The organism is Bacillus sp. LSHTCR4 (assembly GCF_057197025.1).
This window is the reverse complement of record NZ_JBXUNO010000001.1, coordinates 69109-126779: the sequence shown is the minus strand read 5'-3', so window position 1 is coordinate 126779 and position 57671 is coordinate 69109. Positions and strand designations below refer to the sequence as shown.

The following is a 57671-nucleotide window of genomic DNA, read 5'->3' as shown; positions in this document are numbered from 1 at the left end:
AAAAGGAAGAACGGTAGCCCTGTGCCAACTGTCCAGTGGCTTGAGCAGCTTCTTTATAAACATACGTCTGGTGAAGACCTAACGGCTGAAATACCTGTTCCTTCATAAAGTCTTCATAGCTTTGTCGCGACACAATCTCAATAACCAAACCCAATACGTCATAATTAACGGTTCCATAGTTATACTGTTCACCAGGAGGGAACGCCAATTCAGCATCCACGAGCATTTCCACAGTCTTTTGCAACATATCCGGTGTATTGCCTTGTGGAATATTTTGAAGATGCCTAATATTTGTTAGACCACTGGTATGGTGAAGAAAGTTATTTAGTGTAAGACTTTGCATATCAACAGGTTTCCCTTGATACTTTAATGTAAACCAAGGTAAATATTTTTGGACAGGGTCAGTCATTGAAAGCAGCCCTTGCTCTTCCAATAGCATAATACCCATACCGGTAAAAGCTTTACTGACCGAGGCTAACTCATAGAGTGTATTTTCACTTGCAGACAACCCCTTTTCACGGTCTGCATACCCTGAAGAAAAGTAGAATACTTCATCATCAGCAAGTATTGAGATTGACATTCCCGGCACACCTGATATACGACAGGCATCATCTAGCAACGCTTGTATTGCCGCAGATTGCGAATCTGACAACGCATAACTTTGTGTTGCAAATCCTGAGAATAATATAAATATCGTTAATACAAAAACAATAATCTTTTTCATAAACTCTCCTTTTTGGAAAATTATAAGAGAATAATATAAATAACCTCCTTTTACAACTACGAAACTAAATTTTAATTTATCTTTCTATTCACCTGTATAATATCAAATAATTGCGAATAGTTACACTTAAACGAACAGATGAATGTAATTTGAAACAACTTTAAAGAGCCTTGCTACGTAGAATGTAGTAAGGCTCTTAGCTTTTTAATAATCAAAATTCAATAACTTTATTATCATTATACAACAGCCCCACTAAGCATATTACCACTTAATGAGGCCACTTTATTCACACTATTAATTATGGAACGACGGTTTATAGAACGAACGATTATCAAGTGCAAAGACACGCTCTGTGTATTCGCCTGGTTTTGTGCGTCCTAATGCGCGGTCCATCATGTTCATTTTTGCATCTAAGTTATCGATGTAGTGCAGAATTTCTGCTTCTTTTACTAATGGCGGTTTTGGGCTACCCCATTCTGCTTTTCCGTGGTGAGAAAGAACGATGTGTTGAAGAATTAATACTTCTTCTGCATCGATTTGCAATTCGTCCGCTGCTTTACCAATTTCGTTCACCATAATAGAAATGTGGCCTAGTAAATTTCCTTCTAACGTATACGTTGTAGAAATTGGACCAGATAATTCGATTACTTTACCAAGGTCATGTAAAATAACGCCTGCATATAGTAAGTCTTTATCTAACGATGGGTATAGATTTGAAATAGCCTTTGCTAAATCAAGCATCGATACAACGTGATAAGCTAATCCAGATACGAATTCGTGATGGTTCTTTGTCGCTGCTGGATAGTCTAAAAATTCGTTTTGATGCTTATTTAATAAATGTCTTGTGAGACGTTGAATGTTTGGATTTCTCATTTCAAATATGTATTGCGTAATTTTCTCGACCATATCTTCTTTTTTCACTGGTGCTTTTTCTACGAAGTCTGAGATATCCGTAACTTCATTTTCATTCGCAACACGAATTTGTTTCACACGTAATTGAATACGGCCTTTGTAGTTTAGAATGTCACCAGCTACTTTAACGATTGTTTCCGCTACATATTGTTTCTCAACTTCTGGTGATACGTCCCACAATTTCGCTTCAATATCTCCACTTGGATCTTGTAAGATTACTGTTAAAAACGGCTTTCCATTGCTTGCGATACCTTTTGTCGCTGTTTTAATTAACAAGAAAACATCGACTTGTTCACCAACTTCATATTCTGCAATTTTCTTTTTCATTCGAATTCCTCCACCATATCAGTTACTTTTAGTATAGCACACTACAACTCATTTTCTTTACGCATATGCGTTAATTTTATAATCTGTTTTTCTGTAAAATACGCGAGTAAATGCGCATGACATGTAAAGAATATGACTTGTCTATCCTTTGCAATTTCCTTTATTAGTTCAATCGTACGATTCGTTCTTACCGCATCAAAATGCACGAAACTATCATCAATAATGAATGGATAATCATGCTCAAATGTTTTCGCTAATGCAAATCTCAGCGATAAATACAACTGCTCCGCCGTCGCTTGGCTTAGTTCATGACTATAAAAACGCATACCATCGTTACGCTCTACAATAAACGGCTCCGCCTCTGACGGTGAAAAGATTTTACTATATCGTCCGCCTGTTAAATAGACGAAATACTCTTCTGATTTTTGTAAAATACGAGGAAGATGTACTTCATGATAATATTGCTTCGTTTTCGTTAATACTGTCTTGGCAGCCGCATAAGCAGCCCATTTCTTCACTTGTTCACGCACTTGCGCTTTTTTCATTTCCCACTCGTGCAGTAAATCACCGTACGTACTTCCTTCTTCTAAATTCGCAATTTCCATACGATGCTTCGCAATACGCTCTGTCAGTTCTTTTTCCTTTGTAAGACAGTTTTGCGCGGTTGTCATTTCTTGCTTTAATTTTCCCTCATAACCGTCAGCCTCATAATGTTCAGCTAAGGATAAACTCGTTAAACGCTGTTCTAACAAATCAATTTGCGGTAATAAACGCCCCACTTGTTTCTCCGCATCTTCACGTTTTCCCGCTAGTTTACCTGCTTCTAAAAACATCTCTTCATCTGTAGAATGTGCGATATGCCATAATCCATCTCGTTCTACTAACAGTTGCTTTAATTGCTCTTGCATGAACGCATATTCTTCTTGCCATTCAGCTAGTTTCTCTTTTAACTGCTTACAAGTTTGGCGCTTTTCTTTCTCATTTTGCATACGACTTTGCGCCTCGTGCAGCTTACTATACTCCGCACTACCGATAACATTTTCTAGTTTATGTTCAAATTGCGAAATCATTTCATATAATGAAGATTTTCGCGCACCTTGCTTTTCTAACTCTCGATATAATTGCTGCATTTTTTCCATGCGCTCAAACGCTGGCAATACGTGCGCATACGTATAAAATTCAGGGAACGTATAGCGCTTTTTATACACATTGACTTGTTCGCTCGTGCGGAACGTTTCTCTTTCCCATTCCTCATACGATGAAACGACTTTATCATAAGCTCGCTCCATTTGCTGCAACTTATACGACTCGCGCTCAAATAGCTTACGAATCTCTTCATCCTTTTCTAACTCATAGCGTACAGACATCGCTTCTTCACTTTGTCTCCCGCCGGCACTTTGCTGAAGAGTAAGAAGTTCTTCTTGTAACCCACTTGACGGATCTTTATATAAAACAAGAGCAAGAACAATCCCTACAAAAACAATGACACTAATAAATAAGAGCGCTCGGTTATCTATAAATAAGCTTGTGAATAAAACGCCTGTGTTAATAAGAAGTAACAGAAGACAAATTCTTTGCCACTGCTTTTTCTTTTGCATAGCCACTCCTGCTTTTTCCTCATACTTGCGCTTCATTCTCTCTGCACCCATACCGATAAACGCCGCATCTTGGAACGATTTTTCTTTCTCAACTAACGTGTTTCGTTCTTCATCCGCTAACATTTGTTGCTTAATCTGTCTTATGTTTTCTTCTTGTTCTTCTAATTGCTCTTGCGTTACTTTAAAACGATCATCAAGCTGCGCTTTTTGCGTTTCTAATTCGCGCGCCTTTTGCACAGTTTGCGTAATTAACTCTTTCGTTGCCAAACTCATATCAAACGAAAGAACTGTTTCTTTTTCAAAAGTAGTGCCGATTTGTTGCTCGAGTTCTGCAAGCTCTTCTTTTATATTCGTAATCGCTCCTGTTATATCACGCATTTCTTGGCGTGCATTTTCATACGACATATGCTGCATACGAAGTTCTTCTACATAACTTTCTTTTTGTAAAAACTCTTCGTCTATTTGAATCGATTCCATTTCCAATTGCACTGTCTCTATTTTTTTATGGAGCGAATCAACTTGCAACTGGAGCGGCTCCATTTTTGCCTTAATCGCTTCATAACGCGCCATTCCGTCTACCGGAAATTGTCCGCTCTCGTTCTCTAACACTTTCTCATACGCGCGTTTTTCAATAACGAGGGGCTCAAGAGCTGCTAATATTTCATAATCTTGCTTTCGTTTTTCTGCACTCTCTTTTTCTGCGCGAACAGAAGCAAGTTTCTCTTCACTTTCTTTTAACTGCTCGACTTGCTTTTCATACGTGCCAATTTTCCCTTGCCACTCTTTCATCTTCTCTTCCAGTTTCTTCATCTCTTGCAGTGACACGTTAATCTCTGGTTTACGCCCACTCGGTTTAAAACGCTGATCCATTTCTTTTTCTAGCTTTTTATCGAGTTGCAATAACGCATCGCTTCCGACCGCACTTGCCGAAAATAAATAATTGCCGATATCCGCTTCGCCAAGCTGATGAATGTTTTGAAGACCGTGCATATCAAAAGAAAAGACCGATTCAAATAAGCTTTCATTCATCCCGGTTAATATATCGTGTAAAATCTCTTCGCCGCCCGTTTTCCCGTCTTCAAAATAAATGGTCACCTCGCCAGCGGCCGTCTTTGGCAATCGTTCAATTTTCAAACGGCCGTATTTCTCTGTTTGTACAGTAATTGCTCCGCCATACTTGCCGCCTTCTTTCGGCTCATAACGGCGCTGTCCTCTCGTTGGAAAACCGAATAAAATACTTTTCATAAATGAACGAATTGTCGATTTCCCCGCTTCATTTTCACCATATAAAACAGTCAGCAATGAAAGATCCATTTCCACATTTTCTAATTTTCCGTACCCATAAATATGGAGTTTTTCAATTCTCATTTCTTATCCCTCTCTTGCTGGAATAATTGCTCTAAAATAATATTTTCCGCTTCTTTTTGAATCTCTTTCTTCTCTTCTTCTGTAAAAGATTCAATACTATTACGCGCTACAGGAGATGTCCAAATACTGCGCAGCACGCCGTCCATATTGGTGAAAGCTTCTAACTCTTTTAGCACGCTACCGACGAAATGATTTTCTTCTTTCAAACGCTCGATTTCCGCAAAAGAAACCGTCTCATTCTTCCACTTCATCGCATATACGAAATCTTTTCGCTCTTCGCCCGCTGCTAAAATATGAAAAATCTCTTCCACACGTTTTTCATCGCGTAAATAAGGAGAAAGTGGCCCCTGTCCTGTAAATAAGACCGTTAATAGCGTTCCTTCCTCTTCTCTTCGGCACTCATTCATCGCAGTTGACACTGCTGTCATAAGATCATCAACTGTTTCCAGTCCATCGATGCTCACTTCTATCTCACCCCACACAACATCCGCCGTATGGAAAAATGAACAATGCGATCCTTGTTTCGTAAGTTCAATCAGGTATGCACCTTTCCCGCCCGTTTCCTTACGATGGCGCCCTTGTATATTACCCGGATAAATAATATATGGCTCCTCTGATAAAATTTCACGTTTATGTATATGGCCAAGAGCCCAATAATCAAACTGCTTTTCTTTCAGCTCACGAATTTGAAACGGTGCATAGCGATTATGCTCTGCATCCCCTTCCACACTTCCGTGAAGCATGCCAATATGAAAAGGCGCATCACTCATTTTCATATACTGCGCTGTCATATTATCCGTTACCACTTGCTGCAAATAACTAAATCCGTAAATAGAAGCTAACAACTCACCATTTTTATAAAATGATTTCTCTTCTACGTAAGGCTCCGTAAACACATGAACATTTTCCGGAAACTCAATTGCTGCCCAGCTTCCCCCTAAATGATCGTGGTTACCGTGAATAATAAAAACAGGGATATCGTACTGCGAAAGTCTCTTCATTTGTTCGCGCACAAACACTTGCGCCCTCAAACTTCTCGTCTCCGCATCATACAAATCCCCGGCTAGCAATACGAAATCAACGCGCTCTTGAATCGCTTTATCAACAATACGTTCGAACGATTCAAACGTACTTTGTTTCATTCTCTCCCAAACAGACTGCGGTACATTCATCCCCATCCCTTTAAACGGACTATCCAAATGCAAATCAGCCGCATGTATAAACTTCACTTGTTTCACAAATAACGATCCTTTCTATGTTTCAAAAGTTTCACCTTATTGTAACACGCAATGTCACATATTTCTTTGCATATTCTAGTGATTTATGCCAAAATAGTTATAAGATTCTGATTTCTATCATTGGAGGGAATTTTCATGGGAGTATACGTTCTAACAGTCTTTGAAAAAGATGGTTCAAAAGCATTGGACGAATCATTCGAGGCGGCAACTGAAAAAGAAGCGAAAACAAAAGGTGAATCTATTTTACGAGAAAAAGGATTGTATGAAAAAACACATCGCTGCACATCTTCTGCAGGTAAGCTCGTTTTATTCCAGCGCTAAAAAAAGAAGCGTCATCCGCTTCTTTTTCACTCTACTATATCTTCGTCACACCACGTAAACACCACATCTAGAATACGATTACCGATACGTACGCGCTTATTCCATTTTCCTGTTTGGATCTGATGTTGCAATTCCGCTTTCATCTTTTCCGTCCAGTCGTGAATTTTCTCACTACCGTCGTACGGATATACGCTTGGAAACTCTTCCTGCAGTAGATGCAAGCTCTCTGCATCAAAATGAAAATGGAAGAAGTAGTTTGCTGTAAGCGATGGTTCTTGCAATCGTAAAAACTGATCATCAATTTGCTTTCTATTTCGATAGAAAGTAAAGATATTCACTTTACCGCTCGTAATTTGGTCAATTTGAATTTCGTGCTTCTCTATAATCACGTCTTGTCCACCTCGTTGTATACTATCTTTAGTATATATGTCTTTTGCAACAAAGTTAACCATTTTCGCGCGAAATTCATTTCCTTCATTATAATCCTGTACCTCCATATGCAATCAGAACAAATAAAACAAAGTTGAAGGGGAGCGATTGCATGTATTTCGGAAGCAAAGGTTGGTATGTAAAAGAACTTAAAAAATTAGGCATTCGTACTTATGAAGGTAAAAAACTAGAATCGTATCGTACGCATGTGTTATCTAGTTTACTTGAGAGAATGAAGAGAGCTTCGGCTTAATACAAAATAGAAGAAGCCACTTTTCAAGTGGCTTCTTGCTTCAATATAAAATTATTTAATTAATTTTATACCTCTGTTCTTATAATCATATAGTTTCAACATGTACTTGTAATAGCTCCTTAAACTTAGCATTAATCCACTCGCGACCATGCTTTTTTTCTACTTCTGTTGTAATTAAAATGATTAACTCTTTTTTTGCCCTTGTTAGAGCTACATATAAATAATTCAGCATTTTATTTTGCTCATTTTTATTTTGAAAAATATAGTCTGAGATCTCAGTTGTTACTATAAATAAACAACGATCCCCTTCCAATCCTTTTACCTTATCAATAGAGTTAACTATTACTCCTTCTACTTTATTACTTTCCTTACATAATTCTAACACAGCATACATCCGTGCTTTATCTTCCTTAGTCAACTTTAATGACAACGCTTTACCTAATCCATTGATAACCTCCCAATTCCCTTGCTTTCGTACATTTTTTTGTATCCCTTTCTGCAAAATAAAAACTACTTGATCGACATGTTCTCTTTTTACTTTTGATTTTTTTACCACAGTTTTCAACTCATGTTTTAATGAATCTTTTGCAAAACCTAAATCATTGGGATTAGTAACAAATCTTTCATTTTTTTGATAGATATACACATAATCAAAAGGTTCATCCCTAAAAAAATTAGAAATATTTATGTCTTGTTCAAACAAGTAACTTAAACTACCAACTTCTGCGGTTTGATATTCTTGCTTTTCTTGCTCCAAGACAAATTTATTTGAAAATTGCACATGTAACATAGGGCATCTGTGATTTTCTACTTTATATTGAACATATTGAGGATATTTTTCTATTAAATTTCTTAATTCATTTCTACCTCTTAAATCTTGTTTTGGGTCCCCAACTAAGTATAAATTAATTGCATTATCATAAAACGCTTCAATAATTCCTGCTAATGAATCATCTATATCTTGAGCTTCATCTATAAAAATCGAATCTAAATAGCTCTTAATAATGTACAATATTTTCTTTCTCTTCTCTTTAATTAATTTTTTATCATTACTTTTACCCTTTATAACATGTTTAGCTATTTTTGTAACTTCTTGAACATGTACTATGTTTTCTTCTTTCAATTCCTTTAACACTTTTGCCTTAAATCCATAATTACTTGGTAAATTCACTACTGAAACTGTCGAATATTGTTGGCCGTACAACAAATGATAAAAGGGAAATATAATTTCTTGTAACAAAAATACATGTGATGTTTCCACCTTAATTCTTTTTGGCATGCTTCCATGTTGTTCAATAATTTTATTTCTTATATGATTTCTTGCAGCATTTGTATATGTAATGACATATATAATCTTTCCATCTACTACTTCTTTATATCTGTTTAAAACTTCCTCTGCCATTGAAGTTGTTTTTCCTGCTCCGGCACCAGCTACTATTATCCTCACTCTTTAACACCACTCTGCAAAAAGTTTAAAACTCTCTGAATATGTTCCGGTAAAACCACATCTATAAGAACACCTGAACCAAAATCTCGACAAAACTTCAGCATAATATCTGTTTTAGCTGTTCTCCACTTATCAGCTAAAGCATCTGGTGTTTTTATCTCTTCCTTGCCCCAACTATGTTCTTCAGTAAAATAACTCTTCAATTTTTCAAAATTTTGTCCACTCTTAACAAATTCCGGTTCTAAAGTATATTCAGATGTAGTTGTAACAAAAATGTTTTCGTATGTATTATACTTTTCATGATTCGCCTTAGCATTAGGCTGATCATCGAAATCTCTTATTATTCCTATTTTATGTGATGTTCCCTCATTGACCTTTAACCAAATATCTAACATAGTAGTAAAACCTTTATGCAGTGAAATAACCTCGATATCATGCAATAAATTATCCTTGGTACTTAGATATGACTTTATTAACATTTCTTCAGTAGGTCCTTCTACTAAGATACACCTTCTAGAAAATAAAAATTTGAGAAAATCAAGGTTAGGCTTTTTAGCTAAATAATCTAAATCTCTTTCCTCCGTAACAGTTGCTAATGAAAATGCTTTACCCTCTTTTATAATCGTTACATTTTTTAGTTCTAGTTTATTTAAAAATTCTGAGCTATGAGTCGAGATAAATAACTGGGTTTTTTCACTTTGCTTTATCGTTGAATTAATAAAACTCGCGAGTAATTTTTCATTACTTATACATAGATGAGCCTCAGGTTCTTCAACAGTTAATATGTTCAATGCTATATCCTGATTTACTTCTAATGAATTCATCATTACAAGCAAATATATAAGGTTTCTATAACCAAGCCCCTGACTATGCAGGTATTCCTCCCCTACCCCTAATCTAACGTTATTCAATAAAGAACTAATACTCGGCATATTAGGAAGTAACGTAATTTTCTCGAAAAATTCTTTAGCGTTTTCTATCTCTGATGTTTCTTGCCAATTAAAAACATCTTCCAGATTACTAACTTCTTTTAAATCATTAAAAAACTTGCCATACGACTCTTCAACTTTTACTTTTTGTTCATCCCCTAATTTATTTTGTAATAAGTTTACTAATGCTTGAGATCCTAATTGAGTATATTTATTTGAAAAATCATCTCTCTCAGCGGCTAATGTATTATATTTGAAGCTTATTAAATCATTAAATGCCACTGATTCATTGGTTGATGGAACAACAATTGAATATTTAAACATTTCTATAGGCAATAAGTTCATCTTCATATTTTTTATGTCTTCTTCACCTTTAGCAGATAGAATATTCGCTACATGTTCCAATAATTTCTTTGGATTTTCCACACAGTACCTGTATTCTATCTTATAAACTGCCTGTTCTTCATCTAAAGAATTATTCCATTTTCGAACATAATATTCATCCGCACCTTTAGGTTGAAATTTTACTATAACCGATACCATCGGTACTACACTTTTAAATTCCTCAACATCAATCTCCAACTTTTTTATTCTTTCTATATTTTTTTTGATAAATTCAAAGTAGTCATTTTTATAATCATTATTTATATCATGCCATCCTAAATTTTTATTTACACTACCAATTTCATCATTTAAAAATGGTAAAGTAATTGCTCTCAATAAATTACTTTTACCACTATTATTTTCACCGATAAAAATTACTAATCTATTTAGATTTATTTCTACATATTTAAAATTTCTGTAACCGTGAATGTGTGCTTCAGATATTATCAAATTTATAACCTCTTTTCATACTAAATGTAATCAACTAGTTCTCATAATTTGTTTATTGATTGAATTACTCTTTCTACTTTAGAGCCCTTTAACTTCTAAAAATGTCTTATCAATGAGTAGTTGTAATTATTTATTCTTTTTTTAACTATTAGCATTTTCCCAACTTCATGGTTCACTACATTACTCATAATTCCCTCTCTAAAAATTACATCCCGATTTTTATATTGATTTTTCAGCATTTTATATACTTCATTTTTAGCATTTTCACCACTTTCTTCATAATTCAGTATTTCTTTGTTTAATGTAAACTCGTTCCAGAAAAATTGTGTATTCTGTAAACGATAATTTTTTTTCTTTAATACGTTAAATGAATACTCTTCCGTTACTCCCTTCCGACTATCAACAACAATATATTTAGATGTTTTACTATTAAAACCAATTATAACAACCCAATGAGATATTACCTGTCGATTTTTATTTCGTAAAAAACACCCAAGATTTTTTACACTGCGAAGAGGCTTAGAATATGGATCAAAACTAAATAAAACAAAAGCTTCTCCCCTTCCTATTTCTCCTTTCATTTTTTCTAATTCAATAACCTCTCGAACCTCAATTTTATATTTAATATCTATGCATCCAATACTTTCATGAATTTTTTTATAATTGTCCATAACAAATTGTTTAAAGGAATCCAATTTAAAATACTCACCTAAAAATGTTTTACCCTGAATTGTCTCACCATTTCTTGGATTATCTTTTTTATTAATAAAGTTTTCCCTCAAAATCTCACATACTACCCCATCTGCTTCATCTTGATTTATATCCTTAACGTGATTGATAGCATATATTCCATTAATTAAAGCATATATTCCACAAGTTGGACCTGACTGTCTAACAACTATCCCCATCTTACACCTCCCTTTCTTTAAATATATTGGTATGTAGCACTATTCGTTAAATAATTCTATAGTAGTTTTTATTTCTTAATTTAATTATACCCTAAACATACAAAATCCCCTTTTATATATTTAACAAAATAAGCACTCCACCAAAAATGCTATAATAAACCCAATCAAACTAAGGGGGCACTTTTACTTTGCACGGAAAACACATTCAATTTCACAAGTTTGGCAACCCAAAAGATGTATTACAAGTTGAATATAAAAATATAGAACCATTAAAAGAGAATGAAGTGCTAGTTCGTATGCTAGTTAGACCGATTAATCCGTCTGACTTAATTCCAATAACGGGAGCGTACGCTCATAGAATTCCGTTACCTAACATACCTGGTTATGAAGGTGTTGGTATTGTAGAAGATGTGGGAACTTTTGTTTCTAGAAACCTTATCGGCAAACGTGTTTTACCGTTACGCGGCGAAGGTACTTGGCAAGAATATGTGAAGACTTCAGCTGATTTTGTAGTCCCTATTCCTGATTCCATCGATGATTTCACAGCGGCACAAATGTATATTAATCCTCTTACGGCGTGGGTCACTTGTACAGAAACGCTAAACTTACAGAGTCATGATGTTTTATTAGTAAATGCTTGTGGATCCGCTATTGGGCATCTATTTGCGCAGTTATCACGAATTTTAAATTTCCGACTCATTGCCGTGACAAGAAATAGTAAACATACAGAGGAATTACTTGAGCTTGGTGCCCACCATGTAATAGATACTTCCACTACCCCGCTTTATGAAACCGTTATGACATTAACAAACGGGCTCGGCGCGGATGCTGCGATTGATTCTATCGGAGGACCGGATGGAAATGAATTAGCTTTCTCCTTACGTCCAAACGGGCACTTTTTAACGATCGGTCTTCTATCAGGAATACAAGTGAACTGGGCCGAAATTGTCACGAAAGCAAAAGTGCACGCGAACATATTTCATTTACGACATTGGAATAAAGAAGTGTCACCACATAAATGGCAAGAAACGTTTCGTCACTTAATTCGCTTAGTTGAAAATGAGCAATTACGTTTTATGACGGTACATTCTACATATGACTTAGCGGATGTACAAGCGGCGGTTGATGTTGTGCAGTCTGCTGAGAAAACGAAAGGGTAACTAACTGTTACGATTTATTTAACCAATTATAACCAAAGTTAATTAAATATATCAGTAAGCCCTGCTAGTCAAGTGATTGGCTAGTAGTGAGGGTTAACTGCGGGCAATCCCTAAAGCTGATTGAACTACAACGTGGCTAGAAATAGCGAGCGTGAATGTCGCGAAAGCAGAAAAAATCAATCAGATGGTGCAAGGTTAAATCCTAAACACTAGAACAATGGGTCTTCCGCCTCGAATCATCTAAGTCAAAATGGATAAGATGAACGTTCAACGACTATCTCGTATAACTGACGAGAGTACATCACAAGCCTATGGTGATGGAAAAATCCTCTATCTCTAAAGAGATAAACATATAGTCTGCGCTCATGTGAAAATATGAGAAGTTCATAAGAGAACTGGCTAAGGAATTGCGCCCTTAGTTGAACGAGATACATTTAATTAAATCTATCAAACCTCATTGAACATACCGAACGTACGTGCTATGATAGGTTCAATGAGGTAAGAATAATAATGAAATTTTTACGAGTTAGTCAAGTATCAGAATTAACAGGTTTGCATCCGAGTAGTCTCAGGAGAATGCTGGTGGAACACGCTACGATTCAGAAGAACAAATCTTTCATTAAAGGAGTTACATTCTGATGATATTGGCGAAGAAAGTCAGACTGATTCCAACGCCTGAACAAGAACAAGTGCTTAGAAACCATGCTGGTGCTGCAAGATTCGCTTATAACTATTGTAAAAGAATGAGTGATAGATATTATAAGCTATTTGGAAAATCTGTTTCACAGTTAGCTTTACAGAAACGATTTACAAAGATTAAGAAGCGAAAGAGATATGAGTGGTTACAAGACATTAATGCACAAGTTTCCAAACAGGCTTCAAAAGATTTTGATACGGCGAGAAAAAATTCGTTCAAAAAGTACAAAAATGGTTCTCACACTTCTTATAAATCTAAAAAAGATTTAATCCAAGGATTTTATGCCAATTATGAAAGACTGATTATAGGAAAGAAAGTCGTTCATATTCAGTCTATTGGAGAAGTGAAAACAAGCCAACAACTACCAAGAAACAAAAAAACATCCAATCCAAGAGTTACCTTTGATGGTCGTCACTGGTGGATTAGTGTAGGATTCCAAGAAGACTTTGAATCACAAGAACTAACCAATGAGTCGATTGGTGTGGATGTTGGTTTAAAAGAGCTTTTTGTAGCTTCTAATGGTATGAAAGAACGAAATATAAACAAAGATGCTAAGGTTAAAAAACTTTTGAGAAGGAAAAAGTCAGCACAAAGAGATATGTCTAGGAGATTTAAAAAAGGTGTGAAAATTCAGTCTGCCGGATATGAAAAAGCGAAAGCTGAGCACCTGCGGTTATCTAGGAAAATTACGAATATCCGAAATAACCATATCCATCAAGCAACAGCAAAATTGGTGAAAACCAAACCAATGAGGATTGTTGTGGAAGACTTACCTATCTCAAACCTGTTAAAAAACAAAAAACTATCGAAAGCATTTTTATTTCAAAAATTAAACTTCTTCTTTCAATGTTTATCATACAAGTGCGAGAAATATGGCATTGCGTATGTAAAAGCTGATAAATGGTTCGCCTCAAGCAAGATTTGTTCATGTTGCGGCGTAAAATACGACCATTCAGTTCAACCAGAAGGACAGTGGAGTTTAAAAATACGTGAGTGGTGTTGTGCTTCATGCAATAGCCATCACGATAGAGATTTGAATGCTTCGATAAATTTATCAAGATGGGTAAAATAAATGCTTGATAATAGGAGGTAACGATACTGCCTCGTGTGGAGTGTTATACCCCTCGTCCCTTTGGGGTTGCGAGAACACGATGAAGCACTAACTTGTGTAAATTTGATTGAATTGTATAGATTTAGTTAAGTTTATCGTATCGGAAAGTGTTTTTGACGAGTTATTAAATGCAAAGGAAGGAGTCTTTTTGATTGGCCTTTTAAATAGACTAGATAATACCTTTAAGAGCGAACATTTGTAAGTATCTGGTATAATTCTATTAAAAGGTGAAAGGAGATTTTCACATGTGGTTAATTTCGGCAATTTGGCCTGTTATACTAGTCGGGGGAATTGTAGTATTTGTAATAAAAAGATTGGAACATAAATATAAGAACGGAAAATTAGGTAAGAAAAAATCAAAAGAAGCTCAAAACTTATTGGATAGTTTAATACCTATAGGAATGCTTGTTGGCTGTATGATCGGTTTGATTTTCAGTATATTTTTTCCGAACTTCTCCCTGCTTTCAGTTAGTTTAGGAGCTGGAATAGGCTATTTATTTGGATATTTCGCCTATGAATTTTACAGCAAGACAGGAAACAACTTTTCCTAATCCAAAAAGAATAAACGGGACAGCACATAGTCGTCATATACAATATGTACTGTCCTTTATTTTTGTATTAACACTATCACCTTACCTTTCCACCTACTATACACCTTTTTTATTGATTTTCCTCTCCTCCCCTTTTTGCATATCCGCTTTTTTATTTTCATGGGATCTATACCCAAAGTAAAGTAGCGCACATGTAATAACGGAACCTACAATGTATCCTAAAAAACACCCTAACCAAAACATATTGTAACCGCCTCCATTCATAATAAAGTGAAACTTTAATCAGTGGGGGTTTTCTTCATCCCCTACTGATTATCAGCCCTCACCAATCGGACTTTAATGGGCAGCCCGCCCCCCCACCTAACTTCTTTGCTTTCGCTGAATTTTGAGGTGGGGGACTTACTGCCCATTAAAGTGGGATCAATTTTATGTAATATAACTCTTTACATGCTCCATCGTTTATTTCTATCAACTATACACTCTCTAAAATTATTCCTACCACTCATTCTGGCCGTACATCAAATAGCAATTTTATTATTTGTCATAAAGTTAACATCTTCATTAAATATATACAAATTTCCTATACTATCACTTTCTCATTTGGAAATAATATACTAAAATTGAAATAAGTAAGCTAGCAATCAACTCTTTTCTCTCTTAACTTTAGTTGTGAACAAAAAAATCCCCTCAAAGCATAAACTTCAAGGGGTGAGCCTGTTTTTTTATTTACTTATATACGTACAGCTGTACCACTTACAGCAACCATTAACATTCCATCACGAACTACTTCGTAATCTACGTCAACGCCAACGATCGCGTTCGCACCTTTTTGTTTTGCAAGTTCTTTCATTTCATCCATTGCGATATCACGAGCTTCTTTTAGCTTGCTTTCGTAAGAACCAGCACGACCACCGACAACATCACGAACAGAAGCGAATAAATCGCGGACAATATTTGCACCCATAATAGCTTCACCATTTACAATATCGATATACTCAATAATTTCTTTACCTTGAATTCCAGACGTTGTTGTTACAATCATGACTGACACTCTCCTAATAAGTTGTAGTTTTAATTAGCTTTCTTATGTCTTTATTATGACATGGAACAAGTAACGAATCTATTGAATTACCTTACAGGAATGTGACAGTTTTGTAAGAATGAAGCGCGCATTATGTTTCATTTTAATAAAGCGCTTTAACATTAGGATACATAAACGACTCTTTATTTTCTTTCCATTCCTTTTCTACTTCTTTGAAAGTCGGTCGTCCTAATTCTTCATTGTTTTCATGTTTACGAAACCATTTCTTCACATACTGATCTCCATTTTTATTTTGAACTGTACAAAGGAAACTATTACTACTATCCTTTAATATTTTTACAATCACGAATAGACACCTCTTCTCTTTTCAATAAAGTGAAACTTTAATTAGTTGAACCAATCGAGCTTTTACGGGCAGTTAATGCGGGATAACAGAATAGAACTTGATCTTTTACTATAAGCCCTTCCTCTCTTATAGTCATACGACTCCTCGGTCGCGCCAAAGTTGTAAGATCAAAAAACGATATTCATTATGTTTAAATATGTGACGTACATATTATTTAAAGAAATCAGAGTTATAAGCATGATGCTTATCAAATATTTTATAGATTTCTAACTTATCATCTAATTTTGCATCTACTAAAATTAATATATTTCCATCGTAAATATATTCTTCATACTTTTTAGCATGGTCTTCAGGGATTCCTAAGCCGATAAATGCTCCTATTAAACTTCCAGCTCCTCCGCCAATACCCGCTCCTCCAATAGCTGCTGCAATAGGTCCCGCTGCTACAATTGGGCCCAGTCCAGATACGGCAAGTACACCAAGACCTGTTAATAAACCACCGAGTCCTCCTGCTACTCCTCCTGCTACAAGCCCTGTCGCTGAAAAGATATCCGCTTTATGCGCAGTTTCATGATTCACTTTTTCACCTGATTTTTCTTCCAGATGTTCAATTTCCTTTTGATCCTTCGCAATAGCCGAAATGTTATCTGCCGGGTATCCTTTTTCCTTTAATTCATTAATAACGAGTGCCGCATCATCAATTGTTTGAAAAACACCTACTATTTTTCTATCTACATTCATAACTATTAACCTCCTAAAGTTTTATATAATGCTTCTTTATTACTCTTCGTTTTTATATACACTAATTTTTTTATTCACATAACCATTTACGAAAAACGCCAATAATAAAAGAATTACAAGAGAACTACTTAACAAGTAAATGAAATCAAATGTAATATCCGTTATCATTTTATCCATATGTAACAGTCTCCTTTTTAATTTAAAGTAAAATATATTTTTATAGACTAGAAATCTTTCAATTTATCTTCAATCAATCTCTTTATGGTATATGTATACCCTTCCTAACTCTTTCTAAACGTAAAAAACTATAATTATATTTTTTCTTATTTATATGTTTAACATTTTTTAAAACGGGTATGTTTATATTGTTATGCTTATTATATGGAAAGGAATATTACGATGAATGCCATTCACTCTACTACTATTCTTTATAATGAAACACCTACAATAACGCAGATTCATCATTTTTACGCTTTAATGACAACATTTCAAACGAATGTATTTATAAGTAAACACGGAACACTTACTGCTATTAAAAACTTAAGCACATTAGTATCATTTTTCCTTACTGTAAAAAAGAGAGAGCTTGTATTATTTATCTTTGAAGGAATAGATGCAAAAAGAGCTTTAAGAACACTCTTTCCTTCTTAAAAGTTTTGTGATCCCCCTATTCCCTCAATTGTTACTTTTCATATATCGTTTTATACTTCAAAATGATTTCCTCTATTCAAAACGAGCCCCCTAATACAATAGGGGGATTTCTCGTTTGAGCTTATGAAAACTGATATAATATATATTACGTTTTTCATTCTTTACAATAGAAAACTTTTAATAACCTTGAAGGTAGGAATTTTTAATGAACTCGAAAGCAAAATTTAGTATTCGCTACAAAATTATGGCTGGTTATTTAGTTATCATTTTGTTCTTACTTATTTCTTTCATTATGCTAAACAATCAGATTTCCAATTTACAAAAATCTCGTAATTTTATTATTGATCACGATTTTAAAGTTCTTAATTTAACGAATCAAGTGGAGAAAGAATTGCTAACAATTGAAAATAAAGCGAAAGGATTTATCACTTCTAATGATGCAAATTACGTTCAATCCCTTAACGCCGCGGAAAAGGATTATGAAAAACATTATCAAGATCTTTTTGCTCTATTAGAGGATAACCCTTCTCAGCAAGAAAAATTAAAGCAGATTAATGAAAACATTACTAGTTGGATTAATAAAGAGATTCATCCACTCATTACGAATAACAATAGTAATAACGTACAAGCAATCGATACGACTCAAATTCAATCATTACAATCGCAGGTAACTAACTTCCGTAGTGTAGAGGAACAACTAACGAAAAAAAGAGCTGCACAATTAGATACTAAAAATAATAAATTAGAGCTTTGGTTATACAGTTTATTGTTCTTACTATCTTGTATTTCTATTATCGTTTCACTCTATATTTCGAATTCCATTACAAAAACGATTAAAAATGTAATTCAAGCTATTAAATCCATTTCTTCGAAAGAAAAAATTACGGAAAGAATTCATGTAAACACCCATGACGAAATAAAAGATCTTGCTCATACAACGAACCACCTACTAGACGAAATATCGAAAAGAGAGTGGTTACAAACTGAGCTTGCAGAATTAATTTTAATGTATCAAGGTGTATCTTCTATTGAAATGTTAGGCAACAAAATTTTGAGTGGCATTATACAAAAAACGCAAACTTCTTGCGGTGCATTTTATGTACGTGAAGAAGTTGAAGAAACTGTCTACTATGTGAAAAAAGCTTCTTTCGCCGATCAAGGTGCTGATATTGGAAAACAATCCATTAAAATGGGTGAAGGTTTCATTGGACAGACTGCTTTAGAAAAGAAAAGTTTTATTCTCAGGGACATACCCGAAGAGTTTCGTTACGTTACTACTGGATTATTAGAAATACGTCCTAAAAATCTACTAGTCATCCCTGTCTTATTTGAAGATGAAGTGATTGCAGTAATGGAGTTAGTAAGTGTAACTGAGATCTCAGACTTACATCAAGATTTAATCCAACAAACTGTTGATAATCTAGGTTTAACAATCCATAGTATTATGGGACGTATGCGAATTCAAACTCTTTTACATGAATCACAAGCAATGACGGAAGAGTTGCAAGTTCAATCAGAAGAGTTACAAACGCAAGCCGAAGAACTCCAAATGCAAGCCGAAGAATTACGAACAACGAATGAACAATTAGAAACTAGAACTGAAGAAGCTGAACAAAAGACAGCTGACTTACAAATTACTAAATTAGAATTAGAAGAAAAAGCAAGCGAGTTGTTACGTAGCTCAAAATACAAATCAGAGTTCCTAGCAAATATGTCACATGAATTACGCACACCGTTAAATAGTATTTTACTATTATCTGAAATGTTAAGAGAAAATCATGATAATCATTTATCCGATGATGAAATTGAATTAGCAACAGTTATTCATTCATCAGGGAAAGATTTGCTTACTTTAATTAATGACATACTTGATTTATCTAAAGTAGAAGCCGGAAAACTAGATGTCATTTTTGAAGCAACGAACATAAGTGATATGGCAGCAAGTATGCATCAAAACTTCTTACATATCGCTGCACAAAAAAATGTCGAATTCACTGTTGAAGACAGTGACACCATTCCTGATCTGTTTTACACAGATGCAAAACGGATTGAACAAATTATTAAAAACTTATTATCCAATGCATTTAAATTCACGGAAAAAGGATCTGTCTCTTTACATTTCGATTCGATAAAAACAAGCAATTTAAGTGATGATATGCAGTCTGTAAGTAAAGACTGGATTACAATTTCAGTAAAAGATACTGGTATTGGTATCGCTAAAGAACAGCATCAACTTATTTTCGAAGCCTTTCAACAGGCAGATGGCGCAACGATTCGGAAGTATGGTGGTACAGGCTTAGGGTTATCTATTTGTAAAGAGTTTGCTAGATTATTAGGTGGTTGGATTACGTTAGAGAGTCATGTAGGAGAAGGTAGTACTTTCACCGTATATATTCCTAACCTTCCAAATGGATTAACTGATATACAAGTATCCAATTTAGAAGTCGCAGCGACGATAGAAGATGTTATTCCTGCTGAAGTTGTGGAGGAAACTATTGTTATCCCAGAAACAAATAACGTCTTCCAAGAGAAAACTATTTTAATTGTCGATGATGATCACCGAAATATATTTGCATTACAAAATGCATTAAAAAAACAACATGCCAATATCATTACTGCACAAAACGGCCTAGAGTGTTTAGAAATACTAAAAAACAATACAAATATCGACCTTATTTTAATGGATATTATGATGCCAAATATGGACGGTTATGAAACGATGGAACATATCCGAATGAACTTAGGGTTACATGAAATACCTATTATCGCATTAACTGCGAAAGCAATGCCAAATGATAAGGAAAAATGTTTATCTGCTGGCGCTTCAGATTATATAAGTAAACCATTAAATTTACATCAACTCTATTCGGTAATGAGTGTTTGGTTAATAAAATAAGTGAGGTTTCGTTTCAGTGGAAAATAAGTATTATAATTTTGATCCATCAGTAGATACGGATAAGCGTACGAACTTAGAAATTGACTTACTATTGGAAGCGGTATTTAAACTATCAGGATTTGATTTTCGCCAATATGCTCGCACATCTATTTATAGGCGGATTTGTAATCGAATGCAGCTTTCTAATATCCCTACCATTTCAAAATTAATTGAAAAAGTAATTCATGAGGAAGGGGTTTTAGAACAGCTATTAAATGATTTCTCGATTAATGTAACTGAGATGTTCCGTAACCCTAACTTTTTTAAGGCGCTAAGAGAGCATGTCATTCCTGAATTAAGAAAGCATCCTGAAATTAGAATTTGGCATGCTGGATGCGCAACTGGTGAAGAAGTATTATCAATGTCCATCTTACTTCAAGAAGAAGGATTAAGTGAAAAAGCTGTTATTTACGCAACAGATATGAATACAAATGTGTTAGAAAAAGCAAAACAAGGCATTCTTCCGTTAAATAAAATGCAAACTTATACGAAAAACTATTTACAAGCTGGCGGTACACAAGCATTTTCTAACTATTATTCAACAGATAATCGTTTTGCTTATTTTAATCCATCACTGTTACAAAACATTATTTTTGCGCAACATAATTTAGTAACTGATCAATCTTTTAACGAATTTCACATTATACTTTGCCGTAACGTTTTAATTTACTTTACAAGTAAACTTCAAAACCAAGTACAGCAACTATTTTATGAAAGTTTAGGTCACAACGGATTCCTATGTTTAGGGAATAAAGAAACTCTTCGTTTTTCAAATATAATGCCGCATTATATTCAATTTAATCCGAACGAACAAATCTATCAAAAAATACAATAAAAGCGTATGAAATCCTCTATTTGGATTTCATACGCTTTTTATTTCGCATTCGTTTGTATCATAATGAGACACATATCATCTGATTGCGCTTGTTTCTGTTCTTCCTTATAAAACCCTTCTATCTCTTCTTCTAACTCTCCCCATTTTCTTTCTGTAAAAGTACGTAATTTCTCTTCAGCCTCAAATTCATCATTTGCTATTGCTTCAAGGACACCATCTGTAAACAATACGATTTGAGCGTTCTTCTCAAAAGGTATAACTGTCTTTTCAACTTTTATTTCATCAAAAAATCCTACTGCACAACTCCCGCGATTTAGTTCCACTACATTTGTTTCATCAACTAAAACATATCCAGAAGGATGTCCTGCATTTACATATTCAATCGTTCTATCTTCTGTATTAACTACTAAGTATATCGCTGTAAAATAATAGGGAATATTGTCATTCTCATTATGTAAAAGAGTCATATATTTATTTAAGTCTTTCATAACGAGTTCTGGATCGATTAAACATTTAATCGTTTCACGTAATACAGACGAAATAAACATGCAAACTAATGAAGCAGATACACCATGTCCCATCACATCTAATAATATAATACCGTAGCGATTTTCATCGATTTTATACCAATAATACATATCTCCAGCTAGTTTAAATGAAGGTAAGTAACTTGCTTCAATTTTTATATGCTCTTCTCTTAATGGGCTACTTAATAAGTTTCTTTGTACTTGTGTAGCTAAATCTAGTTCATTCCGAAGGTTTTCTTCCTGTTCTTTATGCCAATTTAATTCTGATTTCAAGCGTAATGCCACACGCATACGCGCTAACAATTCAACTTTATTTATAGGTTTCGTAATATAATCCATTGCCCCCATATCAAGAGCTTCAGCTAATTTATTTGCATCTTCTAAAGCTGTAACAAAAATAATAGGAATATCTTTAAACTTCTCCTCTTTTTGTAATCGCCTACAAACTTCAAGTCCATCAATTTCAGGCATCATAATATCTAATAGTATTAAATCTATTTCATTATGCCTGGAAGAATCTTTTCCAAAATGGATATATTCGAAAAGCTCTTGTGCAGAATTCAGCGATACAAGATCCTGATATCCGGCTTGTTTTAAAATCTTCTTAATTACAAAGATATTCACCGGATTATCATCTACAATTAAAATGGACACAAGTGATTTCCCCTTTTCTTATATAAAATGTAAATCGATTATCATTTTCTATTTTTCTAGTATTACATACTCAGTTATAAAATGAAAATTTCCTACTCAAACACATTTATACAGCAAAAGAACAAACCCCCAGAGATGAGAGTTTGTTCTTTCACTCTATAAATTATTTCCACTTTTAATTTAGCACCATTGCTTTATCATTTAAAAGACGATCTAATTCTTCCATATGATTTGTTTCATCTGCAATCATATCTTCTAACTTTACAACTAACTCTGTCATATTTAATTTCGCTGCTTGTTCTTTTCGCTTTTCATAACGCTTAATTGTTTCATATTCTGATTGTCTAGCGTATTCTAACATTTCTCTAACATCTTCTGCTTGTTTCACTCGTAAAGGGATTGTAGTAGGTGTACCACCTAGCGTCTTAATTTTCTCCGCTAAATATAGGGCATGTCCTTGTTCATCACTAATTTCAGATTCAAAGAAAGGTTTTAACACTTGTCTATATATACCAGAAACTGTAGCTGCATTATGGTTATACATAATAATTGCCGAGTATTCTCCTGCTAAATCTTCATTCAATCCTTCGATTAGTTCCTTCACATCGTGTGACATTTCATATCTCCTCCTATACTTAATAAGTACCCCTTTTCTCATGTTTTAAACATCATTATTTTAAATTTTTATGTATCTAAAAACGCTGCTTGCTTCAATTTACTTATCGCTTGTCTTTTAATACGAGAAACGTGCATTTGTGAAATACCTAACCGTTCCCCTGTATCTTTTTGATTTAAATTTTCTCCAAATATATAATGAATAACACTCTTTTCCGTATCATTTAATACGTTAAAAATATCCTTTAAAACGAGACGCCTTTCTGTCTCTTCATATCCTTGCTCTACTTCACCTACAGATTCAATTCTCGCTACCGAACTTCCATCAGATGAATTTTCAACTACATCATCTAAGGAAGATACTCGATAATTATTTTTCGCATCCATAATTTCTAGCACTTCCTCTTCGGATAGTCCTAAATGGTCTGCAATCTCTATAATCTTCGGTGAACGTTGCAGGTGATCTGTTAACTCCTCTATCGCAAGTTTAATTTTCACGCCTAAATCTTTCATTCGCCTTGGAACGTGAATGCCCCAAGTTTTATCACGTAAATACTTCTTTATTTCGCCTACTATTGTAGGTATTGCAAACGGCTCAAAGGCATTCCCTATCGAATAATCATACCTTCTTATTGCGCCTAAGAGCCCTAACATTCCTACTTGTATAATATCCTCATGCATCGGTCCGCCTTTTGAATAGCGATATGCAATGGAATAGACGAGATTTTTATAATGCTCAACTAACCTTTCCTGCGCTTCATCACATTGGCTTTGTTGAAATTCTGCAATGAGTTTAATAACATCTTCTTTAGAAAGAGTTGTAGGTTGAGATTGGATTTCCATCATTCTCCACCTGCTCTCTTTGTATATATTTTGTCATTAAAACTGTCATGCCCTCATCATGCATAATTTGTATATCATCCATTAACGTATTGATTAAATATAAACCTAAACCATTTTCCGGCAAATGTTCTACTGGTTTACTAATATCATACGGACCAACCTTCCTTTTTAAGTTATTAAAATCAAAGCTAACCCCATTATCCGCAACCATAATTTCTAATCGATCTTCATATAGCCCAAAGACAATTGCAATTTCTCCAACGTCTTCTTTATATGCATGTTGTACAATATTCGTACATGCTTCACTAATAGCAATTTTCATATCTTCTATATCGTCATAAGCAAAGCCCATTCGATTCGCAACACCAGCCATTGTTAAACGAATAATAGCCACATATTCTGCCTTTGCAGGAATTTTCATTTCTATCTTTTCAAATCTCTCCATCATCCCTAGTCACCTTCTTTCTACTTTTTCAAAATCAGAATTCAAATTTAATATTTCTGTTAACCCTGTAATATCAAATAATCTTTTTAGTCTTTTAGATACACCAATAAACTCTAGTTTCCCATCATTTTTCTTAACTGCTTTTAATAGCGCTATAAAAACACCTAAACCGGTACTATCCATATAATCTACCTTATTAAAATCTACGACAATATGAACCTCTTTTTCGCTTGCAATAGGCATGATCTTATTTTTCAAATCTGATGCCGTATATGCATCAATTTCACCATTAAGTTGTACCGTATAACCTACATCATTTTGCAAAATATTTATTGCCAAATTCATCATTTCCGCCCCCTTATCTCAATCTACTACTATGTTAATTACCCATAAAAATTAATTTTAAACATATTTTTTTATTTTTATTATAAATAAATTTTCCACACCTTTCTCAGCTTAACACTAAAAAAATACTACCAAATGTTTAAACCTTATAAATTTGTGTATGTATAATGTATAAACATTATTTTTAGGGGGATTTATCTATGGAAGAGCACAACTTTAAAAAGGGAGATTTTGTTCAATTTTCTTATCGACACGATCATGCTACAAAATTAGTTGGTTCCATTATTAACATACTAACGAATACAATTGTAGTGGATATAGGTAATAGCGAGGACTTATCTCATATAGAACCAAGGCAGGTCGTAAGAATAAATAATTGTAAAAAAGTAACGATGGTTTAATACATACTAGAAAGTGTAATTTCAATGAGCGGGGGGCCTTCATCCCCCGCTCATTCCTATGCAGATTACCTAAAAAAAGCATCCAAATTATTTTAATTGGATGCTTTTTTATGTATATTTATCACTCTATTAACTTTATAGCTATATATAATAAACTTAAGATTACTATTCATGATCATACTTACGCTTTCCGTAGCATTCTAGAGAAGAATGTAACGATTAAAATAAAGACGATTGCACCTAATAAAGCTGGAAGAATAAAGATGCCTCCCCATTCAGGACCCCAATGACCAAATAATGCACTACCTACCCAAGATCCGATTAATCCGGCAATCACATTACCAACTATACCTAAAGGAAAGTCTTTTCCCGTAATCATTCCAGCTAACGCACCAATAAGTCCACCTACAATACACGTAATAATAAGTCCCACAATTAACCCTCCTATATTCGTTTTATATTGTATTTATCAAGCTTTGGTATGTAACCAAAGCTTGATAAACATGTATTATTCTTTATTATCCAACTCATCACTTATCTTTTGTTTCACTTTTCCGACTTTTTCTTTTATCGTTCCCTTCGTCTTGTCCCACTTCCCTTCATTTTTCAACTTTCTATCTTCTGTAACTTCACCAATTCCTTCTTTTACTTGTCCCTTTGTCTTTTCCACTTTACCAGTAATTTGTTCTTTTAGTCCGCTCTCACTCATATTTCCCATCTCCTTTTCGTAATAGATTTATAGATTTACAGGATACAAATTTAAATAGAATACGTGCATCTTCTTTCTTGTAACCATTCACCGACTCTTTCTAAATCCTTAACGAATAACAAGATTTTCCCTTCATCCAGCTTTTCTTCATAGAAGTTTGCTTCTTCCTCATTAAGCCCTAACTCTTGCATCTTATTTCTTAACTGATCTCCCGTTTTTTGAAAGACATTAATAATGCTTGTCCCAAGTCCCTCCTCTTGTATACCAATTGTATTTACGTCTGCATTGTCTGCGATTCTATCTGTCCTTTCTTTCTCGTGTGTTAATACGTAAATATCTTTTTGGTCTATGCCTTTCTTCACGAGATCATTCGCCGCATTCATGACCTCTTTCTCCGTAATAAATTCATATACAAAAGGTTTACTATACTCCGTTTCCATCTTTAACTTCCTCCTTTAAAATGAATTATTTGTTATATTATATGTAGTACACCTATTTTCAAAATGTTAAACATAAAATATGAAAAAACTTATGTGAATTTTGATTTTAATAGAAAATGAACAACATCATTTACCACTTTAAAACATCTCCCCCTTACAATAACTACCTAAATTAACAGAAAATTGTTATAATTAAACATAAGGAGGGATACTATGAAAAAAATTATATCTATATGCGCTCTAACCGCTCTATCTTTCACTTTAATAGGTTGTACAAGCACCTCGGCTACAAATAAAGCTTCACAAGTTAAGCAAGAACATACACAAAATACCTTTCAATTAAACTCCGCAAATATTACAGATATTGAAATACTTAGCACAATAAATAACAACGTTTCAAAATCTCAAACAGATAACGAAGAAATGATACAATCTATCGTTTCAGCAGTTCAAAAAGGCACTCCTAAAACAATCACCCTAGATCAAAAAAAGAGAGAATCTGCTCATTCTACTATAACCGTTACATATAAAGATGATTCAAAAGAAGAGTTTCTTGTATGGGTTGATAATAAGGAGCAAATTACAATTGCTAAAGATGAGAAGAAAGATAAAGTTGCAGGCGTGATCGTGAACATGAAAGATGCTAAAATGATGAAAGATTTCTTTAAAATGTAAAAAGGATCTCCTTAAAGGGGATCCTTTTTCTCTTCATACAGCCTATCGAGTTCTGCTCTTTATCATCCAAAGCACAAGTATTAGTTTATTATAAAGACGTTTATTTACTCTGTAGTTATATACCCATTGTCGCTATTGCAGAAAAGTACAACAAGCTGGACAACCTAGATTTCAAACGGTAAGATTAGATGTTGGTGAAATCGGGCAGCAAAGCATATATAGAAAATAGGTGTTAATTTTGAAAATCAATAAAAAATTTGAACCAATGATTTTTAATCTCTTTATGATTTTAGGTATATCTAGTATTATCTCTTTCGTCATGGTTTCAATGAATGTTGGGTATACAGCTTTATTTCTCAAATCATGGTTGAAAACATGGGCAATTGCTTTCGTACTTGCATTTTTAGCTTCTAAATTACTACCCTTTGTAGTGAAAAAGATAATGAAAATATTCACATTTGTTGAGAATGATGCTTAAAAATAAAGTGATGCACTACTCTAGTTCCTTTAAATGAAAAGAGATACTCATCACAATACTTAACCTAGTAAAATGTTTCAACTCAAAGAAAGGCACCCTAAAGTTGTCTTTTCTTTATATGTAAAAAAAGCTCGCCTATTTCCGTAGGCGGGCTTTATCTTTATTACACAATAAGAAAGTATACTCTCTTTTCCTCTGAAATTTTATGTAATTATACATATTCATAAAAATAGAAGAAGTAAAATTGCCATTACAACTCATTTCTCACTTTCAACTTAGTTATCATTAGCATGTTTTTCTACAAAATCAAGGATTCTAGCATTAACCTCGTTAGAGAACTCACCATTAATCGCGTGAGATGCATTTTTCCAGTTCACTATATCGATATCTTTCACATATTTTTCCCCAGTTTCAACTGCTTTTGCCGAATTGTGCATTGTACTTTTTTCAGCCATTAAGGCAAGCACTGGAACATTAATATTTTTCAAGTCTTCTTTACTAAATAAATCAGGTGCTGGCGTTTTCAATTTATAATTACGCATACCCGACTCAATTAACTTAGCGATCGGCTCATCGTCATTTATTTCTGCTCCCCCAGAAACGTAGCTTAACATCTTTTCTCGTATAAACTTAGGTACAATAGGAACGGAAGCTGGAATAGATGCTAGAATCATCTTTATGGATATTTGCGCAAAGACAAAAACTGGATCCAATAAACTAGCCGTAGCAATACGCTCAGGATTATATCTGACCAAATTCATTGCTGTCCAACCTCCAATGGAGACACCGACGATATGCACTTTTTCTAAACCTAATCCTTCCATTACTTCATTTAACCATTCTGCTTGTTGTTTTTGGTTTTCAATCACCTTCGTTTGCACGCTCATTCCAGGTTCACCAAGTAAATCGATTGTGTAAACAGGCCTTTTCTCCCTTAACCCTTCTAAATTCGGTACCCACATTGGAGTAGATGCACCACGTCCAGGGAGTAAGAGTATTGGTTCCTTCTGTTTATTCTCCTCTTTAGTAAAGTAATACGTACGAATTGTGCCATATGTAGTTTCTATATCTTTCATATCGTTAGGTGCTGGAAGAAGTGCCATTGATTCATCGTAGGCAATTTGAAAGTCTTTTTTTCCTTTTTCAGATATAAAGTGACCGATCTTATTATCCTCTCTCTTCATTTGAATTCCTCCTTTTTACAAATATATGGATGGACTTTATCTATATACTCATGGTAATAATCCATTGGAAATTTATCTTCTTTAAAGCAAAACTCTCATTTAGCAAAAAGAAAAAGACACCCTAAGGTGCCTTCCTCCGACTTGAACCATCTTAATTTTAATAATATGTATTGGACTCCCATCCAACTATTATTTTACCATGTTAAGTTGTTTTTGTTTATTGAGAAATACAATAATTTATTTGTGCTGGTTGTCTGTATGAGATCTTTTTGTAGTCCATGTAGTAATTAACAAAAAATCAATAGTAGTAATGACACCTAAAAGTCCTTGCTTAAACCACTGGCTAGAAACATAAGCATTACTGAGTATGTATTAAGCCTCATTATAAGCAACATCTCACTGGGATTACACATAGGGAAAAAATAGATATATATACTTCTCTATCTATCTTACTGTTACTTGATAAGTGCTTATTTTCATTATATATACAAGGAAATGCAACCGGCTATAACAATCAACGGAAGGATTACTGCGAGTTTATTTTTTAGAGGGACACGTTTGTCTGGGACACCGGGGTGGATAACAAAAGCGAGTAAAACAATTGCTCCAATAATACCTAAAAGTGTATGAATGATAACCATCCTCCTAAGGAATATTATTATTCATATCATATCACATTCAAGTGCTTATAAAGTAAAAATTTAGAATAAAACCCAAATGTTTCATTTTTAAAATTTAAAAAATCCCCTCAAAGCATCAGCTTTAAGGGAATCCACCCTATCATCTTCTCTCTTCATACAACCGATTTGCTTTATACGAGCAAACTAAATACATAACAATTGCTGCAGGGATAAATAACCATGCAAAGCCTCTCATCAATGCAAATGGTGTTTCAAATAAGAATGACCATAGAAATGATACACCTTGCTTATCCCATAGACCTGGCGTAAAATATAGTTCTTTCGGATTTGCAAGTGCTCCTAAATGAATCGTGTCATTAAACATAAATAGGATTAATATCGGAATAGAGCATATAGCTAATTCTAAAAATGTTTTAGATAGACGTTTATATTTCCCTGCTCGTGACATTTGATCTGAAAAAATATCATCTTCACTTTCCTCATTTACCTTTTTAAAATAGTGCGTACCTGACCACCAATTACCAGCTATATGCTCCCAGCCACTATCTTCAAATAATGTGCAGTAATTAATAAATTCACTTTTTCTACTAAATACTCTATGATCTATTCTAATCGTTGCATCTTCTGGTTCTGTATATCTAAATGTATAACCAAATGTATTGCTTTCTAGTTGGTAGCCTTTCCAAGCCATCTCTTCTAACCATTTTTCCTCTTTCTCAAAGTCTAAAAAGAATTTCAATCTCCACATCATCGTTTCCCCCTAACTATACATGTAATAAACTTTTTGTAACCTCAATAATGTGCTGCATTCTCATAAAGTCTAAGTGCAATACTTCTTTCCCGCGTTCCGTAATGACATACACTTTTCTTCGTTTATCTTCACTTTTTACCGATTCTATTAATCCTTGGTTTAATAAATTTTCAACCGCCCCATACAATGTACCCGCTGCGATTTTCACTTGGTGATTACTCAGTTCCTCTACCTTTTGCATAATTAAATAACCATGTGCTGGTTCTAATAAAGCTAAAAGAACGTAATACGTTGTTTCCGTTAATGGTAAATGTTTATCTCTATTCATAAAGACCTCCAATGTAACGATAAGTATATAGCTAAACTATATAGTTAAACTGTATAGTTTAATTTTATACAGTTAGACTGTATATGTCAAATAAAGGAATAACTTTATAACCCATAACAAAAACGCTACCTTATAAAAAAGTAGCGTTTTTCATATTATCCTTGCTTATTCTTCGCCTTCATTTGCTCTTCATAAACAAACTTTGCGGTCATAAAATCGTTAGGAAAATCTCCCAATGCCTTCTTCATCACGTTCAATTCTTCTTGTGATTTAATCTCTACTCCGTTTAAGAAATCAAATGCTTTTGATTGTTCATCCGCAACAAAGTTTTGCGTCATATAATCATCTTGGAAATCTTGCTTCGCTTTTTCTTTTACTTTGTTCATTGCATCTGTTTTGTTTATGCTTTTCATAGGGTTTTCAAATGCTCCAGTAGGTTGTTCTGGTTTTGGTTCTTCTTTCTTTTCCGGCTGTGGAGCTGGTTGTTGTGGTTCTTGCTTTGTTTGTTCTTGTTGGACTGGTTGCTGTGCTACTTGTTGCTCTTTTTTCGCTAATTCATCTTTTAACTTCTTAACTTGTGCATCAAGAGATTTATTTTCAGTTTCTAATACACTCTTATCACTTTTTAATTTTTGCATTTCTTCAAAATGCTCATCTACTAATTTATTGTATTCTTTCTCAGTGTACATTTTTTCACTAGTTGATGTCGTTTTTCCCTTCGTAATAACTACATTAATAATTACAAGTAAAGCTACAATTCCTATTAACGCAGCGAAAATCTTCTTTTTGCTCATTATTAATCCTCCAAAATGTAAAATTACAAGAATCATCATAACAGATACAGTTATGTTCTTTTGTCACATTATGTCGAACTAAAATAATAAAAAAGCATCTGAAACAGATGCTTTCTCTCATTATCAATACGTAAACGTAATCGTCACTAAAGAATATCCTTCTTTCGCATTATACGGCTCAGCTCTATAAGAAACACGGCTTGCCCCTTGCGGATAACCGATTTCTCCAATTACTTTTTTCACATCTTGCAATGCGCCATTCATTGATTGCTTATAAAGGATTTCAATCTTTGCTGATTTTGTATTATAACGTTGTTGCATTTTATTTTTGAATTCATTGTAGTTGTTTGCGATGTATTCATTTCCTAAATAATTTAACTTTGTATCTTTTAAAATCTGTTGGTATGCAGTGGTTTTCATGCTACCTGCCGCAATTTTATTTGTTAATGTACTATAATAATTTGTTGTAGCTTGCGGATAGTCCCCACGGTTCCACTCATGATTTCTTCCGATTTGCTCATCTGATAAGTTGAAATAGGAATACGTTACACGGCCTTGTTCATCTGGCACTGGATCATCAAATGTTGTATCAAGGTGATACCATTTATTTTCGATTTTTACTAAATTCCAAGCATGAGGCTGACCGTCTCCAGTTCCTACTACAAAATGATTCTCAATTCCCGCTTCTTTTAATAATTGATAGGTTAATAGTGCGTAACCTTGGCAAACAGCAGAACGATTTACGAGTGCTTCATATGCTGTGTAAGCTTTATAAGACGTATCATAAGAAATATGTTTTACAACATAATCATGAATCGCTTTTACTTTTTCGTGATCATCCATCCCAACTTGCGTAATAGAAGAAACGATTGCCTTCGCTTGCTTCATTACATATTCTGTTTGTTCTTTCGTTTCACGATATGTAATTTTCAGCGTAAACGTATAATTTCCAGGTGATCCAGAAATTCCATATGAAACATTCGATCTATTATAATTTGTATACTCATTTTTACTTGCGACTTCTTTATATGCGTTGAAAAGTGTCTTCATTACTTCTTCCTGGTTACCATCTTTCGTTTTATATGGAAGTGTAATATTCGTTTCGTATGCATTAATACGCTTTTGCACTTCATCTTTAAATGCTGCTAATAGTGCCGCATCTCCTGTATTTTTCACCGCAACCGCAGGCTTTTTATATTGCAAAGCATTATATAAAAACTGTGCATACTGCTCACGCGTTACCGTTTTAGCGGGTTCAAATTTCCCGTCGCCTGTACCAGATGCAATCCCGTTTGACTGCACCGCACTAATCGCACCTTCTGCCCAAAAGCCATCCGGAACATCATTAAATGTATGCTTTTGCTTAGCCGAAACTTGAAAAGCATTTTTAATAATTTGCGCCATTTCTGCACGGCTAACAGAATCTTTCGGTCTAAAGCCTCCGTTTCCATCCCCGTTAAAAATCCCTAATTTCGTTAACGTTAAAATCTCTTCTGGAAACAATGTAGATCCTAAGCGAATATCTCGATACGGATTGTTTAAAGTAGATCCATCTTTTAATATATAACGAGCACCTTCATTACTGAACGCACCACCTTGCTTATTCGGTAACAGCGCACGATAAATTAAAGCTGCAACTTGCTCTCTCGTCGCAACATCACCGAAACCAAACTTCCCATTTCCATAACCAGAAATAATATTTTTACTCGATAAATCTTTAATCGCCGGATACGACCAATGCGATGTAGGCACATCCGAAAAAGCACCCGCCTCAGCAGCTTTTACATCACTGCCGTTTGTATATAGTAAAACACCGCCTATAAGTGATAATGATGTAATTGATTTTAGTAGTTTTATGTACATAATTCCTTCTCCCAATACCGTTCTCTATTTATGTTGTTTTTTGTCGAAAAATCTAAAAGAATATGACAAAACATATTATACAATTAAAACTTTTTGAGGGATACACTAATTTTTGAAATATGCAAAAACTCATATTAATATATTTTTTCGTATTAATATTATGTTTCTTTATTTATGAATATGTATAGGTAGTAACTCCTTATAACTCCCCTCATGATAATCTCTAATTTTATATTGATATTCTTTAGAATAATTATTCTTTATTTCTCAATATAAGAAGCCTTGGATTTTCATTAACATTCCTGTATTATATAAACAAAGAGTAAGGTAAGAGTTACTCTTTGCCATTTTAGAAAAGGTTCTGTTGGAGACAGCAGGATCTTTTTTCATATAGAGATAGTTTTGCTGAATTTTTCACCACTAACCACAAAAAACATCTTGTAATCATCATATATCGAATTAATATACCGAGAGAGAATCAAATACCAGTTACACTAGAACTTATTCTTATAGCAATTAGTGTGTTGGCTATTTAATAAAATAATTTCAAAAAACTAGGAAAAGAACGAAGAATTCCTTCGAATAAAACTCAATATTATGTCCATAATGTTGATAGGCTGTATGCCAAAACCCATTTAGTTTTCTCTGTATCTCCTTGTATTGAGCAGTTAGCCCTTGCTAGCTGCTCTTTTATTTGTAACCTTGTTAGACAAGTTTTCATATAATGTAGTCATTCCTTTCTTATAAATTAGGCTCGTCACTTGAATTATAGAAATGGGATTATATCCTATAACATTTTCAGGAATCATCCATATTTTATTTCTGAAAAAGTGCTTTGTTTTGCTGAAGGTGGTTGCGGAAACAACCGCCTTTTTATTTATGGCAAAATGAAATTTCTATTACGATTCATTACAAAGTATGTTATTACTGGTACAAGCTGGTATAATAAATACAGATCAAACATTGAAAGGAAATATGACAATGAAAAGATATTTCAACTTCATTTCACTTTTCTTAACTGTACTTGTAATAATTAATCTTACAAATATACATACGAAGTACCAATTCTTTATAGGTGCATCTATAGCACTATGTTTAACTATTCTTTCTACAAATGAAATTATAAAATTCCTTGCTACTAGTAGCTTGTTACTTTACGGATTTGCCGCTTTTACTTTTTTAAGTATTGCTTGCTAACTTTCAATTTCACTACAATAATATAGAGGCACATACGATTTTTTCTTTGTTTATGGGTTCTTACGTAATAGTAAGAACCCTTTTTTATCGAGAATCAGTTTAAAAACTAAAAATAAAAGAACCTCATTAAATGAGGTTCAAAAAATCTACTATTTTAAATTGCCTTCATAAAAAGCAACTCCATTTTGAACATGTTTTAAATACCATGTAATCGTCCCGCCACAAACATTTTCAGTAAAACTATTAGCATATACTCCATTTGAGTAATAAAGAGTTCTTTTGAATTTACCATTAGAATACTCATAAGGAATTGAGCATGTTGCTTGCTTCGGAGAGCTCACAGCTTTTTGCGTATCAGCTGAAGCTGCCCCAATTCCTCCTGTTAATGCAATACCAGTTGCCAATACTCCTACTACTAATTTCTTGAACATAATAAATCCCCCTTTAATAGTTTTTATAGCTTACAACTTAAATGTATCACTTTTGTAATTTATGTAAATATATTGAATATTTATAAATATTTATTTAAATTTTATCAATATTGGAATTTTATTTTATCAAATGGAAAATAGAGGGAGATAAAAGTATGCAACAATGCATAATAAATCAATCGGATATTATGATATACTCACAAAGAGCTGATACAAAATTTCTTTAGATTGGAAAACAAAAGTCTTATCTACCTAAAAGGAAGGCGCCTAATGGCGTCTTTTCTTTATTTCCAAAAGGACCTGCTCCATTCATTCTTTCATACATAAGGTAAAGTGAACCCATTAAAATCCATGGAATGAACCCTAGTTTTACCCTTTTATCTAAAGGAGGCACTAATGTTATGGGATATGGTGGTAGTTGCGGCGAAGGCTGCGGTTTCGCTGGAGGATTTGCTTTATTAGTTGTATTATTTATTCTCTTAATCATTATCGGATGCAGTTGTTTCTGCTAAAAAACTATTAGAAAAGGTACCTATATATAGGTACCTTTTCTTTATATGCCTTATTCATTATCTAGTTCCAAACTTTCATCACGATTGGATTCGGGGTTTTCATTTTCCGCATTCATCATACCTCAAATATGAATCGATTTCAGACATGAGCTTTTAACGAAAAGAATTTGGGACCATTTTTTCCCACAAAGGAAATACCTTTTTGAAAACCTCTACTATAGAAGGATCAAATTGCGTACCAGATCCTTCTATAATACGTCTATAAGCTTCTTCAGGAGATAGAGCCGGACGATATGCTCTCGAAGAAGTCATTGCATCGAATGCATCTGCTATCGCAACAATTCTTGCGCATAATGGTATTTGATTTCCTTTTAGTTTTTTGGGATAGCCCTTTCCATCCCATCTTTCATGATGCGAAAGAATTATGTCTTCACTACCTGCTATTAAAGATATATTTTTAAAAACTTCTAATCCTAATTGCGGGTGTGTCTTAATAATAGTATATTCTTCTTCTGTAAGAGAAGATGCTTTCTTTAAAACTTCATCCGGAATACCTATTTTCCCTATATCATGTAATAAACAAATAAAATGAAATTGTTTTAAAGAATTATCATCATATTCATTTGTTTCTTTAGCAAGAATCGTAGCATAATTAGCTACACGTTCACTATGTCCTTTCGTATATTGATCCTTTAATTCCATTATCCTCATTATCGATAAAGCTGTTTCTTTCATTTGTTTTTCATAGGATGCTTTGATTTTTTGTACTAAAAATTTTAATGAAAGAAATACAAAAAATGACGTAACAAAAATTGTTAGAAACAATAATATTAATGATATTGGATAGTTAATTTCAAAATAATAAATAGCAATTAAAAATCTACATATCATACAAATAGATACCGATAGAAGATAATAAATACTTAAAAATAAAGGTGCAGAAATTACTAAGAAGCACTCTAAATAAGGGATATGTAAAGAAGCACCTGGATTACGTATAAACATAAGGTCGTATGCCAAAAGATAAATAATACTAATGCCGAGAAAAATATATTTTGTAAACATTTGTTTATTCATTTTGTGTAAATACTTATTATATAAAAAAAGTGAAGTGAAAATAAATAAAAATACGAGTTCAAATAAAAGCTTCTGTAGTGTAAAATCCTTTCTAAGAATAAAATGTTGATAAATATTATCAAACAAAAGAGTACTACAGGGAATAAATAGAAACATATTTATCGGTTCTTTCGTTTCAATATTTTTAATCCCTTTAATCATTTTACACACCGCCAAACCTTTTTAATAAAAAAATAAGTTCATATAGATATTATTAATAATATCCAAGAATAGATAATAGTGCAAAAAATACCCTTTCTCATAACCTATAAACGGAGTACCGTCAGCATTTTAAAAAAATAATCACGCTAAGAGTATGCAAGATTTCATACAATTTTTCGACTCATTCAGTAACAAACAAGAACCCTAAACACACAATTTATTAAGAGATGAATAGGGTTATAGAAAAGAAAAAGGCGAATTCCTTTTGAGAGTAGGAATTCGCCTTTTTCTTGCTACCGATAATGAGACGTTATATTAACCTCATATGTATAGAATATACAGTAAACTAAAAATGAAAAGTTTACATTTTTTATTGTTTCTTATAAGTGAACTATTTATATTCCTGTCTATATAATTTAAACGAATAAATAGCTCCAATGAAAAATACAAAGGCTTCAAATAATATAAAGATTTGACGGAAATTCTCGATATCTTTACCAACTAGAGAAATAAATATAGCATTCATTAAAATTTGAGTAGTAAACATACAAGAAATAATTTTAAAATAAATAGCATTTGTTCTTTCATCTGGTTTACCAATTTTTTTGTAAATGATTATAAGTGCAATTACTGAACCCAAAAATAGAAGTGCTGTAAGTCCTACAACGATATTGAAATTGCCTGTACTTTCTAACATCCATTTATTTAATAGATCAATCATTATTATCTTCCTTTCCTACATAAGAGAATATTTCGTTCTTCTTTTTCACTATAATAAAAAAAGAAAAAGGAAAACATCGAACTTTCTTACAAACATTCGTGTATTCTTACAATTTTGTCATTTTGTAAATGTATGCATCGCCTTTCCTTTCGTTATTTTCTTTGGAAAACATAGTGAATTACACATTTCAAACTTCTTTTAACTAAAATAATAAAAGTACATATTATTATTTTAATATTTTAAAAAACTCCAACGAACAATCTAAAGTTTCTTATTCAAATACTTTAGGCTCCCTTATCTTAGGGCATCATTCATGGCCTATCGATTTAATATTTGGAAGTATATACAAATACCCTAAACAAAAAATTAATTTGGGGTATTTGCTTTTCTTAGCTTGATAGCGATGCCCTGCTATTTAACATCAAAAAAACCTCGCTATTAATAACGAGGTTTTCCGTCACAAAACTTTATCTTCAACCAGTATTCCCATGTGCATATTGAACGATGACATCTTTAATAAATTGAGAAGATTCCTGATGATTGACCGAATTATGAGACACATTCAAAAATAACGTAAGAGCCGTGACAACACCAACTAAGATAACACTTATTTTTTTCATTTTAATGCCTCCTTTTTAAAAACCTCTTCACTCGCTTTATGGCTAGTGAAGAAATAATAACTCGCTTTTTCAAAGTTATGTTCTTTATGGAATAGAACCGCTAGTACTTCAGTATATTCTTTCACGTATTCCCAAAGCTTCTCTCTTTCGAAATATACCAGGCATTTAACAGTTCAGTAACTTTGTTATTTACGGTAGTTTGAACATTCAATTTACACCCCCCTTTTTCAAAATTATCTATATACTCTTTTCCTCATACTACCATACAACATTACCTCTTAATATCTTCATAAACTTGAGATAATTTTTACAGAAAATCCAGAAATACATTCATTTAGCTAACGTTTATTTTAAACAATTAATGGATATTTTTTAAAGAGGTAAAGTTAATATAGATCAACTACATAACGCAAAGAAAATGTTTTATTTCATAAAAAAAGGCTCCATTGCTGGAGCACTCAAAAATAAAATAAGTAAATGAATTAAAACAAATAACAGACGATTTAACTATATAGATCAGACATAAATAAATCTATATATATGTAATATTGCATATCGAAGCTTATTTATTGATGCTATAATAGGCTTACTCGATGATTGTTATATTTTTTTATGGTTTTTAAGCAATATGATACCTTCTTAACACCAAGTGTACAAGTAAGAGAAGACATCTTAATCGATGTCTTCTCTTACTTGTATAATAACAACACCATAAAATTATGATGATTCAAGCTGCAGGATGGCACCTTGATATGATAATAAAGAATACATCATCACGTTGTCAGCAAGCAAAAGTGTATTCTGCATTTCTGAAAACAGTAGATGGCAGATTGTGCCCTACTGAATCTGCTAAGAAAGAATATACAAGCACATCCTTAACATCCTCTTTATTTCCACTAATTGTGACATCAAGAAAATCTTCTATTTGGAATTCTGGAGTAAATAACACAATCTTAGTTGTTCTGTTCGGTTCTAAAGAAACAAAAGTACGAGAGATTTCAACTAATTCATTTTGAGTTGGGAAAAAAGTGTTTCGACTTCTCTTAACAGTTACCGTTACATTACTAGTATGACAGCGTGAATCATTGTTTAACATAATGTTGAGAGCAGTTGGAATAATCCCATTTTCAGAAACGGGAACTCGAAACACTCCAGTAGATTTATGAGCCATATCATCACATCCTTTCGAAATAAAATATATTTACAATATATTAGATGCAAAAGACGTTCATTTTGATAGGGACAAATTATATGATTAATATATTTATAATACCCCTCGGTATTACTAAGCCAATGTTTTAACAGATTAACAAATATCGCGAGAACCAATCGAATGTATATTAAAAGCAAAAAGAATAAGTTGTCTAAAAGATCACCTATTTTGAGCCAATAATGAGACATTATGTTAATCTTATATGTATAGCTGCACAAATTGAGAAACTTAAGGAGACAGATAAATTTTATGAGAAAATTATCTATATTACTTACTTTCATTCTAGTATTAGTCAGTGTTACGGCTGCTTGCACACAAGATAAAACAGATAGTGCCGTTGAAAATGGTCCAATAGAAGAACCAACCGTAAAAAATGAAAATGAAGAATTAATAAATTTTGAAGAAAAAGAAGATATGAGCCGCTTGGAACAAGGTATTTTATTAGTTGGTGAGAGTGTTAAGGGAGGCTATTACTTGACCGCCGTTCAAAGTGCATATTTAAATGCTAGCAACGATTCCGTAGTTGTTAATGTCTCTGTAAAAAATGTACGAGGTCAAACGATTGGACTATCAGAATTAAAATATAACTTAAAAGATGAAAAAGACGGAAAGACCTATAAAGGAACGGTGCTTGATCAAAGCCCTTCTGATATACAAGTTAAACCAAATGAAACGGTAGAATTGAAAATAGCTTTTGAAGTACCAGGTACCGTAGATGAATATATGTTTTATATTGAAAGCTCTTTAGACCCTCTAGAAACATACTGGAAAATTGATAAGCTGCAATCACAAACAAACTAAGTCTAAAATACAATTTGATTGAAGAAATCTCTCAAATAAGCAAAAAGTAACGAAAGAAGTCTTCTACATATCAACTACAGAAAAACCCCTCCACCTTAAGGCAGAGGGGACTTTACAATTCCTATTTCAAACTACCCGCAATCTCCGTAAAGATAACCCCAAGTGCATGCGCACCTGCATCTGGATATCCTAAACTTCTTTCACCAACTGTGCCGGCGCGGCCCATGCGAGCTACGATTTCTTTCGTATACTCTGCGCCTTTAACTGCTGCTTCTGCACCTTTTTCAAAGGCAGTTTTCATATCTTCTTCGTTTGAAGCGCTAGCTAACCAAGAGTCTACACATGGAGCAAGTGCGTCAACAAGTGTTTTGTCACCAACTACCGCTCCTCTGCCGAATGATCTTTCACCGATCGATTGTATGCCTTGCAGTGCTGCTTGCAACATTTCAGCGAATTCTTTCACTGTTAGCTCACGTTTTTCGCCTGCTGCTTTACTAGCTGCGCGGAATGCACCGCCCCAAATTGGACCAGATGCGCCGCCGCAATGTTCCATAATAATCATGGAACAACCGTCAAGGAATGATCCGATTGTTACGTTTTCTTGTTCTACGATAGAATGCCACTCACGTTTTAATTGCTTAAATCCTTTTGCCACACTCATTCCAAAGTCGCCGTCACCTGCATGCGTGTCTAACTCACAGAATGGTACTTCATTTTTAATAATAATATCGCTCATTTTATCAACGAGATAAATCATGTTGTTTAATGTAATAACATTATCTTTAATCACAGCGTGCTCTTCCGCTGTTTCTAGTTCAAATGAAACTTCCTTCTCTTCTGTCTCTTCAAGCACATTTACGTACTCTACACTTTCAACTGGTCCATCTACTTTAAATGCAGGTGTATTACATTCTTTCGATAGTAATGTTTTTAGCTCGTCATCTAGCTTCATCACTGTTAAAGACATACCAGCCATGTCGATACTCGTCATATAGTTGCCGACGAATACTCTATTGATTTTAATGTTTCTAGCAGCTAATTCTCTCGTAACTGCGTTGTTAAATAGGTAAAGTTCTTGCAGTGGAGTTCCGCCAAAACCATTAACTAGAAGTGCGATTTCCTCGCCGTCTTTTACTCCTAAATCTTTTATAAGATCGTTTGTCATACGGTTCGCTAGTTCATCAGCTGACATCGTTTTTTCACGTTTAATTCCTGGTTCACCGTGAATACCTACGCCGTATTCCATTTCATCTTCCGCAAGTGTGAAAGTAGGTGATCCACTCGCTGGAACGGTACAAGAAGTTAATGCTAAACCGATTGTGCGCACGTTAGCAGCTGCTTTTTCCGCTACAGCTTTCACCGCTCCTAAATCCATCCCTGCTTCCGCTGCTGCGCCGGCAATTTTATGGACTAAAATAACGCCCGCAACGCCGCGGCGTCCCACTGTATACAAACTATCTTCTACCGCAATATCATCGTCCACTTTTACGTAGTCGACCTCAATTCCATCTTCCGTCGCTAAATGCGCACCATTTTTGAAATTCATAATATCGCCGCTATAATTTTTAATAATTAATAACGTACCTTTTTTACTAGCTGTTTCTTTAATTGCTTGATATACCTGAATTTGTGAAGGTGACGCAAACACATCTCCGCACACTGCCGCATCTAACATTCCTTTTCCGACTAATCCTGCATGTGCCGGCTCATGACCACTACCGCCGCCACTAATTAATGTTACTTTATTTTCATTCATTTCTTTCTTCTTAATGACTTTATATTTTTTTAAAAGCTCAAGCTCTGGATGAGCCATAACCATTCCGTTGCACATTTCCATAACTAATGTTTCTGGTTTGTTTATAATCTTTTTCATTGTAGTTCTCCCTCAATTCCTTTAATATATTGTGATATATTTGAAATCTTCTTCTTACCAACCATGTTAAAATGAAAGCGTTTTATAGTAAACGGACAAAATGGACAATCTGTCTAAAGACACCGCTCTCATTTTTGAATAGGATTTTTATATTACTAACATTCTAGGGATGATTCAGATGACCTCTTCTATAATTTCTAAAAAAATAATCGCGAATTCATTGAAGTATTTAATGGAAACAGAGTCGTTTCATAAAATATCAGTGAGCGATATTATGTTACACTGTCAAATGCGTAGGCAAACTTTTTATTATCACTTTAAAGATAAATTTGAACTATTAGGCTGGATTTATAGAGAAGAAACGAAGGAAAACATTATCGACTTTCTCGACTATGAAACGTGGGAAAACATTTTCGATTTATTATTTGATTACTTTTATGAAAATCAAAAGTTTTACCGAAATGCTTTTAAAGTTATTGAGCAAAATTCGTTTAATCACTATTTATTTGAGCATACGAAAAACTTATATATGAAGATTATTGATGAATTATCTGTGAGCTGCGGATTCAGCCTTTCTGATGAGACAAAAAATACGATTGCCTCCTTTTATAGTCACGGCTTCGTTGGAACGATAAAAGATTGGATTGAAAGCAAATGCGAAGTAGATCCTTCCATTATGTCTTCTTTCATGAAAAATATGATAAACAATCAATTACTACTATTACTGGAGCAATCAGCAAAGTAATTAAAGGGTGGCAAAAGCAATGAAAAAAATTATGAATGATGTACAAAATATCGTTCAAGATATGATGCATGGCTTTTATTTTGAACATAACGACAAAGTAAATTACGACGAAACAAATAACATCATTTATGTAAAAGATATCGAGAAAATGAAGCAAGACGTCGCTATAATAAGCGGCGGTGGTAGCGGACACGAACCAGCTGATATTGGTTATGTAGGAAAAGGAATGCTTACAGCTGCAGTAAACGGCAGCATCTTCACTCCGCCTACAGTAGAACAAATCGTAGCAGCAACTCGTCTTATGCCACAAGATAAAAGCATTTTATTCATCATTAAAAACTTTAAAGATGACGTTGAGAACTTTCTAGCAGCAAAGCAAATTGCCAAAGAAGAAGGAAGACAAATTGACCATATCATCGTAAATGACGACGTTTCAATTGAAGATGATTCTTCGTTTAATAAAAGAAGACGCGGCGTAGCTGGTACTGTTTTCGTTCAAAAAATACTTGGCGCGGCGGCTCTTGAAGGTCACTCTTTAGAAGAACTAACTGCACTCGGCCGCTCTATCACCGAAAACTTACACACATTAGGAGTCGCCCTTTCACCTGCCAACGATCCAGTGAAAGGACAAGCTTCATTCACATTAAACGAAGATGAAGTCTTTTACGGCGTCGGTATTCACGGCGAAAAAGGTTACCGTAAAGAAGCACTATCCTCTTCTGAAATATTAGCGATTGAACTGATGAACAAACTAAAAAGTATTTACCGCTGGAGAAAAGGCGACAACTTCGCCATCCTTATTAACGGACTCGGTGCGACACCATTAATGGAACAATACATTTTCGCAAACGACATTCGCCGTTTGTGTGAGCTGGAAGGATTACAAGTTACATTCGTAAAGGTCGGTACACTGTTAACTTCTTTAGATATGAAAGGTGTTTCACTCAGTTTGCTTAAGGTGGAAGATTTGGATTGGGTGAAGTGGTTGAAGGAGAATACGGAAACTGCTAGTTGGTAATACAACTAAAAATAGGATGGCTTCAATTGGCCACCCTATTTTTATACGTAATTCAGCTATTAAAAAATTCAATCAATGAAGACTTCTGCCCTCAATATGACAGCAAATTCACATTAAAAATGTAAATCCTCATTTTCCTTATATTTTCCTTTATTAAGTCTTTTTCTTATGAATAATTCTGCGATAATTAAATTTGGTACCCACGCTAACCAAGCAATAATAGCGTAACTAAGTTCAAACCGCTCTATTCCAAATAGAACGATAAACAACGGTAGCCAAATTCTTAATGTAACTGCCGCAAAGGTTAAAGCGTAATTTCTAATCATCCAATTTCGATGGTCTTTCATTTTTTTATTCTTAACTCTCTGTAATGCTTGATATGCTGATGTTAGCCAAAATACGGATAACAAACCGAAACCCAGTTTCGCTACTAATCCTCCCGTAGCATAAAAGGATAGGTATAGTCCAGAAAGGCCTCCTAATAATATACCAACCATATAGATTCTCCCAATTATTCGATGACGGTTGATATTCCTTTCTCTAAATTTAGTCGATAATGTAAACGGACCAATTACTAATGCTACTATACTCGTTGTAATATGTATAAATAACATACTATACCAGAACTCACTTAATTTAGATCCATACATAAGCTTCGCTTTTACCAGCCCTGTTTGAAATCCATCCATAATAAAATATTGGACAACAATATAACCAGATACTAAAAGAGCAAAACAAGTAAATACAAACCAAATTTTCCTGTTCAAAATTTACTGCCTCCTTATTACATGAAGGAATTAGATTATACATTACTGTTCATTCTAGGGAAAAATAGAAAAGCCTTCTTTACTGATTTATTCAATACATTGTTTTTATAAACCGAATGACTTACATGGAACGACGAATAAAATATATGATATAAGGCCCTTATTCATGCATAAAAACCCTCAAGTATATCGTTCTATACTTGAGGGTTTACTCATCTATTTCTTCTCTTCTCTCATATTCTTAAATCCATAGTTAGCTCCTCTGTAATCTGCTCAAGATGGAAAAACCTTTTTATATAATGGATATCTGCCCATTTCTCTTCCCCACCAATAATAAATAATTCTTGCGCATCATGCATAAATGAAAAGCTTGGATAGAAACTGTCAGCCTTTATTTCCATCTCACCAGTACGATTACTGATAATCTTACAATCTGCTGAATAGCTTACTAACGTATAGAGAGAATCTTGTGCTGATTGAAAGAAATACTTCATAAGTGTAGTTATATCATCACCATTGGTAATGCACTCTTTAAAAAAGCTCGTATCCCTTTTCTTATTAGTAAAAACTAGCTCAAATTGAAATGTATTCTCCTCTAAGAATCCTTCAATAAATTCTCTACATAAATAAGTTTCAAATAACATATACATAGGAAACTTATTCATTACGCCTATAAATCCCTTAATGATTTCTTCAAATCCTGTATGCTGATTCCAATTCGTCCCCACTCCTATCATAATCGGATGATTTAAATAGATAGGATACGGTGATAACCCTTCATCACTTAACATATACACTCGTTTTTCATCTGTATGAAGATCTGGTTGAGACTCTTTTAGTAAGTATTGAGATAATTGAACACTTAACACATTTACACCTGCCTATCATATAATACATAAACTGTATCTATTAAGTTAGAAAAAGAGAATGCGCACTTCACATTTTATCGTGTTTGAGTGTAGAGAACTAGAATCATTTTATAAACGAAATCACGCAAAGGCATGATCACCTCACTGAAGGATGACAGGTCTTCCAAATAAAGCTGGATGATAAATTAACATCGCCCCTACAAATGAACACACTAAACAAAAAACAGCCTCGTATTTTATAACTAGAGAAGAATTGGTATCAAGCTTTTCCCCCTCTCTTTTACATATCATTTTAAAAGCTCTATATAATAAATACCCAATAATCGCCCCGAGGGTATTCGTAAATAAATCATCGATATCTGTAATTCTATTATTTAGTAATTGATTTAGCTCAATTGCCAATGAAAAAAGAAACCCTGCACATACGGTGTATTTTATTTTTCTAAAGTGCGGCCAAATAGTCGGTAATAAAAAACCGAACGGCATAAACAGTAAAATATTCAAAAGATACGTAGTACTACCCGCCGTATCAAATAGAGTCAAATTAATTTGATTTACACGAATCCACGTTTCATATCTACTTATATCCCATACAGTCGCGATTTGCGTCACCTTATACACAAGCGAAAGGTAAAATAGAAAAATATACACCCATAGAAAATGCCGAATAGATATATTGTTTTTCGCTTTAAAATAACATCCAATTTGAAATACAATACAAAACATAATTGTAAAAAAATACGTATACAAATAACTCATCAAAACTTCTCTATGCATGTGGAATCCCCTAACTTTACATTTTCATCTATTATTTAGAACATAGTTTAAGAATCGGTACTTTGTTCATATATTTAACCTTCTACTTTGTCTTCGAATATAGGGAATATATTAAAAATAAAAAATCCCCACTTCTTCATTTTCAGTCTCCTCCTTGATGTAACTTGTTTATAGGATAGGAAAAACTTTTAAAATAAAAAGTGGGGGAAATATAAAATTTTTCTTAAATTTTATGTTAGATTTTATTATTACTCTAATTACTAATCCGCTATTCGTTGTTAGGCAACAGTATGCTTAAACTTAGTTTTCACTTTATCCCTTCTCATCCCTCATACTGTAATACCCCAAATTAATAATAACCAAGAAATACCCACTCATAATTCCAGCAGCAAATGTCCACATGAATTCATGGTGTTCAATTTCATACATAATAATTGCGCCGAGAATTGCGGCTGCGAACCGGTTCATCATTCCGAGCATCGGTGCTTTTTCTTTTTTTACAATGCTATCTCCGAACTTTTCAATACGTCTTCCTAAAATCCAGGCGCAGTACATACTTACTAAAAGGCCAATGCTTATCCCTACGAACTGTGCTGAAAAAGGTGTCACAAGCCATCCCAATAACATTACGCCTAGCAAACAATATATTTGTATATTGAATGATCTTAATGCCATACGAATCATGTTATGCTCCTTACCTTTCTCATTAGTCCCATCTTTCGGACTTCAAACTTTCAGATATATCTTTTTTAAAATGAGGGAATTTGATTTTACTCACCATTAAATACGCGAGTACACATGTACCAAACGCCACGGAAACTGGATTATTCAAAAAGCATAAAATGAGAAGACACATTGCCGCGAATGGAATGGGCATGCCGATAAAGGTTGGGAGTTTGCTTTGCTGCGTGTTAAATCTCGCAAGCCGAAGCATTCCGCAAATACTATAAGCGAGCGCACATATCATCCCAATAGATTGCAAATCTTTTAAAGCTACACTATAGGCAAGAATAGACGGTGCCACGCCAAAGGTAACTAAATCCGCAAATGAGTCTAACTCTCCGCCAATTTCCGAAACAGCATCTAGTTTCCGAGCAACTAGGCCATCAAAGAAATCAAATAACATACCTGTAATAATAAAAACTGCTCCTAAATACATATCGTGAAAGAGAATAGCGTAAATAGCGAGAAGTCCACATACAAAGTTTGCTATCGTCATCATATTTGGTATGTAACTCATCACACGCTTCTCCTCCTTTCTACTCATTACCTCATCTAAGTTCTTACTCATTACAATCAAGATCCTTCTGTTTTTCTTCCAATATCACTTTATTTATTTCCTTTAACGTATCCGTCATTTGTTCTAAAGCACCGATATCGATTTTAGAAAAGTATTTTTCAATTAATACATCATCTAACTCAGACAACTGCTCCATATACTTACTACCATTTGGACCAAGTGTAAGGAAATACTCCCTTTTATTATTAGGATTTACTTGTTTTGAAATCATCTTCTGCTTTTCCAATTTCGATAACACTTGGCTCACAGCACTTTTCGATATATTAAAAGTAGTCGCAATGTGATTTGCTGTCGTGTTTTCATTTAAATGAATATGAAACAACATACTCTCTTGCTGTCCTGTAAGACCGTACTCATCTTTTAACTCCTGAAATAGTAAAATGTAGAATTCATTATAGGCTCGGTTCATTTCATTAATTATTTCTTTATACGTCCTAGTCATAGCACTCTTCCTCCATGCTTTTATTTCGCTTTTAATAGTTAAGTTAACTTAACTATATTATACCGTTATGTTTGTGTAAAGGGAAATCTAGCTCTATACATTCCTATAAAACAGAATAATGTATGCCCTTTTCCTTTTGCACTGCTTTTAATAGATCAAATTCAGAATAATACATCTATCATTCCGAATAAATAAACATAATAATTACAAAAATCCCATATAGACCCATTACTGGTTAAAATGTTATAATGAAATTACCCTACATAGTTACTCATATTCATACTGAGGAACTAGCGTCTTATTAAGCAATGCGCATAACTTAAATAAAAAAGACACTTTTTACAGTGTCTTTTTTATTTATATTCTATTCCTAAGAATTCTCTCTTTTACACACAAAATCTATTACATGACAAAGGAGACTATCAAATGGAGAATACTGTATCAAGAGAACTACGTAACATACGTATATGCCTTATCATCTTAATTATTGTCATTGCATTTTGGGACCGTGAGAAACCTGTGGAAATCACTGATCACGGTAGTGACCCTATCTTAAACACTAGCAATATGACCCAAGTTGGCGATAATACATTTGCCTATAAAGACGAATCTAATCAAATTAGAATATTTAAATTTGATCCGGATACAAATGAAATAAAGCTAATAAAAGAGTTTTATGCTAACGAATATTAATTACATACATGGAACAGAAGGCACCTAAAGGTGTCTTTTTTATTTTCAAAAGGACCTGCTCACATTCATGCGTCAAACATAAAGTAAATAGAATCCGTTAAAAAACACGAGTGACCCTTTGTTTTCCCCTCTTATTAAAGGAGGAACTATTATGGGATTTGGTGGTAGTTGCGGCGGAGGCTGCGGTTTTGCTGGAGGATTTGCATTATTAGTTGTATTGTTTATTTTATTAATCATCGTTGGAGCTGCTTGCTTCTGCTAAACAAACTATCGGAAAAGACACTCTTATATGGGTGTCTTTTCTTTGTAAACTAAAAAGTATATGAAATGAAGACATAGTAAAAAACGGGATACTTACTCAAATTGTTTTTCACCTTATTAACTATATCCAAAAAGTTGGATATCCCCTTTTACTACTCATATTATTAATAAATAAAGCAATAACTACAATAACAAGAGAACCAACTAAAACGGGTGTTACTAAATAACTCCAACTGTATGCCCCTAAAATAACGATAATTGGATCGGCCCCTGCCGGAGGATGTGTTGTTCTTGTTAACATCATAATAGCAATCGACATCCCAACTGCTAAAGCAATTGTCCAATATTCATTCCCAAACAAATGATATATTGATAGACCAATGAAAGTTGAAATCAAATGTCCTCCAATAATATTACGCGGCTGTGATAACGGTGCATTCCAAACTCCAAACGCTAATACACAACTCGCCCCAAATGGAGCCATTAGTAATTCTGTAGAAGTTATACTCGTTAGATATGTTAAGGTGAGAATTGTTAAAAATCCACCTAATAGTCCCGTCAAAGAGTCCTTTATGTTTACTTGTAACGGACTTCTTCCTTTCCCTTTCATTTTTGCAAAATATCGTACACTTATTGGTGGAGCCTCTTTCTGCTTAGCTGCTGTTATATTATCCATCATTCTCCTCCTTTATTTACCAATAATTATAATCCAAATAAACTAACCTGTAAATTATATTTTTAGCGGTTAGTTTAAAAATACAAAAAAAGAATCAACTTCTATAAGTTGATTCCCTAAACTTCTTCACATTTTCGATCCTGGAATTTTGCTACCTTTTTTCGGTTCCCACATATTTTCATAGAACACCATTTTCGTTTTCCACTTTTATCTATAAATAATAAAACACAGTCAGGGTTTGAACACCTTTTAAGAGAAATAAGCTTATTTTCTGTTATTAAGGTTAAAGCATCCAATGCAATTATCGATACAAGTACATCCTCAATTTCTCCAACTGGGACAGGTACTAGACGCTGTTCAATGAATTTATATGTAAAGGGTGCCTTCTCAATTTGTTTTTCTAAATACGTAATAAAATCATCCGAAATTTCGTGCTGATCGGCAATTGCCTCAAACTGTTTTCTCAGTAATTCTCTTAGCTCTAGTATGCTAGATGTAACTTGATTCATTCGCTCTTGAATTCCTATAAGTGTTTTTTCATTCCAAAAAGGAAGATTAACCTTTATTACATGTAGCCATTCTAATACATCTTCATCTGTTATTAATAAATCATAACGTTGTCCACGCCTAACTAACTCTGTATTCACTAAATCTAATGAGAGATTTCCAGATATAAGCGGGAATTGTTTTGTTTCCTGCATGTACTCATCACCTACTCTTTAAATAATCATATTCCAAATTCATACAGAAGTACAACTTTTTATAAATTCACATCTAGAAAAAATCCCCCTTACTAGAGCATCCCATTCACATTTAAAAGAATCTACATATACCTCCTTCCCTTAAAATCATCAAAACCCATTTACAAATCTATAAAAGTAGATATAATATCCTTATGGAACCTTCATTAATTTATAAAGCATTGTCAAATGAAACAAGATGTCAAATTTTATCATGGTTAAAAAATCCAGAAAACCATTTCGACGAAAAACCTTATTTAGAACAAGGAATTAATTTTCAGATTGGAGTGTGTGTAGGAGATATCCAGCTTAAAACTGGCTTAGCCCAATCGGTTATTTCTAGTTATTTATTAACTATGAAAAAGGCAGGGCTACTAGACTCTGATCGAATTGGAAAATGGACATACTATCGTCGAAATGAAGAAACAATACGGGCATTTTCTGAATATGTCCAAAACGAATTATAAAGTAAAAGCTACTAATCAAACTACCAATTGATTAGTAGCTTTCACACCTTCTGCTTTTTTACAGGTGTCCAATTACTCTTTTATAAAATTGCACTACCTATAAAAGCAAAAAACATAGAAAGGAGAAAATTTTTTAACATATCATATCTAGTTATTTAGATATCTGTTATTGTATTTAACATTACATAATTCTAATACTATTTACATCCAATCATACTTATAATAATGCTCATTTTCTTTGTTAATGAATCAACTTTATTTTCAAAATAATAATAAGAATGGAGATTTTTACAAATGAAAAAAGTAAATCCTTTACTTATTCTGACACTAGCAATAGGTGTGTTCGGAATTATTACTACCGAGATGGGTATTGTCGGTGTATTACCACAAATCACTCAGAAATTTGGTATTTCCACTGCACAAGCAGGATTTTTAGTAAGTATATTCGCGCTAGTTGTTGCTATTTCTGGTCCGTTTTTAATTTTGCTCGTCTCTAGTGTGAATCGAAAAATAATTTTATTAACAGCAATCTTTGTTTTTGTTATTTCAAATATAATCTACGCTTATACAACACAATTTGAAATCATGCTTATTTTTCGTATTTTACCAGCAGTTCTTCACCCACTCTTCTTTTCAATCGCTCTTGTAACTGCTGCTAAACTTGTCCCCCCTGAAAAAAGTGGTCAAGCAGTTACAAAAGTTTTTATGGGAATTACAGTTGGTTTTGCTCTAGGTGTACCATTAACCTCTTACCTTGCAGACCAGTTTTCACTAGAAATTGCTTTCTTATTCGGAGCGCTTGTTAACGCTCTTGCATTCATTGGAATATTAATCTCACTTCCTTCTATGCCTGTTAAAGAAAAAATGTCCTTTGGCAAACAAATTCGCATACTCGGAAAACCGGGATTATGGTTAAATATTTTAACCGTCACATTCCTTTTTGCGGCCATGTTTTCTGTATACAGCTACTTCGCCGAGTACCTTGCAAAAGTAACTTCTATGAATGGATCGCTCATCAGTATTATGCTATTTATATTTGGTATAGTTATGATTTTAGGCAATCAATTATTTGGTGGTCTCCTACAAAAAAGTATAGTAAATACAGTAATATCGTTCCCTATTTTATATTCTATTGTTTACATATTGGTTTATTATTTAGGCTCCTACCTTGTTCCAATGATTTTTATGGTATTCATTTGGGGAATCATACATGCCGGCGGATTAATTGTTGGTCAAACATGGTTAATAAGCGAAGCAAAAGAAGCACCTGAATTTGGTAATAGCCTATTCGTTTCATTCTCCAATCTCGGAATTACTTTAGGTACAACTATTGGAGGCTGGTTTATTTCAAACTTAGGTATTCACCAGCTTATTTGGAGTGGATTTATATTTATACTACTTTCATTTCTATTAATTATAATAAAAATAAAATTTTTCGCTTCTAATAATCAAGCATCATTATCAAGTTAATACATTTAGTAACGCCGTAAATTCTTCTTTCATTTTGGATTACATTCAAATATACAACCTATTTCCATCGGAATCTTTATATTGTTTTTCTCATTATTACAGGATATAAGTCTCCCATAAAGTGGAACTTTAATCAGCCGGGGCTTTGTCCACCCTCCACTGATTATTAGCCCGCAAATAGCGGGATACATAACCAAGTAAATTTTTATAAACTTAAACGTATGATACCCAAAGCCTTTAGCCATAATTACGACTAAAGGCTTTTTTGTATATAACTAAAAAGGAGCTGACTGTATGGAACATAATAAAAATGGAATACTTGCTTTAATCGTTTTATTTGTGGGACTCGCTTTTTTTGTTATCGGTATGGTTTATCATTTATGGGGAACGGTTTAAGAAAAAAGTACTCATATGAGTACTTTTTTCTTAATATGTCATCTGAAAACATTCTAAACTTACTTACATGCATACAATTATCAATGACGGTTATATAACCGGTAAGATTATAGATTAGCAATCTACATTTATATGATTAGGAAAGGAGCTAAAAACTGAAAATGTTAGAAATCATTTTTGTTGCTGTATTACTTTTGTCTAGCATCCAACTTATCTTTATCAAGCGCGGGTTGACGAAAAAGAATGTATTCATCTTAATAATAAATTACACATTCTTATTAGCCACCATCGTATTAATTGGCGCAAACTGGCGTATGATCCCTGCCTATTTCTTATTGTTCGTTTTAACATTACAAGTTTTTTTGAAACCAAAAACTACAGCTGTTTCTAAAAAGTTAGTGATGAACATTTTAAAAGGGTTAGGAATTATCGTAACTGCTATCGCAATGTTTACGCTACCCTTGCTTTTTCCGATCTTAACACTCCCAGAGCCTACAGGAAAATATACAGTAGGAACGAAAGCTTTTCATTTAATTGATACAAATCGAAAAGAAACCATTGTACCGAGTAGTAGTCATGGAAATCGTGAACTTATGATACAAGTATACTATCCTGCTGAAAAAGAATCTGGGAAACCTTCTGCCTACTTTGAGAACATAGACGCCCTCGCTGAACAATTGGGTGTAACAAAAGGTGCTCCGTATATCGTAACGACACATTTAGGGCTGACAAAAACACATTCTTATCAAGATGCTAAGCCACTTCAAGTTAAAGAAAAATTCCCACTCCTTTTATTCGGCCATGGGATGGAATTATACGGACAACAAAATACATTCCAGTTAGAAGAATTAGCTAGTCAAGGTTATGTAGTAATCGCTCTTAATTTCACAGGATACGCAGCAACAACAATTTTCCCTAATGGAAAACGTATAGATTCCGTACCAATTGAATTTACACCTAACGCTTTAAATAACATGGTTCGAAATTGGGAACAGGATACTACTTTTGTTTTAAACGAAGTAATAAAAGGCAATTTTGATAAAAACTTTACAGCCATTACAAATTTAATTGACGATGACAAAATCGGCATGTTAGGTCACTCTTATGGAGGAGCAACTGCCGCGCAAATGTTAATAAAGGATACTCGTATTAAAGCTGCAATTGATATGGACGGCGGATTGTATGGAGATCCAATGCCTAAAGACGGCCCTCAGAAACCATTCATGTTGATGAACGCTGAAGCTACCATTCAGTATATGAAAGAAGCGGAGAATCAAAAGACAGGTGGAATCCAAGATGAATTGTTTGAAATATCCTATTTAAGAAATAAAACCATTGAAAAACCTGGCGCGTACACAGTTGTAATTCCAAAAACAAATCATAATAGTTTTACAGATTTAGCCGCATTTTCACGTATTATTAATGAACCCGGTGAAGATGTAGCCGCAAATTATACACTCATTAATAAACTAGTAACTAGCTTCTTTGATCAAAATTTAAAAGGGATAAACGAAAATCATTTAGAAGAAATTCAGAAGCAATATCCTGAACTTCAGCTCATTAAACACTAAGAATCATTCATTTCCCTAGTCATGTAACCCCTCACTATGCTTGAGGGGTTTCTGCTTTAACACAATTATAAAAAAAGGCCCCATAACTGGGACGCTCAAAAAATAATATAAGTAAATGAATTAAAACAAATAACAGACAACTAAAATATATAAGATAAAAATTGTATAATTCACATATATGCAATATTACATAGAAAAATTTCATTATTACATGCTATACTAAAACAGGAGTCGACAATCGTTATTTTCTTCTTATTTTTAAAGCAATATAGATATACCTTCTTAATCATTTGGATTGTACAAGTAAAAGAAGACATCTTACTAGATGTCTTCTTTTCTTATATTTTTATGAATTCCTTTGAGCAGATGCTCTCCAAGCACGAAAAGATGTTGGGTGTCCAGAATGAGCTCTTTGCTTTGCAGCAACAGCTGGTTTTTCTTCAATAGTCTTTGGTTTTTCTTCCACAATCACTGATTTTTCTTCAAGAGTATTCACAGCTGTTTGCATTTTCTCCAGCTGTTCTTTTAAAGCTTGCTGTTCAATCTTTAAATCTGTAAGTAAACGTAAAATCATTTCAGAATTAGCCATAAAGATCCTCCTTCCCCCAATACACAGAATAAAATACAATATGTCATCAGCCGAATAGCGGTGACAAAAATAAGGTCGTCAACTCTTTTAAAATCTAAGCACCTTTATTTTTCAAAAGGACCTGCTCAAGATTATCCGTAAAAACATAAAGTGAATTAAATCCATTAATTAATGGTCTTTATGGAAGGAGGAGTTAATATGGGCTATGGCGGTAGTTGTGGTGGAGGCTGCGGTTTCGGCGGCGGTTTCGCTTTACTTGTTGTACTCTTTATTTTATTAATCATCGTTGGCGCTAGCTGTTGGGGCGGCGGATTCGGCTGCTAAAGGAAGGCACTCTTGAGAGTGTCTTTTTTTGTTTCATTTTTTCCCCTCCAAGCTGTATTAGTTCTTTTTAAAATGTAAGGTTTCTCATCTCATAGTAGCAAATGACTTATTTTTATATCGGCATATTTGATCGAAAGGTAATAAAGAAAAGACACCCTAAGGTGCCTTCCCCCAACTAGAACGGAGTACCACCCGCATTTTGGAACCCACCCACGCTAGGCAAAAAATAAAATGGGCTTACCATATGGACAGCTCATTTACATAACTTTCGAACTCGGAATTCAATGAATCTACTAGTTTAATCAGCTTATATGTTCTTGCCATAAAAAATCTTTAAAATGGTTTTATAATCTGGAATTTGTAACTTTAAGTATTGATTTATAAAGTTTTCGTTATCATATGGTACTTTTTTCAATTCAACAGAGCATCGCCCAGCATCAAAATTAACAATACCATATTGAGCGAATGGTTCATGGTTACATCCTAGTGAGCCTGAATTTAAAAAAGTTTTGTCCATTGTTTGAAAAACATGAACAGGATGATGATGCCCAAAGCAAATTAGTGTTTCTCCTCAGTAATTATTAATTAATAGAATTTTCGTTATGGGGAGATATTGATTTTTTAGGTTGATGGCGATGTATGGTGCCCCCTACTATGTTATTCAAGTACCTTTGTTGTCTAAGTTGCATACCATCATGCTTTTTTCTTTTTTTTACTGTTCAATTGCTATCGGATAAGCTGGATTCTTATCGACTGTTATAACTTAACAGTCTCTATGCTACCTAGCTTTATTACCGTATCGCATAACATATTATTAATTTTTGAGTACAATGATTGTTAATTAACAAAAAAACAGCACCTTTCATTAAGAGGTGCTGCAATATAAAGTAAAAGTAGACATTAGACACTTAGTGCACAGTAAATTGTCCTCAAAACAGTAATTACTGCAATACCTAGACTTGTCCTTTAGGAAAAAGAAACAATCTCGTCTAAAATTGACTTTGCATAATCTTAGCTTGATAGCGATACCTTATAATCCCTTAACTAGCATAACTGAAATTAATAGGGGAATTAAATTTGTTTGATACCCTTCTTCCTTACAAAGTGGTTGTATTAATTTATAATTCAAACTTATATCATTTTTTTCATAATCACATAACAGGTCGCGTTTATTTTTTATTTCACGTGAAAAATAGTACATTTTTTGCTTCCCAATTTCTTCAAAATATGATGATTCTATCAATCCATCCTCAACATAAAATTGTAATACTTCCGCGCTTTCTATTAAATCATGAATATTTGCCGATTTTACGGCCATGCCTAAAGATTTATACAAAATAGTATTACTATAAAATAATAGATTTACTCCTATTTCTCCAGCTGTACTTAGTCCCATATCCACCTTTTCATTTTGTATAATCATTTTATTTCTCCTTCGCTCTACCTTATTCAATTCAACTTATATTTCTGTTGATTTTGTAAATATTCATTTTTCATGACATAGATTAATACCACAAATCGAATGACAGCTATCATACTTATCAATAGAAATAGTGATTGATAACCAAAGTTTTCAACAATCAATGTAGAAATCAGCATAATAAATAAAGTACCTATTTGACTTAGAGATAGTAAACCTCCTAAAGTTTTTGCTTGATCTCCATCCGGAATCCTAATAAACGCTTCTTTTTCAGAAAGAGTTGATAATAGAGGGCTAGTTAAAGTAACAAAGGAAAAACTACATAAATATACTACAGAATTAGATGTGAATGTCATAATTAAAATACCTAAACTCATTAACGTCCCTGAGATAAATAAACCTTTAAATATATTCTTCGTAAACAATTTAGATCCTACTAAAAAATAGTTTGAAAGTATTGAACCTATACCTCCTATAAGCCAGAATAGTGTTATATCTCTTGAATCAAAATGAAACTCCTTAGTTAATGCATATATAGAGGTACTCATAATGATAGGCATAATCATTCCTTCCAGGAAAAAAATGATTGAAAAAGGTCTTACATTTGAATTAAAAGCCAAAGCCTTTAATCCTTCAAATGGACGTTTCTTTCTATTCTTCTCATCTTTTTTAGGTAAAGCATCTTTTATAGGAATATTTATAAGAAAAACGAAACATATAAAAAATGATAACGCATCTATTAAAATTGCATTTGTGTTCAATGTTGTAAATATTAATGGTCCCAGAGTAAAACCTAATGTCTTCGCTGTTACAATCCAGCCAGATCTTTGTCCCATTAACTTTAATAAGTTATCTTTCTTATATAGAGAGTTATACCAAGTTTTTTGACTTAGGCTTGTAAGTGCTCCAAGATATTGAGATATGATAGTTACTGGTATTAAAAAAACAAAGTATTCTTTTGTTAAACCCAAATACAATAATAGAATAACTATTATATTTAACATAAGAGCAGTCAATGTTACTTTTTTAGGGGAATATCTATCAATAAGTTGACTTCCAAATGCACCTACAAGAATACCAGCTATTGTTCCAGTAAAATAAAGTGCACCCGTAAAAAAATAAGAACCAGTAGATAAAAATGCAAACATCGGTAATCCAGACCATGTAATAGCTGTTCCTAAAGTATTTAATGTATCTGCACATATTAACCTATTCTTATATTGAACCATGTTTTTTCTCCTTTAATTAAAATGATACGAGGAGAGCCTCGTATCATTTGCATTTAGACAATAAAAATGTTAATTTAATGTTAATCTTATTGATTTATTTTAAGGGGCTCTTTATAGCAAGTTTCCATACTTTTCGCTCTTAAGGGCTCTTTATAACATGTCTCCATACTCTTCGCTTTTAACGGCTCTTTATAACATGTTTCCATACTCTTCGCTTTTAA

At 33.6% G+C, this 57671-nt stretch carries 64 protein-coding genes and 2 pseudogenes (1 of these 66 running past the window's edge); 22 read left to right on the top strand and 44 right to left on the bottom strand.

Annotated features, from left to right (window positions below; translation table 11 throughout):
* The 4 genes from AC2CGR_RS00625 to AC2CGR_RS00610 all read right to left on the bottom strand — a co-directional run.
* Positions 1-724: the 5' portion of a serine hydrolase domain-containing protein gene (locus AC2CGR_RS00625; RefSeq protein ID WP_484480424.1), read on the bottom strand. It extends 704 nt beyond the left edge of the window; 724 of the gene's 1428 nt are visible here — the first part of the coding sequence; it begins with the start codon at positions 722-724; its stop codon lies beyond the left edge, outside the window.
* A 294-nt stretch (positions 725-1018) separates the two neighbouring features.
* Positions 1019-1963 carry a 3'-5' exoribonuclease YhaM gene (yhaM, locus tag AC2CGR_RS00620; protein WP_000726642.1) on the bottom strand — a complete coding sequence of 315 codons (945 nt, stop codon included), beginning with the start codon at positions 1961-1963 and terminating at the stop codon, positions 1019-1021.
* Between the two features lie 41 nt (positions 1964-2004).
* The gene (locus tag AC2CGR_RS00615) at positions 2005-4929 is read right to left on the bottom strand and encodes an ATP-binding protein (protein ID WP_484480423.1); all 2925 of its coding nucleotides are present in this window, start codon (positions 4927-4929) and stop codon (positions 2005-2007) included.
* Positions 4926-6167, bottom strand: a complete 1242-nt coding sequence (locus tag AC2CGR_RS00610; protein ID WP_484480422.1) for a metallophosphoesterase family protein — start codon at positions 6165-6167, stop codon at positions 4926-4928. Before AC2CGR_RS00610 ends, AC2CGR_RS00615 begins: the two co-directional genes overlap by 4 nt.
* 135 nt (positions 6168-6302) lie before the next feature.
* Here AC2CGR_RS00610 and AC2CGR_RS00605 point away from each other — a divergent pair, with 135 nt between their 5' ends.
* The gene (locus AC2CGR_RS00605; protein ID WP_000539555.1) at positions 6303-6488 is read left to right on the top strand and encodes a YhzD family protein; all 186 of its coding nucleotides are present in this window, start codon (positions 6303-6305) and stop codon (positions 6486-6488) included.
* A gap of 26 nt (positions 6489-6514) precedes the next feature.
* On the opposite strand, the gene AC2CGR_RS00600 is transcribed toward AC2CGR_RS00605, so the two are convergent.
* The gene (locus tag AC2CGR_RS00600) at positions 6515-6877 is read right to left on the bottom strand and encodes a hypothetical protein (protein WP_484480421.1); all 363 of its coding nucleotides are present in this window, start codon (positions 6875-6877) and stop codon (positions 6515-6517) included.
* A gap of 152 nt (positions 6878-7029) precedes the next feature.
* On the opposite strand from AC2CGR_RS00600, the gene AC2CGR_RS00595 reads away from it, so the two are divergent.
* Positions 7030-7170, top strand: coding sequence for a YflJ family protein (locus AC2CGR_RS00595; RefSeq protein WP_000273537.1), 141 nt, complete (start codon positions 7030-7032; stop codon positions 7168-7170).
* A gap of 85 nt (positions 7171-7255) precedes the next feature.
* Here AC2CGR_RS00595 and AC2CGR_RS00590 read toward each other — a convergent pair whose 3' ends face one another.
* From AC2CGR_RS00590 to AC2CGR_RS00580, 3 genes are all read right to left on the bottom strand, one after another.
* Positions 7256-8617: a UvrD-helicase domain-containing protein gene (locus AC2CGR_RS00590; RefSeq protein WP_128295010.1), complete on the bottom strand. Its 1362-nt coding sequence runs from the start codon at positions 8615-8617 to the stop codon at positions 7256-7258.
* Complete coding sequence (locus AC2CGR_RS00585; protein WP_128295009.1) at positions 8614-10380, bottom strand: AAA family ATPase; 1767 nt, start codon at positions 10378-10380, stop codon at positions 8614-8616. The genes AC2CGR_RS00590 and AC2CGR_RS00585 overlap by 4 nt, the downstream gene beginning before the upstream one ends.
* Before the next feature lie 95 nt (positions 10381-10475).
* A complete protein-coding gene (locus AC2CGR_RS00580) occupies positions 10476-11288 on the bottom strand; it encodes a hypothetical protein (RefSeq protein ID WP_128295008.1) in 813 nt (270 codons plus the stop codon).
* A gap of 188 nt (positions 11289-11476) precedes the next feature.
* Between AC2CGR_RS00580 and AC2CGR_RS00575 the strand changes: the two genes are divergently transcribed.
* The 3 genes from AC2CGR_RS00575 to AC2CGR_RS00565 all read left to right on the top strand — a co-directional run bounded on the left by AC2CGR_RS00575 (position 11477) and on the right by AC2CGR_RS00565 (position 14807).
* A complete protein-coding gene (locus AC2CGR_RS00575; protein WP_484480420.1) occupies positions 11477-12448 on the top strand; it encodes a zinc-dependent alcohol dehydrogenase family protein in 972 nt (323 codons plus the stop codon).
* Between the two features lie 638 nt (positions 12449-13086).
* A complete protein-coding gene (locus AC2CGR_RS00570; RefSeq protein ID WP_270185416.1) occupies positions 13087-14217 on the top strand; it encodes an RNA-guided endonuclease InsQ/TnpB family protein in 1131 nt (376 codons plus the stop codon).
* 284 nt (positions 14218-14501) lie between these two features.
* Positions 14502-14807: a hypothetical protein gene (locus tag AC2CGR_RS00565; protein ID WP_410490530.1), complete on the top strand. Its 306-nt coding sequence runs from the start codon at positions 14502-14504 to the stop codon at positions 14805-14807.
* A gap of 730 nt (positions 14808-15537) precedes the next feature.
* On the opposite strand, the gene AC2CGR_RS00560 is transcribed toward AC2CGR_RS00565, so the two are convergent.
* The 4 genes from AC2CGR_RS00560 to AC2CGR_RS00545 form a co-directional block, all read right to left on the bottom strand.
* Positions 15538-15849 carry a YbjQ family protein gene (locus AC2CGR_RS00560; RefSeq protein WP_000637511.1) on the bottom strand — a complete coding sequence of 104 codons (312 nt, stop codon included), beginning with the start codon at positions 15847-15849 and terminating at the stop codon, positions 15538-15540.
* A 142-nt stretch (positions 15850-15991) separates the two neighbouring features.
* Positions 15992-16195, bottom strand: coding sequence for a DUF4028 family protein (locus AC2CGR_RS00555; RefSeq protein WP_087965668.1), 204 nt, complete (start codon positions 16193-16195; stop codon positions 15992-15994).
* Between the two features lie 210 nt (positions 16196-16405).
* Positions 16406-16936, bottom strand: a complete 531-nt coding sequence (locus AC2CGR_RS00550) for a general stress protein (protein WP_061686272.1) — start codon at positions 16934-16936, stop codon at positions 16406-16408.
* A 39-nt stretch (positions 16937-16975) separates the two neighbouring features.
* On the bottom strand, positions 16976-17113 hold the full coding sequence (locus tag AC2CGR_RS00545) for a hypothetical protein (RefSeq protein ID WP_000359813.1): 138 nt from the start codon (positions 17111-17113) through the stop codon (positions 16976-16978).
* A 222-nt stretch (positions 17114-17335) separates the two neighbouring features.
* On the opposite strand from AC2CGR_RS00545, the gene AC2CGR_RS00540 reads away from it, so the two are divergent.
* The 3 genes from AC2CGR_RS00540 to AC2CGR_RS00530 all read left to right on the top strand — a co-directional run bounded on the left by AC2CGR_RS00540 (position 17336) and on the right by AC2CGR_RS00530 (position 21357).
* Positions 17336-17587 (top strand): hypothetical protein, encoded by a 252-nt coding sequence (locus tag AC2CGR_RS00540; protein WP_142237788.1) that lies wholly within the window; start codon positions 17336-17338, stop codon positions 17585-17587.
* A gap of 205 nt (positions 17588-17792) precedes the next feature.
* On the top strand, positions 17793-20483 hold the full coding sequence (locus AC2CGR_RS00535; protein WP_484480419.1) for an ATP-binding protein: 2691 nt from the start codon (positions 17793-17795) through the stop codon (positions 20481-20483).
* A gap of 16 nt (positions 20484-20499) precedes the next feature.
* The gene (locus tag AC2CGR_RS00530; protein WP_071723719.1) at positions 20500-21357 is read left to right on the top strand and encodes a CheR family methyltransferase; all 858 of its coding nucleotides are present in this window, start codon (positions 20500-20502) and stop codon (positions 21355-21357) included.
* A gap of 38 nt (positions 21358-21395) precedes the next feature.
* On the opposite strand, the gene AC2CGR_RS00525 is transcribed toward AC2CGR_RS00530, so the two are convergent.
* The 5 genes from AC2CGR_RS00525 to rsbV all read right to left on the bottom strand — a co-directional run bounded on the left by AC2CGR_RS00525 (position 21396) and on the right by rsbV (position 24789).
* A complete protein-coding gene (locus tag AC2CGR_RS00525) occupies positions 21396-22538 on the bottom strand; it encodes a fused response regulator/phosphatase (protein WP_000025558.1) in 1143 nt (380 codons plus the stop codon).
* Positions 22539-22713: 175 nt separating this feature from the next.
* Positions 22714-23154 carry a ferritin-like domain-containing protein gene (locus tag AC2CGR_RS00520; RefSeq protein WP_000017762.1) on the bottom strand — a complete coding sequence of 147 codons (441 nt, stop codon included), beginning with the start codon at positions 23152-23154 and terminating at the stop codon, positions 22714-22716.
* Positions 23155-23222: 68 nt separating this feature from the next.
* Complete coding sequence (sigB, locus tag AC2CGR_RS00515) at positions 23223-23999, bottom strand: RNA polymerase sigma factor SigB (protein WP_484480418.1); 777 nt, start codon at positions 23997-23999, stop codon at positions 23223-23225.
* Positions 23962-24444, bottom strand: a complete 483-nt coding sequence (rsbW, locus tag AC2CGR_RS00510) for an anti-sigma B factor RsbW (protein WP_088306814.1) — start codon at positions 24442-24444, stop codon at positions 23962-23964. The genes sigB and rsbW overlap by 38 nt, the downstream gene beginning before the upstream one ends.
* Positions 24445-24450: 6 nt before the next feature.
* Positions 24451-24789, bottom strand: coding sequence for an anti sigma b factor antagonist RsbV (gene rsbV / locus AC2CGR_RS00505; RefSeq protein ID WP_029437717.1), 339 nt, complete (start codon positions 24787-24789; stop codon positions 24451-24453).
* Positions 24790-24986: 197 nt separating this feature from the next.
* Between rsbV and AC2CGR_RS00500 the strand changes: the two genes are divergently transcribed.
* The gene (locus AC2CGR_RS00500; RefSeq protein ID WP_070757249.1) at positions 24987-25187 is read left to right on the top strand and encodes a methyltransferase; all 201 of its coding nucleotides are present in this window, start codon (positions 24987-24989) and stop codon (positions 25185-25187) included.
* 181 nt (positions 25188-25368) lie between these two features.
* Here AC2CGR_RS00500 and AC2CGR_RS00495 read toward each other — a convergent pair whose 3' ends face one another.
* From AC2CGR_RS00495 to AC2CGR_RS00485, 3 genes are all read right to left on the bottom strand, one after another.
* On the bottom strand, positions 25369-25620 hold the full coding sequence (locus tag AC2CGR_RS00495) for a GlsB/YeaQ/YmgE family stress response membrane protein (RefSeq protein ID WP_000522902.1): 252 nt from the start codon (positions 25618-25620) through the stop codon (positions 25369-25371).
* Between the two features lie 75 nt (positions 25621-25695).
* A complete protein-coding gene (locus AC2CGR_RS00490) occupies positions 25696-25896 on the bottom strand; it encodes a CsbD family protein (RefSeq protein ID WP_044792628.1) in 201 nt (66 codons plus the stop codon).
* A gap of 50 nt (positions 25897-25946) precedes the next feature.
* Positions 25947-26336 carry a YflT domain-containing protein gene (locus AC2CGR_RS00485; protein WP_087965680.1) on the bottom strand — a complete coding sequence of 130 codons (390 nt, stop codon included), beginning with the start codon at positions 26334-26336 and terminating at the stop codon, positions 25947-25949.
* A 213-nt stretch (positions 26337-26549) separates the two neighbouring features.
* Here AC2CGR_RS00485 and AC2CGR_RS00480 point away from each other — a divergent pair, with 213 nt between their 5' ends.
* Both AC2CGR_RS00480 and AC2CGR_RS00475 read left to right on the top strand, forming a co-directional pair.
* Complete coding sequence (locus AC2CGR_RS00480) at positions 26550-27011, top strand: hypothetical protein (protein WP_087965682.1); 462 nt, start codon at positions 26550-26552, stop codon at positions 27009-27011.
* A gap of 238 nt (positions 27012-27249) precedes the next feature.
* A complete protein-coding gene (locus tag AC2CGR_RS00475; protein ID WP_087965684.1) occupies positions 27250-27489 on the top strand; it encodes a DUF2798 domain-containing protein in 240 nt (79 codons plus the stop codon).
* Positions 27490-27764: 275 nt separating this feature from the next.
* On the opposite strand, the gene AC2CGR_RS00470 is transcribed toward AC2CGR_RS00475, so the two are convergent.
* From AC2CGR_RS00470 to AC2CGR_RS00450, 5 genes are all read right to left on the bottom strand, one after another.
* Positions 27765-28673 (bottom strand): alpha/beta fold hydrolase, encoded by a 909-nt coding sequence (locus tag AC2CGR_RS00470; protein WP_087965686.1) that lies wholly within the window; start codon positions 28671-28673, stop codon positions 27765-27767.
* A gap of 780 nt (positions 28674-29453) precedes the next feature.
* Positions 29454-30065 (bottom strand): DUF2812 domain-containing protein, encoded by a 612-nt coding sequence (locus AC2CGR_RS00465; protein WP_071729316.1) that lies wholly within the window; start codon positions 30063-30065, stop codon positions 29454-29456.
* 13 nt (positions 30066-30078) lie between these two features.
* Positions 30079-30393, bottom strand: coding sequence for a PadR family transcriptional regulator (locus AC2CGR_RS00460; protein ID WP_484480417.1), 315 nt, complete (start codon positions 30391-30393; stop codon positions 30079-30081).
* A gap of 155 nt (positions 30394-30548) precedes the next feature.
* On the bottom strand, positions 30549-31187 hold the full coding sequence (locus AC2CGR_RS00455) for a hypothetical protein (RefSeq protein WP_001970529.1): 639 nt from the start codon (positions 31185-31187) through the stop codon (positions 30549-30551).
* Positions 31188-31310: 123 nt separating this feature from the next.
* Entirely contained in the window at positions 31311-33050 is a 1740-nt protein-coding gene (locus AC2CGR_RS00450; RefSeq protein WP_087965692.1) for an S-layer homology domain-containing protein, read from the bottom strand.
* Positions 33051-34031: 981 nt separating this feature from the next.
* Here AC2CGR_RS00450 and AC2CGR_RS00445 point away from each other — a divergent pair.
* Positions 34032-34247 carry a hypothetical protein gene (locus AC2CGR_RS00445; protein WP_033686203.1) on the top strand — a complete coding sequence of 72 codons (216 nt, stop codon included), beginning with the start codon at positions 34032-34034 and terminating at the stop codon, positions 34245-34247.
* A gap of 149 nt (positions 34248-34396) precedes the next feature.
* On the opposite strand, the gene AC2CGR_RS00440 is transcribed toward AC2CGR_RS00445, so the two are convergent.
* Entirely contained in the window at positions 34397-34678 is a 282-nt protein-coding gene (locus AC2CGR_RS00440) for an LCI fold-containing protein (protein ID WP_000473859.1), read from the bottom strand.
* Positions 34679-35079: 401 nt separating this feature from the next.
* On the opposite strand from AC2CGR_RS00440, the gene AC2CGR_RS00435 reads away from it, so the two are divergent.
* Positions 35080-35190: a YjcZ family sporulation protein gene (locus tag AC2CGR_RS00435; RefSeq protein WP_000540371.1), complete on the top strand. Its 111-nt coding sequence runs from the start codon at positions 35080-35082 to the stop codon at positions 35188-35190.
* A 153-nt stretch (positions 35191-35343) separates the two neighbouring features.
* Here AC2CGR_RS00435 and AC2CGR_RS00430 read toward each other — a convergent pair whose 3' ends face one another.
* From AC2CGR_RS00430 to AC2CGR_RS00410, 5 genes and pseudogenes are all read right to left on the bottom strand, one after another.
* Positions 35344-36468, bottom strand: a complete 1125-nt coding sequence (locus AC2CGR_RS00430; RefSeq protein ID WP_131101553.1) for an HD-GYP domain-containing protein — start codon at positions 36466-36468, stop codon at positions 35344-35346.
* Positions 36469-36859: 391 nt separating this feature from the next.
* Positions 36860-37189 carry a 6-aminohexanoate hydrolase gene (locus tag AC2CGR_RS00425; protein WP_270185425.1) on the bottom strand — a complete coding sequence of 110 codons (330 nt, stop codon included), beginning with the start codon at positions 37187-37189 and terminating at the stop codon, positions 36860-36862.
* Positions 37190-37662: 473 nt separating this feature from the next.
* A complete protein-coding gene (locus tag AC2CGR_RS00420) occupies positions 37663-37809 on the bottom strand; it encodes a hypothetical protein (RefSeq protein ID WP_163254612.1) in 147 nt (48 codons plus the stop codon).
* Positions 37806-37964: pseudogene (locus tag AC2CGR_RS00415) on the bottom strand (tetratricopeptide repeat protein); the annotation flags it as partial. The gene AC2CGR_RS00420 and the pseudogene AC2CGR_RS00415, both read right to left, overlap by 4 nt.
* 626 nt (positions 37965-38590) lie before the next feature.
* Positions 38591-38980 (bottom strand): hypothetical protein, encoded by a 390-nt coding sequence (locus tag AC2CGR_RS00410; protein ID WP_000940661.1) that lies wholly within the window; start codon positions 38978-38980, stop codon positions 38591-38593.
* A gap of 291 nt (positions 38981-39271) precedes the next feature.
* On the opposite strand from AC2CGR_RS00410, the gene AC2CGR_RS00405 reads away from it, so the two are divergent.
* On the top strand, positions 39272-39823 hold the full coding sequence (locus AC2CGR_RS00405) for a DUF4352 domain-containing protein (RefSeq protein WP_087965698.1): 552 nt from the start codon (positions 39272-39274) through the stop codon (positions 39821-39823).
* A 121-nt stretch (positions 39824-39944) separates the two neighbouring features.
* Here the strand turns inward: AC2CGR_RS00405 and dhaK are convergent, their stop codons facing one another.
* Positions 39945-41696 carry a dihydroxyacetone kinase subunit DhaK gene (gene dhaK / locus AC2CGR_RS00400; protein WP_484480416.1) on the bottom strand — a complete coding sequence of 584 codons (1752 nt, stop codon included), beginning with the start codon at positions 41694-41696 and terminating at the stop codon, positions 39945-39947.
* 178 nt (positions 41697-41874) lie between these two features.
* Here dhaK and dhaS point away from each other — a divergent pair, with 178 nt between their 5' ends.
* Both dhaS and dhaQ read left to right on the top strand, forming a co-directional pair.
* Entirely contained in the window at positions 41875-42441 is a 567-nt protein-coding gene (dhaS, locus tag AC2CGR_RS00395) for a dihydroxyacetone kinase transcriptional activator DhaS (protein WP_087965702.1), read from the top strand.
* Between the two features lie 19 nt (positions 42442-42460).
* Positions 42461-43459 carry a DhaKLM operon coactivator DhaQ gene (dhaQ, locus tag AC2CGR_RS00390; protein ID WP_484480415.1) on the top strand — a complete coding sequence of 333 codons (999 nt, stop codon included), beginning with the start codon at positions 42461-42463 and terminating at the stop codon, positions 43457-43459.
* A 113-nt stretch (positions 43460-43572) separates the two neighbouring features.
* On the opposite strand, the gene AC2CGR_RS00385 is transcribed toward dhaQ, so the two are convergent.
* From AC2CGR_RS00385 to AC2CGR_RS00360, 6 genes are all read right to left on the bottom strand, one after another.
* Complete coding sequence (locus AC2CGR_RS00385) at positions 43573-44226, bottom strand: DUF2306 domain-containing protein (protein ID WP_484480414.1); 654 nt, start codon at positions 44224-44226, stop codon at positions 43573-43575.
* Between the two features lie 233 nt (positions 44227-44459).
* The gene (locus tag AC2CGR_RS00380) at positions 44460-45095 is read right to left on the bottom strand and encodes a hypothetical protein (RefSeq protein ID WP_484480413.1); all 636 of its coding nucleotides are present in this window, start codon (positions 45093-45095) and stop codon (positions 44460-44462) included.
* 141 nt (positions 45096-45236) lie between these two features.
* Positions 45237-45872: a VanZ family protein gene (locus AC2CGR_RS00375; RefSeq protein WP_087965710.1), complete on the bottom strand. Its 636-nt coding sequence runs from the start codon at positions 45870-45872 to the stop codon at positions 45237-45239.
* Positions 45873-46184: 312 nt separating this feature from the next.
* Entirely contained in the window at positions 46185-46556 is a 372-nt protein-coding gene (locus AC2CGR_RS00370) for an ATP synthase subunit I (RefSeq protein WP_087965712.1), read from the bottom strand.
* A gap of 22 nt (positions 46557-46578) precedes the next feature.
* Positions 46579-47163, bottom strand: a complete 585-nt coding sequence (gene pssA / locus AC2CGR_RS00365) for a CDP-diacylglycerol--serine O-phosphatidyltransferase (RefSeq protein WP_131101550.1) — start codon at positions 47161-47163, stop codon at positions 46579-46581.
* Positions 47156-47614, bottom strand: a complete 459-nt coding sequence (locus AC2CGR_RS00360) for a MarR family winged helix-turn-helix transcriptional regulator (RefSeq protein WP_087965714.1) — start codon at positions 47612-47614, stop codon at positions 47156-47158. Before AC2CGR_RS00360 ends, pssA begins: the two co-directional genes overlap by 8 nt.
* A gap of 426 nt (positions 47615-48040) precedes the next feature.
* Here AC2CGR_RS00360 and AC2CGR_RS00355 point away from each other — a divergent pair, with 426 nt between their 5' ends.
* Positions 48041-48307 carry a YmzC family protein gene (locus AC2CGR_RS00355; RefSeq protein WP_277479598.1) on the top strand — a complete coding sequence of 89 codons (267 nt, stop codon included), beginning with the start codon at positions 48041-48043 and terminating at the stop codon, positions 48305-48307.
* Between the two features lie 151 nt (positions 48308-48458).
* Complete coding sequence (locus tag AC2CGR_RS00350) at positions 48459-48569, top strand: YjcZ family sporulation protein (protein WP_000505679.1); 111 nt, start codon at positions 48459-48461, stop codon at positions 48567-48569.
* Between the two features lie 120 nt (positions 48570-48689).
* On the opposite strand, the gene AC2CGR_RS00345 is transcribed toward AC2CGR_RS00350, so the two are convergent.
* Entirely contained in the window at positions 48690-49244 is a 555-nt protein-coding gene (locus AC2CGR_RS00345; RefSeq protein WP_098603873.1) for an HPP family protein, read from the bottom strand.
* A gap of 116 nt (positions 49245-49360) precedes the next feature.
* The gene (locus AC2CGR_RS00340) at positions 49361-49945 is read right to left on the bottom strand and encodes a CGNR zinc finger domain-containing protein (RefSeq protein WP_071723679.1); all 585 of its coding nucleotides are present in this window, start codon (positions 49943-49945) and stop codon (positions 49361-49363) included.
* Between the two features lie 194 nt (positions 49946-50139).
* On the opposite strand from AC2CGR_RS00340, the gene AC2CGR_RS00335 reads away from it, so the two are divergent.
* The 3 genes from AC2CGR_RS00335 (at position 50140) to AC2CGR_RS00325 (ending at position 53888) form a co-directional block, all read left to right on the top strand.
* Positions 50140-50451: an ArsR/SmtB family transcription factor gene (locus AC2CGR_RS00335; protein ID WP_060629779.1), complete on the top strand. Its 312-nt coding sequence runs from the start codon at positions 50140-50142 to the stop codon at positions 50449-50451.
* A gap of 294 nt (positions 50452-50745) precedes the next feature.
* A complete protein-coding gene (locus tag AC2CGR_RS00330; RefSeq protein WP_484480412.1) occupies positions 50746-51921 on the top strand; it encodes an MFS transporter in 1176 nt (391 codons plus the stop codon).
* Positions 51922-52478: 557 nt separating this feature from the next.
* The gene (locus AC2CGR_RS00325) at positions 52479-53888 is read left to right on the top strand and encodes an alpha/beta hydrolase family protein (RefSeq protein ID WP_484480411.1); all 1410 of its coding nucleotides are present in this window, start codon (positions 52479-52481) and stop codon (positions 53886-53888) included.
* A gap of 346 nt (positions 53889-54234) precedes the next feature.
* On the opposite strand, the gene AC2CGR_RS00320 is transcribed toward AC2CGR_RS00325, so the two are convergent.
* Entirely contained in the window at positions 54235-54477 is a 243-nt protein-coding gene (locus AC2CGR_RS00320) for a hypothetical protein (protein WP_141524594.1), read from the bottom strand.
* A gap of 198 nt (positions 54478-54675) precedes the next feature.
* On the opposite strand from AC2CGR_RS00320, the gene AC2CGR_RS00315 reads away from it, so the two are divergent.
* On the top strand, positions 54676-54801 hold the full coding sequence (locus AC2CGR_RS00315; RefSeq protein WP_000540377.1) for a YjcZ family sporulation protein: 126 nt from the start codon (positions 54676-54678) through the stop codon (positions 54799-54801).
* 650 nt (positions 54802-55451) lie between these two features.
* On the opposite strand, the pseudogene AC2CGR_RS00310 reads toward AC2CGR_RS00315, so the two are convergent.
* From AC2CGR_RS00310 to AC2CGR_RS00300, 3 genes and pseudogenes are all read right to left on the bottom strand, one after another.
* A pseudogene (locus tag AC2CGR_RS00310) lies at positions 55452-55564 on the bottom strand (IS6 family transposase); the annotation flags it as partial.
* Positions 55565-55831: 267 nt separating this feature from the next.
* Positions 55832-56224 carry a hypothetical protein gene (locus AC2CGR_RS00305; RefSeq protein ID WP_002150736.1) on the bottom strand — a complete coding sequence of 131 codons (393 nt, stop codon included), beginning with the start codon at positions 56222-56224 and terminating at the stop codon, positions 55832-55834.
* A gap of 26 nt (positions 56225-56250) precedes the next feature.
* Complete coding sequence (locus tag AC2CGR_RS00300; protein ID WP_270185432.1) at positions 56251-57450, bottom strand: MFS transporter; 1200 nt, start codon at positions 57448-57450, stop codon at positions 56251-56253.
* Positions 57451-57671: the final 221 nt, after the last annotated feature.

Excerpts from the sequence above, each read along its gene's own strand:
- AC2CGR_RS00430 (WP_131101553.1), bottom strand. The coding sequence starts at position 36,468 with ATGATTAAAGGGATTAAAAATATTGAAACGAAAGAACCGATAAATATG.
- rsbW (WP_088306814.1), bottom strand. The coding sequence starts at position 24,444 with ATGATGGAGAGATTTGAAAAGATAGAAATGAAAATTCCTGCAAAGGCA.
- AC2CGR_RS00405 (WP_087965698.1), top strand. The coding sequence starts at position 39,272 with ATGAGAAAATTATCTATATTACTTACTTTCATTCTAGTATTAGTCAGT.
- AC2CGR_RS00470 (WP_087965686.1), bottom strand. The coding sequence starts at position 28,673 with ATGAAGAGAGAGGATAATAAGATCGGTCACTTTATATCTGAAAAAGGA.
- AC2CGR_RS00420 (WP_163254612.1), bottom strand. The coding sequence starts at position 37,809 with ATGAAAAAAATAAGTGTTATCTTAGTTGGTGTTGTCACGGCTCTTACG.
- AC2CGR_RS00565 (WP_410490530.1), top strand. The coding sequence starts at position 14,502 with ATGTGGTTAATTTCGGCAATTTGGCCTGTTATACTAGTCGGGGGAATT.
- AC2CGR_RS00535 (WP_484480419.1), top strand. The coding sequence starts at position 17,793 with ATGAACTCGAAAGCAAAATTTAGTATTCGCTACAAAATTATGGCTGGT.
- AC2CGR_RS00330 (WP_484480412.1), top strand. The coding sequence starts at position 50,746 with ATGAAAAAAGTAAATCCTTTACTTATTCTGACACTAGCAATAGGTGTG.
- AC2CGR_RS00500 (WP_070757249.1), top strand. The coding sequence starts at position 24,987 with ATGGAAGAGCACAACTTTAAAAAGGGAGATTTTGTTCAATTTTCTTAT.
- AC2CGR_RS00370 (WP_087965712.1), bottom strand. The coding sequence starts at position 46,556 with ATGATTCGTATGGCATTAAGATCATTCAATATACAAATATATTGTTTG.
- AC2CGR_RS00450 (WP_087965692.1), bottom strand. The coding sequence starts at position 33,050 with ATGTACATAAAACTACTAAAATCAATTACATCATTATCACTTATAGGC.
- AC2CGR_RS00315 (WP_000540377.1), top strand. The coding sequence starts at position 54,676 with ATGGGCTATGGCGGTAGTTGTGGTGGAGGCTGCGGTTTCGGCGGCGGT.
- AC2CGR_RS00345 (WP_098603873.1), bottom strand. The coding sequence starts at position 49,244 with ATGGATAATATAACAGCAGCTAAGCAGAAAGAGGCTCCACCAATAAGT.
- AC2CGR_RS00435 (WP_000540371.1), top strand. The coding sequence starts at position 35,080 with ATGGGATATGGTGGTAGTTGCGGCGAAGGCTGCGGTTTCGCTGGAGGA.
- AC2CGR_RS00465 (WP_071729316.1), bottom strand. The coding sequence starts at position 30,065 with ATGATGTGGAGATTGAAATTCTTTTTAGACTTTGAGAAAGAGGAAAAA.
- AC2CGR_RS00490 (WP_044792628.1), bottom strand. The coding sequence starts at position 25,896 with ATGAGTGAGAGCGGACTAAAAGAACAAATTACTGGTAAAGTGGAAAAG.
- AC2CGR_RS00350 (WP_000505679.1), top strand. The coding sequence starts at position 48,459 with ATGGGATTTGGTGGTAGTTGCGGCGGAGGCTGCGGTTTTGCTGGAGGA.
- dhaS (WP_087965702.1), top strand. The coding sequence starts at position 41,875 with ATGACCTCTTCTATAATTTCTAAAAAAATAATCGCGAATTCATTGAAG.
- AC2CGR_RS00455 (WP_001970529.1), bottom strand. The coding sequence starts at position 31,187 with ATGAGCAAAAAGAAGATTTTCGCTGCGTTAATAGGAATTGTAGCTTTA.
- AC2CGR_RS00320 (WP_141524594.1), bottom strand. The coding sequence starts at position 54,477 with ATGGCTAATTCTGAAATGATTTTACGTTTACTTACAGATTTAAAGATT.
- AC2CGR_RS00560 (WP_000637511.1), bottom strand. The coding sequence starts at position 15,849 with ATGATTGTAACAACAACGTCTGGAATTCAAGGTAAAGAAATTATTGAG.
- AC2CGR_RS00300 (WP_270185432.1), bottom strand. The coding sequence starts at position 57,450 with ATGGTTCAATATAAGAATAGGTTAATATGTGCAGATACATTAAATACT.
- AC2CGR_RS00595 (WP_000273537.1), top strand. The coding sequence starts at position 7,030 with ATGTATTTCGGAAGCAAAGGTTGGTATGTAAAAGAACTTAAAAAATTA.
- AC2CGR_RS00580 (WP_128295008.1), bottom strand. The coding sequence starts at position 11,288 with ATGGGGATAGTTGTTAGACAGTCAGGTCCAACTTGTGGAATATATGCT.
- AC2CGR_RS00550 (WP_061686272.1), bottom strand. The coding sequence starts at position 16,936 with ATGAATGTAGATAGAAAAATAGTAGGTGTTTTTCAAACAATTGATGAT.
- sigB (WP_484480418.1), bottom strand. The coding sequence starts at position 23,999 with ATGATGGAAATCCAATCTCAACCTACAACTCTTTCTAAAGAAGATGTT.
- AC2CGR_RS00355 (WP_277479598.1), top strand. The coding sequence starts at position 48,041 with ATGGAGAATACTGTATCAAGAGAACTACGTAACATACGTATATGCCTT.
- AC2CGR_RS00305 (WP_002150736.1), bottom strand. The coding sequence starts at position 56,224 with ATGATTATACAAAATGAAAAGGTGGATATGGGACTAAGTACAGCTGGA.
- AC2CGR_RS00460 (WP_484480417.1), bottom strand. The coding sequence starts at position 30,393 with ATGAATAGAGATAAACATTTACCATTAACGGAAACAACGTATTACGTT.
- AC2CGR_RS00335 (WP_060629779.1), top strand. The coding sequence starts at position 50,140 with ATGGAACCTTCATTAATTTATAAAGCATTGTCAAATGAAACAAGATGT.
- AC2CGR_RS00570 (WP_270185416.1), top strand. The coding sequence starts at position 13,087 with ATGATATTGGCGAAGAAAGTCAGACTGATTCCAACGCCTGAACAAGAA.
- pssA (WP_131101550.1), bottom strand. The coding sequence starts at position 47,163 with ATGAGTAAGAACTTAGATGAGGTAATGAGTAGAAAGGAGGAGAAGCGT.
- dhaQ (WP_484480415.1), top strand. The coding sequence starts at position 42,461 with ATGAAAAAAATTATGAATGATGTACAAAATATCGTTCAAGATATGATG.
- AC2CGR_RS00440 (WP_000473859.1), bottom strand. The coding sequence starts at position 34,678 with ATGTTCAAGAAATTAGTAGTAGGAGTATTGGCAACTGGTATTGCATTA.
- AC2CGR_RS00375 (WP_087965710.1), bottom strand. The coding sequence starts at position 45,872 with ATGCATAGAGAAGTTTTGATGAGTTATTTGTATACGTATTTTTTTACA.
- AC2CGR_RS00520 (WP_000017762.1), bottom strand. The coding sequence starts at position 23,154 with ATGTCACACGATGTGAAGGAACTAATCGAAGGATTGAATGAAGATTTA.
- AC2CGR_RS00410 (WP_000940661.1), bottom strand. The coding sequence starts at position 38,980 with ATGGCTCATAAATCTACTGGAGTGTTTCGAGTTCCCGTTTCTGAAAAT.
- yhaM (WP_000726642.1), bottom strand. The coding sequence starts at position 1,963 with ATGAAAAAGAAAATTGCAGAATATGAAGTTGGTGAACAAGTCGATGTT.
- AC2CGR_RS00540 (WP_142237788.1), top strand. The coding sequence starts at position 17,336 with ATGAATGCCATTCACTCTACTACTATTCTTTATAATGAAACACCTACA.
- AC2CGR_RS00425 (WP_270185425.1), bottom strand. The coding sequence starts at position 37,189 with ATGATTGATCTATTAAATAAATGGATGTTAGAAAGTACAGGCAATTTC.
- rsbV (WP_029437717.1), bottom strand. The coding sequence starts at position 24,789 with ATGATGAATTTGGCAATAAATATTTTGCAAAATGATGTAGGTTATACG.
- dhaK (WP_484480416.1), bottom strand. The coding sequence starts at position 41,696 with ATGAAAAAGATTATAAACAAACCAGAAACATTAGTTATGGAAATGTGC.
- AC2CGR_RS00360 (WP_087965714.1), bottom strand. The coding sequence starts at position 47,614 with ATGACTAGGACGTATAAAGAAATAATTAATGAAATGAACCGAGCCTAT.
- AC2CGR_RS00340 (WP_071723679.1), bottom strand. The coding sequence starts at position 49,945 with ATGCAGGAAACAAAACAATTCCCGCTTATATCTGGAAATCTCTCATTA.
- AC2CGR_RS00615 (WP_484480423.1), bottom strand. The coding sequence starts at position 4,929 with ATGAGAATTGAAAAACTCCATATTTATGGGTACGGAAAATTAGAAAAT.
- AC2CGR_RS00325 (WP_484480411.1), top strand. The coding sequence starts at position 52,479 with ATGTTAGAAATCATTTTTGTTGCTGTATTACTTTTGTCTAGCATCCAA.
- AC2CGR_RS00480 (WP_087965682.1), top strand. The coding sequence starts at position 26,550 with ATGAAAAAAATTATATCTATATGCGCTCTAACCGCTCTATCTTTCACT.
- AC2CGR_RS00485 (WP_087965680.1), bottom strand. The coding sequence starts at position 26,336 with ATGGAAACGGAGTATAGTAAACCTTTTGTATATGAATTTATTACGGAG.
- AC2CGR_RS00605 (WP_000539555.1), top strand. The coding sequence starts at position 6,303 with ATGGGAGTATACGTTCTAACAGTCTTTGAAAAAGATGGTTCAAAAGCA.
- AC2CGR_RS00545 (WP_000359813.1), bottom strand. The coding sequence starts at position 17,113 with ATGGATAAAATGATAACGGATATTACATTTGATTTCATTTACTTGTTA.
- AC2CGR_RS00445 (WP_033686203.1), top strand. The coding sequence starts at position 34,032 with ATGAAAAGATATTTCAACTTCATTTCACTTTTCTTAACTGTACTTGTA.